Annotated in this window: 36 protein-coding genes and 12 pseudogenes; 14 read left to right on the forward strand and 34 right to left on the reverse strand. The window is 65.1% G+C overall.

Annotated features, from left to right (window positions below; all coding sequences use genetic code 11):
• The 16 genes and pseudogenes from AMK24_RS35005 to AMK24_RS30550 all read right to left on the reverse strand — a co-directional run.
• A partial coding sequence (locus tag AMK24_RS35005) for a transposase (RefSeq protein WP_143203751.1) occupies nt 1-187 on the reverse strand: 187 nt, incomplete at its 3' end.
• 181 nt (nt 188-368) lie between these two features.
• Nucleotides 369-1610, reverse strand: coding sequence for an arginine deiminase (locus tag AMK24_RS30490; protein WP_073772145.1), 1242 nt, complete (start codon nt 1608-1610; stop codon nt 369-371).
• Between the two features lie 59 nt (nt 1611-1669).
• Nucleotides 1670-2125, reverse strand: a complete 456-nt coding sequence (locus AMK24_RS30495) for a GNAT family N-acetyltransferase (RefSeq protein ID WP_073772146.1) — start codon at nt 2123-2125, stop codon at nt 1670-1672.
• A 424-nt stretch (nt 2126-2549) separates the two neighbouring features.
• Nucleotides 2550-3117: pseudogene (locus AMK24_RS30500) on the reverse strand (helix-turn-helix domain-containing protein).
• A 47-nt stretch (nt 3118-3164) separates the two neighbouring features.
• Complete coding sequence (gene oraE, locus AMK24_RS30505) at nt 3165-5696, reverse strand: D-ornithine 4,5-aminomutase subunit OraE (RefSeq protein WP_107427504.1); 2532 nt, start codon at nt 5694-5696, stop codon at nt 3165-3167.
• Nucleotides 5693-6586, reverse strand: a complete 894-nt coding sequence (locus tag AMK24_RS30510) for a hypothetical protein (protein ID WP_073772147.1) — start codon at nt 6584-6586, stop codon at nt 5693-5695. The genes oraE and AMK24_RS30510 overlap by 4 nt, the downstream gene beginning before the upstream one ends.
• Entirely contained in the window at nt 6559-7884 is a 1326-nt protein-coding gene (locus AMK24_RS30515; protein ID WP_073772148.1) for a glutamate mutase L, read from the reverse strand. Before AMK24_RS30515 ends, AMK24_RS30510 begins: the two co-directional genes overlap by 28 nt.
• Complete coding sequence (locus AMK24_RS30520) at nt 7881-9287, reverse strand: lysine N(6)-hydroxylase/L-ornithine N(5)-oxygenase family protein (protein WP_073772149.1); 1407 nt, start codon at nt 9285-9287, stop codon at nt 7881-7883. Before AMK24_RS30520 ends, AMK24_RS30515 begins: the two co-directional genes overlap by 4 nt.
• Nucleotides 9268-10812, reverse strand: a complete 1545-nt coding sequence (locus tag AMK24_RS30525; RefSeq protein ID WP_079190716.1) for a pyridoxal-dependent decarboxylase — start codon at nt 10810-10812, stop codon at nt 9268-9270. Before AMK24_RS30525 ends, AMK24_RS30520 begins: the two co-directional genes overlap by 20 nt.
• Nucleotides 10802-11416 carry a pyridoxamine 5'-phosphate oxidase family protein gene (locus AMK24_RS30530; RefSeq protein ID WP_158072187.1) on the reverse strand — a complete coding sequence of 205 codons (615 nt, stop codon included), beginning with the start codon at nt 11414-11416 and terminating at the stop codon, nt 10802-10804. The genes AMK24_RS30525 and AMK24_RS30530 overlap by 11 nt, the downstream gene beginning before the upstream one ends.
• Before the next feature lie 233 nt (nt 11417-11649).
• Nucleotides 11650-11867: pseudogene (locus tag AMK24_RS35490) on the reverse strand (transposase family protein); the annotation flags it as partial.
• A 10-nt stretch (nt 11868-11877) separates the two neighbouring features.
• Nucleotides 11878-12144, reverse strand: a pseudogene (locus AMK24_RS30535) (IS630 family transposase); the annotation flags it as partial.
• A 41-nt stretch (nt 12145-12185) separates the two neighbouring features.
• A pseudogene (locus tag AMK24_RS30540) lies at nt 12186-12634 on the reverse strand (transposase); the annotation flags it as partial.
• A gap of 36 nt (nt 12635-12670) precedes the next feature.
• The gene (locus tag AMK24_RS30545) at nt 12671-13444 is read right to left on the reverse strand and encodes an IS5/IS1182 family transposase (RefSeq protein ID WP_073772151.1); all 774 of its coding nucleotides are present in this window, start codon (nt 13442-13444) and stop codon (nt 12671-12673) included.
• A 43-nt stretch (nt 13445-13487) separates the two neighbouring features.
• Nucleotides 13488-13649, reverse strand: a complete 162-nt coding sequence (locus AMK24_RS34060; protein WP_158072188.1) for a hypothetical protein — start codon at nt 13647-13649, stop codon at nt 13488-13490.
• Between the two features lie 405 nt (nt 13650-14054).
• Nucleotides 14055-15337 (reverse strand): annotated as a pseudogene (locus tag AMK24_RS30550) (helix-turn-helix domain-containing protein).
• A gap of 198 nt (nt 15338-15535) precedes the next feature.
• Here AMK24_RS30550 and AMK24_RS30555 point away from each other — a divergent pair.
• Both AMK24_RS30555 and AMK24_RS30560 read left to right on the forward strand, forming a co-directional pair.
• Nucleotides 15536-16012, forward strand: coding sequence for a hypothetical protein (locus AMK24_RS30555; protein WP_338012715.1), 477 nt, complete (start codon nt 15536-15538; stop codon nt 16010-16012).
• Between the two features lie 122 nt (nt 16013-16134).
• Nucleotides 16135-16809: a class I SAM-dependent methyltransferase gene (locus tag AMK24_RS30560; protein ID WP_073772152.1), complete on the forward strand. Its 675-nt coding sequence runs from the start codon at nt 16135-16137 to the stop codon at nt 16807-16809.
• Nucleotides 16810-17159: 350 nt separating this feature from the next.
• On the opposite strand, the gene AMK24_RS30570 is transcribed toward AMK24_RS30560, so the two are convergent.
• The 4 genes from AMK24_RS30570 to AMK24_RS34405 form a co-directional block, all read right to left on the reverse strand.
• The gene (locus AMK24_RS30570; protein WP_242435325.1) at nt 17160-17495 is read right to left on the reverse strand and encodes a hypothetical protein; all 336 of its coding nucleotides are present in this window, start codon (nt 17493-17495) and stop codon (nt 17160-17162) included.
• A gap of 201 nt (nt 17496-17696) precedes the next feature.
• On the reverse strand, nt 17697-18596 hold the full coding sequence (locus AMK24_RS30575; RefSeq protein ID WP_073772154.1) for a hypothetical protein: 900 nt from the start codon (nt 18594-18596) through the stop codon (nt 17697-17699).
• 129 nt (nt 18597-18725) lie between these two features.
• A complete protein-coding gene (locus AMK24_RS30580; protein ID WP_073772155.1) occupies nt 18726-19943 on the reverse strand; it encodes an IS110 family transposase in 1218 nt (405 codons plus the stop codon).
• A gap of 1143 nt (nt 19944-21086) precedes the next feature.
• Nucleotides 21087-21512, reverse strand: coding sequence for a hypothetical protein (locus AMK24_RS34405; protein ID WP_199876543.1), 426 nt, complete (start codon nt 21510-21512; stop codon nt 21087-21089).
• Nucleotides 21513-21962: 450 nt separating this feature from the next.
• Between AMK24_RS34405 and AMK24_RS35265 the strand changes: the two genes are divergently transcribed.
• The gene (locus AMK24_RS35265; protein WP_274535089.1) at nt 21963-22085 is read left to right on the forward strand and encodes a hypothetical protein; all 123 of its coding nucleotides are present in this window, start codon (nt 21963-21965) and stop codon (nt 22083-22085) included.
• A 36-nt stretch (nt 22086-22121) separates the two neighbouring features.
• Here AMK24_RS35265 and AMK24_RS30595 read toward each other — a convergent pair whose 3' ends face one another.
• From AMK24_RS30595 to AMK24_RS30605, 4 genes are all read right to left on the reverse strand, one after another.
• Complete coding sequence (locus tag AMK24_RS30595; RefSeq protein ID WP_079190717.1) at nt 22122-22451, reverse strand: hypothetical protein; 330 nt, start codon at nt 22449-22451, stop codon at nt 22122-22124.
• A 40-nt stretch (nt 22452-22491) separates the two neighbouring features.
• The gene (locus AMK24_RS35010) at nt 22492-23112 is read right to left on the reverse strand and encodes a hypothetical protein (protein ID WP_242435326.1); all 621 of its coding nucleotides are present in this window, start codon (nt 23110-23112) and stop codon (nt 22492-22494) included.
• Between the two features lie 54 nt (nt 23113-23166).
• Complete coding sequence (locus AMK24_RS35015) at nt 23167-23766, reverse strand: competence protein CoiA (protein ID WP_079190719.1); 600 nt, start codon at nt 23764-23766, stop codon at nt 23167-23169.
• Nucleotides 23767-23969: 203 nt separating this feature from the next.
• A complete protein-coding gene (locus AMK24_RS30605; RefSeq protein WP_107427505.1) occupies nt 23970-25235 on the reverse strand; it encodes an IS701 family transposase in 1266 nt (421 codons plus the stop codon).
• 182 nt (nt 25236-25417) lie between these two features.
• Here AMK24_RS30605 and AMK24_RS30610 point away from each other — a divergent pair, with 182 nt between their 5' ends.
• Together AMK24_RS30610 and AMK24_RS35365 are read left to right on the forward strand one after the other, a co-directional pair.
• A complete protein-coding gene (locus tag AMK24_RS30610; protein WP_073772174.1) occupies nt 25418-25858 on the forward strand; it encodes an aminoglycoside adenylyltransferase in 441 nt (146 codons plus the stop codon).
• Nucleotides 25859-25894: 36 nt separating this feature from the next.
• Nucleotides 25895-26044 (forward strand): annotated as a pseudogene (locus AMK24_RS35365) (IS630 family transposase); the annotation flags it as partial.
• Nucleotides 26045-26083: 39 nt separating this feature from the next.
• On the opposite strand, the gene AMK24_RS30620 reads toward AMK24_RS35365, so the two are convergent.
• From AMK24_RS30620 to AMK24_RS30635, 3 genes and pseudogenes are all read right to left on the reverse strand, one after another.
• A protein-coding gene (locus AMK24_RS30620) for an IS3 family transposase (RefSeq protein WP_107427506.1) occupies nt 26084-27276 on the reverse strand; the annotation gives its coding sequence in 2 pieces (ribosomal slippage) (nt 26084-27012 and nt 27012-27276; 1194 coding nt in all).
• 337 nt (nt 27277-27613) lie between these two features.
• A complete protein-coding gene (locus AMK24_RS30630) occupies nt 27614-27976 on the reverse strand; it encodes a hypothetical protein (protein WP_143203752.1) in 363 nt (120 codons plus the stop codon).
• Between the two features lie 442 nt (nt 27977-28418).
• Nucleotides 28419-28850, reverse strand: a pseudogene (locus tag AMK24_RS30635) (transposase family protein); the annotation flags it as partial.
• Between the two features lie 359 nt (nt 28851-29209).
• Here AMK24_RS30635 and AMK24_RS30640 point away from each other — a divergent pair.
• Both AMK24_RS30640 and AMK24_RS30645 read left to right on the forward strand, forming a co-directional pair.
• A pseudogene (locus AMK24_RS30640) lies at nt 29210-29314 on the forward strand (transposase); the annotation flags it as partial.
• Between the two features lie 265 nt (nt 29315-29579).
• Nucleotides 29580-30344: pseudogene (locus AMK24_RS30645) on the forward strand (transposase family protein).
• Between the two features lie 454 nt (nt 30345-30798).
• Here the strand turns inward: AMK24_RS30645 and AMK24_RS33800 are convergent.
• The 5 genes and pseudogenes from AMK24_RS33800 to AMK24_RS35495 form a co-directional block, all read right to left on the reverse strand.
• Nucleotides 30799-31671, reverse strand: coding sequence for a hypothetical protein (locus AMK24_RS33800; RefSeq protein ID WP_143203753.1), 873 nt, complete (start codon nt 31669-31671; stop codon nt 30799-30801).
• An 822-nt stretch (nt 31672-32493) separates the two neighbouring features.
• Nucleotides 32494-33318, reverse strand: coding sequence for a class I SAM-dependent methyltransferase (locus tag AMK24_RS30650; protein ID WP_073772162.1), 825 nt, complete (start codon nt 33316-33318; stop codon nt 32494-32496).
• Nucleotides 33315-34568 carry an aminotransferase class V-fold PLP-dependent enzyme gene (locus AMK24_RS30655; protein WP_073772163.1) on the reverse strand — a complete coding sequence of 418 codons (1254 nt, stop codon included), beginning with the start codon at nt 34566-34568 and terminating at the stop codon, nt 33315-33317. Before AMK24_RS30655 ends, AMK24_RS30650 begins: the two co-directional genes overlap by 4 nt.
• Nucleotides 34569-34935: 367 nt before the next feature.
• Nucleotides 34936-35688 (reverse strand): IS630 family transposase, encoded by a 753-nt coding sequence (locus AMK24_RS35020; protein WP_443333915.1) that lies wholly within the window; start codon nt 35686-35688, stop codon nt 34936-34938.
• Nucleotides 35637-35807, reverse strand: a pseudogene (locus AMK24_RS35495) (IS630 family transposase); the annotation flags it as partial. The gene AMK24_RS35020 and the pseudogene AMK24_RS35495, both read right to left, overlap by 52 nt.
• Before the next feature lie 279 nt (nt 35808-36086).
• Between AMK24_RS35495 and AMK24_RS30670 the strand changes: the two are divergent.
• The 3 genes and pseudogenes from AMK24_RS30670 to AMK24_RS30680 all read left to right on the forward strand — a co-directional run.
• A pseudogene (locus tag AMK24_RS30670) lies at nt 36087-36368 on the forward strand (helix-turn-helix domain-containing protein); the annotation flags it as partial.
• A gap of 73 nt (nt 36369-36441) precedes the next feature.
• On the forward strand, nt 36442-37707 hold the full coding sequence (locus AMK24_RS30675; protein ID WP_073772164.1) for an IS701 family transposase: 1266 nt from the start codon (nt 36442-36444) through the stop codon (nt 37705-37707).
• 115 nt (nt 37708-37822) lie between these two features.
• A pseudogene (locus AMK24_RS30680) lies at nt 37823-38341 on the forward strand (transposase family protein); the annotation flags it as partial.
• Between the two features lie 165 nt (nt 38342-38506).
• Here the strand turns inward: AMK24_RS30680 and AMK24_RS32895 are convergent.
• Together AMK24_RS32895 and AMK24_RS35500 are read right to left on the reverse strand one after the other, a co-directional pair.
• A protein-coding gene (locus tag AMK24_RS32895; protein ID WP_107427507.1) for an IS5 family transposase occupies nt 38507-39297 on the reverse strand; the annotation gives its coding sequence in 2 pieces (ribosomal slippage) (nt 38507-38982 and nt 38982-39297; 792 coding nt in all).
• A gap of 92 nt (nt 39298-39389) precedes the next feature.
• On the reverse strand, nt 39390-39965 hold the full coding sequence (locus AMK24_RS35500; RefSeq protein WP_079190721.1) for a pentapeptide repeat-containing protein: 576 nt from the start codon (nt 39963-39965) through the stop codon (nt 39390-39392).
• Nucleotides 39966-40320: 355 nt separating this feature from the next.
• On the opposite strand from AMK24_RS35500, the gene AMK24_RS30700 reads away from it, so the two are divergent.
• The 4 genes from AMK24_RS30700 (at nt 40321) to AMK24_RS30715 (ending at nt 44220) form a co-directional block, all read left to right on the forward strand.
• Entirely contained in the window at nt 40321-41319 is a 999-nt protein-coding gene (locus AMK24_RS30700) for a DUF4238 domain-containing protein (protein WP_073772167.1), read from the forward strand.
• A 273-nt stretch (nt 41320-41592) separates the two neighbouring features.
• On the forward strand, nt 41593-42723 hold the full coding sequence (locus AMK24_RS30705) for a replicative DNA helicase (protein WP_073772168.1): 1131 nt from the start codon (nt 41593-41595) through the stop codon (nt 42721-42723).
• Nucleotides 42724-43264: 541 nt separating this feature from the next.
• A complete protein-coding gene (locus AMK24_RS33805) occupies nt 43265-43786 on the forward strand; it encodes a hypothetical protein (RefSeq protein ID WP_073772175.1) in 522 nt (173 codons plus the stop codon).
• Between the two features lie 191 nt (nt 43787-43977).
• On the forward strand, nt 43978-44220 hold the full coding sequence (locus AMK24_RS30715; RefSeq protein ID WP_073772169.1) for a helix-turn-helix domain-containing protein: 243 nt from the start codon (nt 43978-43980) through the stop codon (nt 44218-44220).
• Nucleotides 44221-44404 lie beyond the last annotated feature (184 nt).

Raw genomic sequence — 44404 nt, forward strand, 5'->3', positions numbered from 1 at the left:
CCGCGTCCCAGCGGCTGCTGTTCAGCAGCCGCTGGAAGCCGTCCGGCGTGCGGTGACCTGCCCATTCCGCGAGCTGCCAGCCGTTCTTCCGTGCCGCTTGACCCAGCAGACCGCGGACATAGTCCCGCATCCGCCACCGCAGATCCGCCCGAGCGAACCGGGCTGGGAACGCCGCACCGAACTCCACGACGCCTTCGTCTCCCCCGCCTGCAGCCTCATCTGCTACCGACGCCTCAAGAGGACCCGACCATGATCGTGTTACGAGCTCTTAGCGCCGGTTTCCGTTCCGATGTTCCTCGACCCCCGAACCGCCGGGGTGATGGAGGAAGGCGTGGGAGGCGGCGAGGCCGCGGATGGTGGGAAGAGGCTCAGTAGTCAACACCTTCACGGATCAGCGGACAGGTCATGCAATGGCCGCCCCCTCGCCCTCTGCCGAGTTCACCACCGGCAATGGTGATGACCTCGATGCCCGCCTTACCAAGCAGGGCGTTCGTGTGGATATTTCGATCATAGGAAATGACAACGCCTGGCTCAAGGGCAACTATATTATTTCCGCTGTCCCATTGTTGTCGCTGGACCGCATACTCGTCTCCTCCTGTCTCGACGACCCTAAGACTAGAAATCCCAAGCGCCTGGGCGACGACATCAGTAAAATCGCGGTCACCCTCATCCACTATTTTCAGCCCGATGCGATCATCGCTGGGGTAAAGCGAATAGGTGTGCAGGAGTTTTAAAATATTCGGATAAACCGTGACCACGTCACGATCCACGAAGGTAAAGATCGTATCCAGATGCATTGCGGTGCGAAGAATAGGAATTTTCGCTACAATGATGCGCTCGGCGGCTCCCGCCTTAAAAAGCTCTGCCGCTAATTGCGTCACGCCCTGCCGAGAGGTTCGCTCCCCCATCCCCATGAGGACGATGCCTCCTCCAATGGGCATTACATCACCTCCCTCGACAGTGGCCATCTGCCAGTCGCGTTCCGGGTCGCCCCACCAGACCGTGGCTTCGGTGAATTCTGTGTTGAAATTATAGATGGCTTTCATAAGAAGCGTCTCACTTCGGCGTGCAGGCATACGCAGAGGGTTAAGGGTGAGCCCGCCATATATCCAACTTGTTGTATCGCGAGTATAAAGGGTGTTAGGCAGCGGCGGCAGGAGGTCCTCCGATCCTCGACACAGAACATCCAGGGTTATCCGGTCGCTCGCAGGAAGTTCATCTACGGTCAGCCCGCCAATCAAATAGTCCGCTAACTGGTGTGGGGTTTGCGTCTCCAAGAAGTGACGGGTTGGGTCTACGAGTCCGACGCCTATCTGTTCAACAGTCACTCTTCTGTCCAACAACCATTGTTTCGCTTCAGGTATCTCCATGGTCTGCGCGAGGAGTTCGTGAAGCTCGAGGACCTCAATACCTCGTCGGCGCAGCTTGGCGACGAAGTCCGCGTGGTCCCGCTGTCCTCTCTCGACCCACATCGTGTCGTCGAATAATAGTGCGCCGGAATTGGAGGGAGTAAGCCGGTGATGCGCAAGACCTGGCGAGCAGACCAGCACCTTGCGCAGTACCCCCACTTCCGAGTGGACACCGTAGCTTGCGGCGAAATTCTCAGGCATGTAATTCTCCTTCGCTACATTTAGAAGTCGCCATGAACAAGACGGCTACAGGGACTATTTCAAAGAAATCTCGTCATGAATATATTGTTTGGATCCGTTTCATATTCGGCAAACGGCCCACAGGGGATGAATCCGAACTTTTTGTACAAATTCCTTGCCGGATTAAAGTAGCCAGATGCGCCAGTCTCCAAACTTATCTTTTCGATGCCATCTCGCTCAGCCTCTGCGAGTATATGGCTGAGTAACAGTGAGGCTACTCCTGACCTTTTCCGGTCCGACCGGGTGTGAAATGCTTTCAACTCGGCATGGCGGGAGTTTAATTTCTTAAGCGCTCCACACCCTACAATTTCCTCCCCCTCACGCACCACCCACAACTTGATTTCAGGTCGGCGTAGATCTTCCAGGCTGAGGGCATGCTTGCTCTCGAGAGGTGTATGGAGCCGCACCTCTCGCACATGCGTATCCATAAACTTTGCGATTTCCTCTCCGGAGAGATCATGTAATTCGATACGCATTGCGCAGCCTCTCTTAGCCCCTAAAAATAAAAGAGTTTTTGTAACTCGACACTTGTGATCCACGGGGGTTCGCGCGAATTCCTGAGATCGCTGCACAAGCTGCGTGTGGAGCATTCAAGAATCGCTTAATTTTCGTCGGCGATAGGTTGGTAGTGGCCGAGGGAAGTCAGTCGGATTCGGCTCACGCTTGCAGAATGCAGACCACACAGCGGTCGGGGGACGTAGAGCTGAGATTCGCCGGCCTTTCGTAGACACCATCTTGGTCGCACCTGGATCTTTGAACTCAGCTTTCCTTTCACCCTTAGACCAGTCCGCACCTCACTTTGACGGTTCAGGTCGCCTGAACGCGAACTGTCCGATCTCAGGCACTAGAGTTTGTCCCATAAATGGTCTGAGGCGTGCAGGGTGACCTGCTTGTTGCCTGTCATCCGGTGAGGGTGGGGTTGGGCGGGGGGGGGATGCCGAGCATGGCGTGGTGGACGCCGTCGCCCTTGAGGCGGAAGCCGCGGAGGCTCTTCCAGCTCTTCTTGCGGGTGAAGGTGTGCTCGACGCGGATTCGCATTTTGCGGTGGGAGGCGTTGTGCTCCTCCTCCTCGTGGTGGGTGGAGTAGCGGTAGTTCTTGCTGTAGGCGGCCACGGTCCGGTCGCGGGTGGGGGACCTGTGTGCCGTCCACGATGAGCACGGCCTCCTTACGCAACCGCCGCCGGGGCTGGAGGGCGAGAGCCGGCCCGAGGTGGGCGACGATCCGGTCGGCCGCCGACTTCGGGACGCCGAAGAGCGGGGCGAGTTGACGCGGGGTGAGGTTGGTACGCCAGTACGCGGCCACCACCAGCACCCGGCCCTCCAACGGCAGCGACCACGCTCGGCCCTTGCGGACCGGATCGGCCCCCTCACGCCGCAGCGCGGTGATCAGCTTGTTGAACTGCCGAGGGCTCAGCCCGGTGAACGGGCCTGTCCACGAGGGCTCCGACGCCGTAATCACACCAGCCACCGCAAGATCATCTCACCTCTGACCAGCACTTACGGGACAACCTTTAGTCATTGACAGTGCGTATTTTCGGGAGCTGTACCAATTAGTCTGCCAGCCAGGAAGTATGCGACGTCAATTCCCTCAGTGCCGCGCCCAAACCCGGCATCTAGTCCGCAGTCCTGAGCTAGTTGGTTGGTCACTTGAGGGCCGCCGCCGATCAAGATGAGGCTCTTCCGCAGCCCACGCTCCACCGCGACATCGTTGAGTTTCCGCATCATTAGTTCGTGGACTTTTCCGTGGGAGACAATGACGCTGGCCAGTACAGCCTGTGCTCCTCGCTCGACAGCTTCGTCGAGAAGCCTCTCGACTGAAATCGAAGATCCGATGTTGATACATCGAACACCGAACCATTCCAGGCCGCAGTGCTTGATGTTCATCACTTCCTGCATGCCTACAGAGTGCTCGTCGTTGCCGAGCGTGCCGCCGACCACGCGTACGTCGATACGGCTGAGTGCCGCACGGATGCTTTCAGCGGGCGGCACGGCGGCGGATACTGAGGCTGTCGACAGCTCAGACCGTATGACTGCGCCGGTAGTGCGGCCAACTATCTCGTACTGAGTGCCTTCGCCGGGGTGCAGAACAACCCGGTCGACGATCTGCGGCTCCTCCAGGTGCATCTGCTCAGCAAACCGTAGGGCCGCGCTGTCACCAGTGGGGCCGTTCGCCGGCAGGAACATGCTGACAGTAACGCGGCCATCGCCGCGGTGTTCGGCCTCTGGACGTATCTCAGAATCTCCTGCCCTTTCCCTTTGTGGACGGCGGAGGGAGACGTTGTCTGTTTCGTCGAGTTCATCGACGTAGTGAGGTAGACGCCGTTCGTCACAGAGCGTACAACCGGGACACGGCGGATTCTCCACGCTCTGTCCGTAGTGCGCGCAGACTGGAGCGATGTACCGCTCTGAGCGGGGGACGACGGTGTTCGCTCCGACTCCGCCGTCGCGGCTCCTGCAGATGGCATCGCCCTCGCGATTGGGGTATAGGCCGGAGTCCACGAAGAAGCCCTGCTCGAGAGCGGAAAAGTATCCGCCAGCAGAAAGAGCGTCCTCAAGCATGAGTACTGCCCGTGCGATTAGATCGGTGACTTCCGGGCGCATCGCCTCTTGATTGAGACTGACCAGCTTCCTGAGCCCGTCTAGCCCTATGAGGTTCTGTTTGGTCGCGGCAACGGCTTGTACCGATGTGTAATGCCAGGGGATACAGCGGGCCTCGTCGGGAGAGATGGTGCTCTGGATGTCGGCACTGGTGAGCCGGGAGATGAGAGTGTCTAGCGAGTGCAGCACCGTTGCCTCGTGGAGGTTGGTGGTGCTGTAGCGGGTGTTCTGTTGCGCGCGGAACATGTAGCCCTCGAAGAGGTAGCGCAACGCGACAGCGTAGGGCAGATCCAGGGCAAGCTTGGGTGCAGGCGGCGCTGTGGGAGGGACTGTGGACAGGGCTATCCGCTCCCTGGCCATTCCCGCTATTTCCGACATCGCGCAGTTCAGCGCGTGCTGTAGTAGCAGCTCAGGACGAACGTTCCAAGCTTGCAACGCGGTGGAGTTGGCATTATGCGCGCCATCAAGCTGCAGTATATCTGCCAGAGCCAGCACCTTTTTTGCCTCGAAAGCGTCGACTACTGATCGTACTGGGTTTATGTTGCGGTAGAGAATGTTGTACTGACAGTCTTGATGTGCTCCGCTGACGCCTTCTTCCGCAAACATAACCGCCATTTCACTGCTCGCCAGGCCGCTGACGTAGGAGTGAAGATTGATCGGGCGACCAACCTCATCTTCGACGAGGTCCAGGGTGCGCCGTGTAGCGCGCAGTTGTTTTCGGGTGATCGGTACGCCCCCGATTCCCTCGGGCGTGCCTTCGAGGAGACCGTCGATATGACTCTGCCCTAGAGTACGGATGACCATGATGTGATCGGCACCATGCCAAGCCGCCATCCGCATCCGCCGAAGGTCGTCTTCGAATCGTCCTGAGGCAATTTCTGAAGTGATCACGCAGTCAGGCTGGGGATCGAGGCCACCGAAGTATTCTGCTGCCTGGAGAGCGATGCTGGCGTTAAGGTCTTTGCTCGTTTCCTCATAGCGGAAGGGCGCGCGGCGGTCGAGGCTTTCCCGACGCGTCCAGCCCCTGCGTCGAGGGCGATAGCCCGCGAGGTCTTGCAGCAGGGCATCTATGGGGAGCGGCTCTTCGGGGCTGATCTCCAGGGAGGGGCAAGGCACAGCGGGCGGTCGAGACGGTTCCAGGGGTGTCTCGAGCAGGGCCGAGAGTGCCTCGCGAGGGTTGCAACCTAATGAGTCTGCGCGGTCCTGCAGCAGTCGGGCCACGCCGTCCTGGAGCAGTCCTCTTTCAACTGTCCAGGAGACAAGTGCTTGGGCGTCCAGGGAGCTAAAACCCATGCGCAGCAGCACCGAGCGTTCGATAGAGGGGGTGGTATGCGTGGCAGCGAGTTCCGAGAGGGGCTCGACAATCTTCCGGGTGTGAGCCCAAAAGCGCTCTTTGAGGTGCTGAAGCGGCTGGTTCTTTAGTTCTCGAAGCCGTTCCTCGGGGGTCACGACGTCGCTCCTTCAATGCCTGGTTCGGAGAGGAGGGGGCCCAGCGGGCGCACTAGGTAGTCGACAGTGCCGGCGATAGTTAGAGCGCCGTTACGCGTGTCAACCCGCATCGGGCCGCCTCGCGTCGTGACGTTGACGGGGAGTGAGTTACGGTGGGTTTTCCACCCGATGTAGGCGACCGCACCCACGCCGGTACCGCAGCAAGCTGTCTCGTCTTCCACTCCTACTTCGTATGTCCGCACGCTCAACTCTTGCCCCCACGAGGCAAAGTTGACATGGATGCCTTCTGGGTGTCCTACTCGATTGCACAGAGCGGTGTCGTTGCGCAACCGGGCGCCCGCAGTAGCAACGTCGATGTCGTCGGCCGCGTCTACGATCTCCACGAGGTGTGGAACCCCGGTATAGAGGAACCATCGCTTCTCACCGAGCCGGACAAGCTCTCGAGGGATGCCAAGGGTTCCTTCGACGATTTTCGGGTTGATCCGAACGGCTTTGCCGCCGTCGCCGGTGATGATGTCCCCAGCGGCGCTAATCACGCCTGCGTCATGAGCATATCGGGCCAGGCAACGCAGACCGTTTCCGCACATCTTCTCCCTGGTGCCGTCCCTGTCGAAGAAAATCATGTGGGGCTCAGCGTCCTTTCGGGCGATAAGGTAGGCCAACCCGTCGATGCGCATCCCGGCCACCTGTTCACACAGAGCTCTTGTGGCGGTTGACAGTTGCTGCGCAGAAAACTCTGGGTGGTCCGATAGTTCTGCCACAGCGATGACGTTGCCATTGCCGTGCAGGAGCGCGGCATTAGAGGTAGGAACTGTCTGGCGCAGCAGATCAATTCCATGTAAAAACTCTGCACGTAGGTCGCCTAAGTCAAACGCGGTTCTGTGTGCCATAGCCCCTCCTCTGATACTTTTTCGATAAATCTTGATACTGCACCCTCGTGCTTGGCTCGCAGGGCGCCGAGACTGGAGACAAGATATCTGTGGTCGATCAGCCAGTGCTGCACGTTGCTGGGCACCAGGCAGCGATCGGCCAGCGAATCGAAGACCAATTGCAGATCGACGGGATTTCGCATCCCATGCCTTAGAGCTCCGCCAGTGGCTAATACAGCAGTAACCGAGGAAAGATCTGCGCCGTTAACCACCGCATGTGCATTTCGGGCGCCAAACACTGGGATGCTGGTACCACAGTGCCGCTCCAGGCCCTTTCGTGCGGCACGCAGGGCATAGGTGCCGATCACGTCAGCCTCAAGTAGCGGTTCGCTGGGCTGGGGGGGGTCCTCACCTGGCCATACTAAGTTAGCCAGGTTATGGAAAACACCCAGGTCTCCCTCGACACTTCGCTTGAGTTGCGGTTCGAAGGCGGTGTGCACGGTGCGCCGGCTCCATAGGGGTGGCGTGTACGAGTGGATATCGGTAGTGGCTCCACCAACATCGATGGCTAAAAGCCCATCAAAGTACTGTCCGAACAGCTCAACTGCACGGGAGACGGCTAGGGGTGTAGGTAGACAAGACGTGTGCAGGCGTGCCGCCAGGGCGTCTACCCCAGGTGCCTTGACCACATCGCGGTCGAAGCTCATTCTGATGAGCTCCCGAACCTCCTCGAAATGGTATCTGTCGTCACCCGGGTAAACATTTGATGTCGCGACACACCGTTTTCCGAAACTGCGGAATATGTCCAAAATTTCATCCTGGACATGCTCGTTACCGGCGTAGACGAAGAGTCCATCTGTTGGTGAGTCAGCGAGCATCCTGGCGTTGGACAGGACGATGGATTCTTCACCGCCATCGGTCCCGCCGCAGACGAGGATAAGCCCCGCCTTAAGCTCCGCTATTTTTTTTGTATCCTGAGGTTTCACTTTGCCTGAAACTGAATGCACCACGATACCGCCGGCGCCCAAAGAAACTTCTTTGGCAACTTTTGTACTGAGTGTTGGTGTAAGACCGCTCACCGCGATGCGGAGTCCACCCGCGGCGCTACTGGAGAGAACGGCCGCGTCCCAACCGCGCCCCTTGAGGAAGGGAGCTCTGTCGATAAGCTCATCGACCGCCCTGCCCACGTCTTGTCCCGGGGGGGCAGTTCGGGACTCGGTTCTACCCAGGTATGTCAGGTCACCGCGGTGTTCGGTGAAGCCGGCGAGCTTGGTGAAGGTACTTCCCACCTCGACTGAGATCAGAACTTCGCCCTTCACGTCGTGCCCCCAGGGCCGCCTTCACGGTGCTGCCCGGAAGCTCTCAAAGTTTGTTCGCTGTAATTAAGTCCGTCCTCGACGGGCAATCCAAAGTGAGTGAAGGCGCTTCGCTTAGGAAGCCTAAAGACTTCGCGGTGGCATAGAGCGTTCAGAATCGAGGCCCCGCGCCAAGCAGCCAAACCAAGATCAGGGGCTCCAACGCCATGGGTGTGGCGTTCGGCGTTCTGCAAGAAGAGCCCTCCGGTGACTGATTTATCAAGCTCTGCTCGGTAGTCGATGTCGACCCTGAGCCGTCCCTTTTCATCACGCTGAAGAAAACGCTCCAAGGGGGCGAGTAGCGTATTACTTGGGCGCTCTTTATATCCGGTAGCCAGGATGGCGGCGCTCGTCTCGAACGAGGTCGTCCGAGACTGTTCAGCGTGTCGGACTTGGAGCACAACTCGGTCTTTCAGAATTTTCCCGCCGGTCACCTCGACGCCAGGAGTGAGGGTGACATCAGGCCAACCGCCGTGAAGGCTGCGTCCGTACAGTTCTTCCTGGATGTCGCATAAAGTCGCAGCGCTGACAGCTTTGTATAGCTGCCATTGAGAAGGCACCAAGCGGTCTCGAGCTCGTTCCGAGAGGTTGAAGAAGTATCGGGTATAGTCCGGAGTGAAGTGCTCGAGGCCGAGCTTGGAGTATTCCATTGGTGCGAACGCCTGTGTCCGGGCCAGCCAGCGCAGTCGCTCCGCTCCCAGCGGCTTACGTCTCAGCAAGTCGAGAAATACCTCTGCTCCGGACTGTCCCGAGCCCACCACGGTCACGTCATCGCTCTCCACGAACATGTCACGGTTGGGCAAGTAATCGGCCGAGTGCACCACCGGGCCCGCCGTGTTCGTGATCATGCCTTGCAGCGGTGCGGGAATTGCTGGTTCGGTCCCGATCCCGAGAACAACATTATCTGCCCAACAATACTTTGTGTCGCCGGCCAAGGACGAGTAAGTCACCTCGAAAGCACTCCTGGAGGCATCCCAAGCCACTGCGGTGACGCGATATCCAAAATGACAGGATTCGAGCCCACGGGAGACCCAGCGACAGTACGCATCGTACTCAGCACGCCGTATGTGCTGCTGCTCCGCGAAATAGAATGGAAAGAGACGTTCGATGTGCTTTAGATACGCTAGGAAAGACCACTTATTGGTGGGTTCGACCAGCGTCACCAGATCAGCGAGAAATGGCATCTGAACCGTAGTTCCCTTGATCATCATGCCGTGATGCCAGCGAAAGTCATCCTGGTCGTGAAGGAAGAGCGACCTAAACCCAGAAATAGAGTCGGCCAGCGCAGCCAACGCCAAGTTGAACGGCCCTAGTCCGACTCCCACGAGGTCATAGGGTGCGTTTTCGTCACGGACTACCGATGCCACTTTTAGCGCCTCCTTCAGTCGATAGGGAAAGCTGGCTGGCCAGATGCTCCACTGCGTCGAGAAGTCCTTCGTAATCCGCTGCCGTGGCCTGCGGGTTAAGCAGTGTGAACTTCAGCCAAAGGGCGAAATTTCCGTCATTCTCCGGAGCGCGGGCCCTGGCTAGCACTGCTACACCACGCTCAAGCAGTTCGCGGCGTATCAGCCCCACAAAAAGATCGGCGTCCTTTTTGGGCATTGCGTCGGCTTGAACTGGCCTGAAGAGCACAGTACTCAGACGGGGAGGACGCCACAGGTTCAGCGTGGGCCGTGCAGAGATAATCTGAGCTAATTCCTCAGCGATGCTGCAGCATTTTTCCACCAACTGGCCTAGGCCAGTACGACCCAAGGCGCGGAAGGTCACCGCCATCTTAAACACGTCAGGTCTACGGGTAGTCCGTATCGCCCTGGAAAGTAAGTCCGGCTGGCCGGCTTCGGTGTCGTCAGTGGAGTTGAGATAATCGGCCCGGACGTTCAATGCGCTGATACGCCTTCTGTCGGAGACGGTCAGCAGGCCAGCTGCGACTGGTTGCCATCCCAGTTTGTGTAAGTCTAGTGCGACGGTATCGGCTTGTTCAATTCCTGCAAGCAATGGGCGTAGCGCGTCGCTTAACAGAGCAATGCCGCCGTAGGCGCCGTCGACGTGGAAATGCCCTCCTCGGGAGTGCGTCACTTCAGCCAGAGCAGTCAGTGGATCCACTTCACCAGTGTCCGTGGTTCCTGCCGTTGCGATCACGGCGATGGGCCCTTCGATAGCATCCAGAACTATTGCCATGTCGTCGGGTTCGACTCGTCCATCTGGGCATGCAACCACCTGTGCGGGAGGCAGCCCTAGCAGCCAAACAGCTCGATCCACGCTGTGGTGAGCGTTGGCACCCCGCACAACCTGCAGAGGGCGGGGATCCTCCCGGCGCGCCCACTCTCGGGCAAGGAGCAAACCAACGAGGTTGGACTCGCTACCTCCTGTGGTCACCAGCGTGTCAGCCTCAACCGCCTGAGGGTGCACCAGGCGAGCAAGTTCCCTAGCCATGAGTCGTTCGAGCTCAGTACTGGATGGAGCCTGGTCCCAGGAATCCATCGACGGGTTCAACACGCTGCCCACGATGTCGGCTGCCGCAGCCATAGCAAGTGGGGGACAGTGGAGATGACCAGCACATCGAGGATCGGCAGGGTCAATCGCCCCCATAGCCAGCACCTTGGTGAGGTGAGCGATAGCTTCGCGGGGTCCGGTGCCTTCGTCGGGAAGGATTGGCTGGAGTTCGGATTCCATGATCGAGCTGAGATGGTGCGGCCCACCGGGCAGTAGTAGTGTGCGCCGCTCCTTCGAAACCTGGCCAACCTGTTCCATGGCCAATGCAACCCACTCCGACACCAGCGCGGGACCGAGGCTGCCCCCAGCGAGTTCGGCCCCCTCTGGCAGGCTGAAAACGTTAAAGTCCGCGTGCCGATGTCGGGGACGCTTTTCCTGGGTTTCGGGATCAGGATCCATGATTGGTCCCCCTAACCATGTCTCGCAGATAGCCCGGCAAAGGGATAAGGTTCTCGTCCACGTCTGCGATCGGAGTGCCAGCTGTCACACGCAGCGGCACAATGCCGGCCCAACAGGAAAATGACAGATCCTCCGGCTCGTCGACCACTCCCCCGGACTGAACTCTGACGGAGGCATCGGTCAGGGGCAGCGATAGTACGGCTGTCTGCGCGAGCTCCCGTTTCGTAGGGCCGCGGCAGTCCCCGGATCGACCATCTACGATCTTGTCCAGAAGAGCGCGGAAGACCTTCAGCTTGCTGTCCTGATCCGTGACCGGGACGCCTCGCCCGTGAACGATGGCACAACGGTAGTTCACCGTGTGGTTGAAGGACGAACGAGCCAGAACATATCCGTCGATCAGCGTCGCTTCAACACAGATCGCCAGGCCCGCTCTGCCTGCAGTGAGCATCATTCTGCAGCCTGTCGAACCGTGGAGGTAAAGGCAGTCATCAATCCGCACATGGGTCATAGGCTGAACTTGTGGTTGCCCCTCTCGCACGTATCCCACGTGGCAGGTGACTGCTTCGTCCAAAATTTTCGCGACTTGCATTCCGTCGTAACTCATCAGGCCTCTGTCTCGCAAAGGCCGAATACGAGGCGACGATATATTTTCTGCTGCCATCAGCAGTCACCCGCACTTTCCGCTCTTTCGCCGACCGAGGGCGTCATCATTTGGCTGATCATGCCCGGCCGGACCGCATGAACCGTGGTCCCCAGTCAGCCACCGGTCCCGCCACAGAGGAACCCCTCGACGCTCCACAAAGCGTGAACACGTTGAATGCACCTTTTACATTTTGATCAGCTGGCGAGTTCGAGGGCGGCGATGGCTGTGATGCGGGTGGTGCTGCAGCGGAGCTTCCGCAGGAGCCGCCAGGACTTGAGGATCGTCATGGCGCGTTCGCCGAGGCTGCGGATCTTCGTGTGGTCCCGGTTGTGACGTCGGCACCGGCCGCGCAGGTTCCTGCCCTGGATCGGGACACGGATCCTGGGCCGGCACCCTGGTACGCCTTGTCGGCTCAGCACTTGATTGAGGTTGTCCCAGATGAGGACGATCGGGCCGCCGAGTTGCTGGTGGGCTGCGATCAGCAGGTCGCGATAGTCGCGCCAGGAGAAGCTTTTGCGCCCGTCCCGGTGGCCTCCGTCCCGTCGCGGCCGGTAGATCAGCCGGGAGCGGTGGCCGGGCTTGTAGCAGGTCAGGGCGGCAGTCGATATCCGTCTGCGCGACCGGCCACGGACCCGCACCACCGGGGTCCGCCCGCGCTGCGACCAGGTCCTTGGGTGCGACGGCGTCATGGGGGTCTGTCAATCGAGCGGTGTAACGAAGGTGGTTGGGGTTACTGGCGTGCTGCGGAGAGTCGGCCGTCGAAGGTGATGTCGAAGGCGTTCAAGGTCGTCTTCCAGCGCATGGTCCAGCGGGCCGGGCCTTGCCGGTGGGGTCCAGGGGCATGATCGCCATGTAGACGCACTTCAGGGCGGCCTGCTCGTTCGGGAAGTGGCCGCGGGCCTTCACCGCCCGGCGGATCCTGGTGTTGACGGCCTCGATGGCGTTGGTGGTGCAGACGATGCGGCGGATCTCGGTGTCGAAGCGGAGGAACGGGGTGAACTCCTCCCAGGCGTTCTCCCAGAGCCGCACGATCGCCGGATACTTCTTGCCCCACGCGTCGGCGAACTCGGCAAACCGATCGAGTGCCGCGTCCTCGGTCGCCGCGGTGTAGACGGGCTTGAGGAGCTTGGCGATTTTGTCCCAGTCCTGGCGGCCGGCATAGAGGTTGTCCCGTAAATGATCTGAGGCATGCAGGCTGACCTGCTTGTTTGCCTGTCATCCGGTGAGGGTGAGGTTGTGCAGGCGGGCGATGCCGAGCATGGCGTGGTGGACGCCGTCGTCCTTGAGGCGGCAGTCGCGGAGGATCTTCCAGCTCTTCATGCGGGCGAATGTGTGCTCGACGCGGGCTCGTACCTTGCGGTGGGAGGCGTTGTGCTCCTCTTTCCAGGCCGGTAGTTCCTCGTCCTTGTGCCGGCGGTAGTGCGGGATGGTCAGCCCGGTGCCCCGGTAGCCGCCGTCGGCGATCACCGTGGGGGCGGTGCCGACGGCGGCTTTCGCGCCGGAGTCCTGCCAGGCCCGGCAGTCGTTGCGGTTGCCGGGCAGCGGCTTGCCGACGGCCACCACGAGGCGGGTGTCGGCGTCGATGACGACCTGGTGGTTGGTGGAGTAGCGGTAGTTCTTGCTGGAGGCGGCCACGGTCCGGTCGCGGGTGGGGACCAGTGTGCCGTCCACGATGAGCACTGCCTCCTTGCGGAACCGCCGCCGGGGCTGGAGGGCGAGAGCCGGCCCGAGGTGGGCGACGATCCGGTCGGCCGCCGACTTGGAGACGCCGAAGAGCGGGGCGAGTTGACGCGGGGTGAGGTTGGTGCGCCAGTAGGCGGCCACCAGCAGCACCCGGTCCTCCAACGGCAGCGACCACGGTCGGCCCTTGCGGGCCGGATCGGCCCCCTCACGCCGCAGCGCGGTGGTCAGCTTGTTGAACTGCCGAGGGCTCAGCCCGGTGAACGGGCCTATCCACGAGGGCTCCGACGCCGTGATCACACTAGCCACGGCAAGATCATCTCACCTCTGGTCAGCAGTTACGGGACAACCTCTAGGCCAGGATGTTCGCGTCGATCCTCGCGGTCACCGTCCAGCGTTCCAGCGTGTCATCGAACTCGTACGCCTGAAGCGGGTGTTCGTGCTGGTAGGCGAGGATGATCAGAGAGGGATCCGCGGGCAGAGGAAGCCGGTCAGCAGCAAGGGCCATCGTCACCAGCCCACCGTAGTCTCCTCCGCTGCCTTCGCTAGGCCCGATTCCCGGAGAGAGACGGACGGCGGGCGACGAGCGGTGACAGGTGGATGCTCGTACCCGGGCTGCTTCACTTCCGCTGTCTAGACCCGGTGTGAATGTCAGAGGCGGTTCCTACCATTCTGGTGATGGGGCCGGATCGGGGCCACCAGCACCGAAGAGCAGCACCTCCCTAGTCTGCGCGGGGGTGGTTACGGCCCAACCGGCGTCCAGGCAATGTCGAGGGCCAAGAGCGCAGCCCGTCAGCCGGCCCCATCACCGGCCCGCACAGCCTTCGCGCCAGGTCAGCGTCTCCCCATCCCGAATCATCGCCGTCCTCGTGCGGCGCAGCTCCGCCTTTCGTGTGCCGAAGGGCTCCTTGCCGCGTCCTCAGGCGGCTCTGATGCTGAGGGACGCGGCCAGTTCCCGAACCCCGGCTGTCTGGGCGTGCCGTGTGCGCAGGTCGGTGACGATGGTGCGGATGGCGGGGCGGTCGCGGACTTCGCCCGGTGATGCCCGCAGAGCGCTGAGCAGTTCGGCGGCCGTCTGCTCGGGTTTGCCCCACTGCCACCACGCGCGGGCGAGGTCGGTGTGCATGCGGGCCTTGCGCTCCGGGGTGGTGAACTGGCTCTCGTGCAAGCCGCATCCGGCTGCGAGAGCGGCACCGGCGTCGCCGAGCGCCCAGTGCACGCCGACGGCGGACAGGTCGACGGCGGCGGGGGTGAGGGGGAAGAGTCTGCCCTGGGGCGGGTGGTGCGGGCGGCGCGGGCGGCGTCGCGGATCATGGTGAGTGCCTGGTCCCGGTCGCCGGCGCGGGCTGCGGTGTAGGAGGTGGTGCACAGCATCTGGGCGTAGGCCGAGGCCTGGGCCGGTGTTCTAAGTCCGGTCTTCTCCACGCGGGTGACGGCGTCGAGGATGTGGCGCTGGGCGGCGGCCGGCTGGTTCTAGTGGCGCAGCACGATGCTCAGTTCCCTGGCCGCCGCGGCGGCGGCGAGGGGTGAGCCGGAGAGTTCGGCGTAGATGGTGGCGCGGTCGGCGCTGAGCCTGGACTGGTCGTACCTGCCGATTTTCGTCAGGACCTGGGCGGTGAGGCTGTAGCACGCGGAGAGGCGGGCGAAGTCGAGGTCCTGGCGGCTTCGGGCGGCTTCGCGGGTGTCGGCCAGGAGGCCGGGCAGGGCCTTGAGGAGGTGGCTGTGCTGTCCGGCGTCGAAGTAGCCGCGGGCGGTGGTGATGCGTCTGTCCAGCGGGATGGTCGAGCCGGTGGGGGCCGGGGTGCTGGCGAGTGCGTCCTGGACGCCGGTCAGCAGGGCGGCGGGGGCCGTGAGGCCGGCGGCAGCGAGCAGGGTACGGCGACGCATGGGGTCCTCCTCGTCACGGCGTGGCCCGTCCGCGACGACTGTAGCGGCTGGTGGCCCGGCTAACCCGAGTGACGCCGCGAGGACACCCGTCGGGACGCCCGCCTCGCGGGCGGCGTGCCGAAGGAGCGTCAGGTCGGCGTAGCCGTGGTGTGTTTCCAGGCGGGAGACGGTGGAGGTGGAGCAGCCGATGCGTGTGGCGAGGTCGGTCTGCCGCCAGCCCCGGTGCTGGCGGGCGATCCGGATGAGGGCGCCCGGGTTCTGGCGGGCGACGGCGGTGGTGACCCTGCTGGAGGTCCAGAGGGAATCGGTGCGCACAGGGGCCTCCCACTCGCCAGGAGCCGACAGGTCTGCTTGTCCACGGTAGAGGCCGCAGAGGCGGGGTGCCTATGGCGTGTGCAGGGTCTGCAAACGGTGTGCACCGGGCGCATGTTGATCACCGTGCGGGGTGGGCGGTCGCTTTGCTGGGGTGTGGCCCCGGGTTGAGGCGGGGCCTCTCACACACGGGAGGACAGTATGGCGACAGCAGCCGAACCCCGGGTCCGAGACCCGCGGGACTATGTGGACCCCGAGGTCTGGGCCCGGGAGGTCCAGCTCCTCATGCGCGACCACCCCTTCGACGAGGTGATGGCGACGCGTCTCTTCCACGCCGCCGTCTCCTACCTGATCACGGCCATCGACAAGTGGGGCCAGGGCCTGGAGATGTGCTGCGGCCGCACCGTCGACATCGTGGTGCACACCTTCATCCTGGACACCCGCAACTACCGCCAGTTCTGCCACCGGCACTTCGACGGCAGTTCCTGGAGCACATCCCGGAGATCGACTTCAAGTACGACGGCAGCGTCGAGCGGACGGCGCAGATCATCGCCGACAACGGCTTCGAGGTCGACTGGAAGCTGTGGGAGGCCGACTACGGCAAGTGCGGGCCCTGCCGGCCCGGAGGAAACTGTCACTGAACCCGCAACGGCCGGCCGGGGCCCGGCGACGCTGTGAGCGTCGCCGGGCCCGGGCATGTGCACCCCTGGGGGTGAGTCAGAAGCGTTCGCCGGCGGGCAGTGGAGCGGCGCGGGTACGGTGGCCAGCTCGAAGGCCGCCCCCGCCCCCAGAGGAACGTCATGCCACCCGAACCCCGCACCCCGGCCCAGTACTGGGACACCTACAAGCCCTACCGGGGAACGGGCGAGCAGCCCGCCCCGGTGGCTGACCGGTTCGAGGGGACCCAGTACCCCGGCCACGGGCCCGGAGCCGAGGTGCTGGGGCACCCGCACCGGGCCCTTGACCTGGGGCCTGCGGAGGGCAGGGAAGCGGTGTTCCTGGCCCGCCAGGGTGTCGCGACGACCGGTGTGGACCTCTCCGCCGCCCAGGTCGACCGCGCTAACCGGTGGTGGAAGGACACTCCCGGCCTCAACTTCGTCCACGCCGGGGCCGGCGACTATCTCACCTCCAACACGACGCCCTTCGACGCGGTGTACTCCGTGTGGGGCGCGGTGTGGTTCACCGACCCCGAGCTCCTCTTCCCGCTCGTCGCCCGGAACCTCGCTCCCGGCGGGATCTTCGCCTTCAGCCAGGCCGAGCCCTCCCCCGGCGCCTACGGGCCGCAGCCGATGCACGGCAAGTGGCTTGAGGGCAGGGAGAGTGAACTGACCGTGCTGCGCTGGCAGTACACCCCCCAGGCGTGGGCGGACCTCCTCAAGCGCCACGGCTTCACCGACGTCGACGCGTGTGTCCTGCCCGCACCGGGCGGGGAATGCCTGGGCACGCTCCTCGTACGCGCCCACGGCCCGGCCTGAACCGGAGCGGGCTCGCGGCGGCGAGGACAGAGGCAGTACACGGCCCCCGGGGCGTCATGCCTCGTCGGGGGCGAGGCTGACCTCGATCCGGGTGTCGTGGAAGTGGTTCCAGTCCATGATCAGTCGGAAGCGGTTCGGGGAGCGGCAGGACGGCCAGCATCGACCAGCGGGTTCCCTGGGGTGTTTCGTGGCGGCGGGCCAGGCCCCAGGCCAGGTATAGGTCGACGAACCAGTCGTTGTGCAGCGACAGGTCCCGGCCCTGGTCGGCAGAAGGGTTCTCCATCATCCGTATCTCTCTGCGAAAACGGGTGGACGCCCGCAGCGTACGCACGGATACCGGCCCCGTCTGGTCATGGGCGGCCGACCCAGGCCCGGTGTTCGGGGGCGACGTGCAGGTGCTCGCGCAGGCGCCCGCGTAGGACCCCGACGCGTGTCCGGCCCTCCAGGACCTGCAGCCCGGCAGTGTCCGGGTCCAGGAGACGCCGCTCGATCAGGAGCGGCGCTCGCAGCCACGTCCCGTGCTTCTTCCAGTGAAGGGCTACCTGCGGGGGCCGGACGGTGACCCAGTGCACCGGGTTCTTGGCGTAGTCCTCGATGCAGCCCTCGTCAAAGGCTCCGGCGGGCATGACGGTGAAGTGGGCGGCGGGGATGGTCTCCAGCTGCCAGTTGATGGTGTGGCAGGTCAATGGTGTTGTAGTCGTCGACGAAGGCGGGGTTGTCGCCGTGGTCGAAGAGGAACTGCTCCAGGACGTCGTCCGGCCACCGCAGGGCCGCCACCGCCGGATCGGCACGGAAGCGGTCGAAGCTGAGCGCGCCGTCCCGGCGGTGGGCCATTCGGCCGGAGGTCGGTGAGCCTCATGCCACCAGGCCGGAGGCCGGGTTTGCCGTCAAGGCTGGTCACCCAGTGCCTCTGCGAAAAGGGCTTCCGAGCCCAGGGAGCGCAGCAGCGGGCCCAGGAGCCGGCGGGTGACGGCGCCCGGTTGGTCGCGGAGTTCGGCCAGGGCGGTGCCGGTGGTCTCCTCGTAGGTGTCGTCGCTGTAGCGGTCGTTGGTGGGAAAGCCCGACTCTCCGCCGTACCGTCGGCGGCCGTGCAGCCGGTTCGCGCCGGCCCCGATCGCCCAGTTGCCGTGATAGCCGACCTCCTCGGAGACCAGCCGCATCAGCTCCAGCACGCGCCAGGTGAGAAGCACGGCGGCACCGTCGAACAGCATCTGCTCCTCGCCCTTCTCCGGCTGGTAACGGCTGGAGACGCCGGTGGAAAGGCGGGACGTGTACAGGCGCAGACCGCCGTCCTCGAAGAGCTGGACCTCGATCACGCTGTTGTCACCCCACTCCGGGTGCTCGTTGGCGTACGTGCGGTCGGAGTTGAGTCCCCTGGAGGCCAGCGCCACTCCCCTGGCCCGGCGCTGCGGCTGGTGTGCGTAGTCGAGGTCGGGGTGGAACCTTGTCAGCGAGGTGGGCAGGGACTCGCTGGTGCGGGCGTTGGTGACCAAACCGGTGAGGCGCAGCTGCCAGTCGGGGGCGCCGGTGATGGGCAGGCACATGTCCAGGGGCGCGGCTGTGGGGCGGGCCACGAGGAAGAGGTGGGACTGGTCGTCGATGTTGCGCAGCGGGTCGTTGTCCATCTCCGTGCGCAGCACGGTCAGGAGGTCGGCTTCGGCGCTGCGCCGCCGGGCGTGGAGGGAGACGACCTCGGCGTCGCCCAGTTGGTACTTCGTCTTGTCGCCGCGGCCGTAGTACTTGTTGTCGACCATGTGGAGGGCGACGGGGCTGGCCGGAATGTGCACGATGAGGTACCCGGTGCCGTCCGCGGCCTTGGCGGTGATCTCCTCGGTGATGACGGTGAGCGGGGGGTGCCTCTATGTCTTTCGTCAAGGCACCTCTGTCGGGTTTGGGGTGGTTCGGGGTTGCTGGTGTTATGCGGCGAGTGCGACGTCCGCGGGCGTTCGGGATTCGTAGAAGGTGCCGTCGCGGAGCATGGCGAACAGGACGCTGATGCGTTGGCGGGCGAGGCGGAGGAGGGCTTGGGTGTGGGTTTTGCCGCGTGCGCGTTGCTTGTCGTAGTAGGCGCGGGAGGCCGGGTCGGCGTTCATGCAGGCGAAGGCGGACAGGAACATCGCCCGTTTGAGCTGGCGGTTTCCGCCTCGGGGTGCGTGTTCGCCGTGGATCGAGGTTCCCGAGGACTTCGTGGTCGGGGCCAGGCCGGCGTAGGAGGCGAGGTGGGCGGCGGTGGGGAAGCTGGTGCCGTCGCCGACGGTGACCAGCAGGACGGCGGCGGTCCTGACGCCGACGCCGGGCATCGACGTCAGGACCTCCGAAAGAGGGTGGGCCTCCAGCAGGCTGTTGATCTGGGCTTCCATCGCCCGGCGCTGGGTGTGGACGGCGGCCAGGGACGCGGCCAGGGAGGGGATGACCACGTCGAGGGTGCCGGTGCCGGGGACGACGACGGTCTGTTCGTCGAGTGCGTCGAAGACGTCGTCGATCAGCCGGTGAGCCATGCGGGGGGCTTTCGGGCGGATCAGTTCCACGAGTCTGCGGCGACCGGCTTTGCGCAGGGCGGCCGGGGAGCCGTGGCGTTCCAGGAGCCAGGTGACGGCCTGGTGGTCCAGGCGGGGGCCCAGGGCGCGTTCCAGGCTGGGGGGGAACTGGGTGAGCAGGCCTCGTATCCGGTTGGACGTGCGGGTGGCCTCGGCGGCGAGGTCCTGGTCGAAGCCGACGAGAACGGTGAGTTCGGCGGTGATCTCGTCGGTCAGCTCCAGGGACCGCAGGATGTGCGGCATGGTGCGGGCCGCGTCCGCGATCACGGCGGCGTCCCTCGCGTCGGTCTTGGCCTCGCCGGGGTAGAGGTCGGCGATCCGGCGCATGGCCAGTCCGGGCAGGTAGGCCACTTGGCAGCCGGCGTCGCGGGCGACGGTCAGCGGCAGGGCGCCGATCGAGGCGGGCTGGTCGACGATCACCAGGACGGTGCCGAACTTGGCCGTGAGCTTGTCGAAGACGGCCCGCAGCTTGGGTTCGCTGTTGGGCAGCGGCTTGTCGAAGACCTTCTTCCCGGCCGGGGTGAGTCCGTGGCCGTGGTGGGCACTCTTGCCGACGTCCAGGCCCAGGAACACGCCCACGTCTTCGATCTCGAACATCGCACCCCTTCCCAAAGGGCGTTGACGGTGCCGGCCTCGGCTCGGGTGTCGTACTCGCGCATCCACGTTATGCAGACCTGCCGCCCGCAGACTGCCCGGCGTTGCGCCGGACCGGACGGTGGCCGGACCTCTCATCAGCGTCTCCGACGGACACCTCCCGGGCCCGGTGACACCACCCCCCAGGTCATGCCTTCGACAGGGGGACACAGTCATGCCGGGCCCGGAGGCCAGCGGTCCCGTTGCAGGACCGCGAAAAACATAACGGGGGCCGGGGATCGTGCGGGCGACCGACTCGATCTTCTCCGGGAGCCCGTTGAGCGGCTGGGGTGCGAGCTCGAAGGTCCGGCTGTCCTTGTTCTCCTGGACGCCGATGACCAGGGTGCCGCCGTCGATGGCGAACGAGGCCAGGTCCCGGGCCAGTTTCCTGTTGTCGCTCTTGGTGCCCGGGGCCTTCTTGCGGTCGAGGTGGTGGTTCTCCTCGAACAGGCGCCGCCGATCGCGGCTTGGAGGTCGTCCTCGGACTGGGGTACCCAGCGGGGGTTGTCGGAGGAGAGGTAGATCGAGGTCACGTGCGTCCCGCTCTCGTGCAGAGGCCCGGGCCCGGGCCGCGACTTGCCTTGGGCTCAAGGGTAGGGAGGGGCACTGACACCAGGGCGCTGTCCGCGTTGCGTCGGCGGCTTCCGGTCCCGGGCGGGTGCGCGATGCGGGCGATGGACGTCCTTGCCGGTTCGGCTCCCTCCTACGCCAGCCGCGGCTGCGGTGCGGGAACCGTAGGTCTTCGCCGCTGCTGGGCCCATTCAGGTCGCTCCGGGAAGCCCGCCTTGACCTCGTGGCCGAACGGGGCCGACGGAGTGAGTGGCCGGGCTCAACGCCGTGCAGGACCAGGCGCGCTCGGCTTCCGGTGCGGGTGCTCTCCCTGCGGAGATCGCCCACCTCGTCACCACCGTCGAGTCGGCCCCCGCCGAGCGCTCCCGGCGGCCATCGGCGGGGGCGCGGGGCACTGCCAGCAAGCAGCAATTCGCTCAACCGATCGAGCAAGAAGGGGCAAATCCCCATGGCGTTCTACCGGCCGTGATCCGCTCCCGCTGAAGCCGGTTCCGCGTGCTCACCCGCCTGGGGGACACGGTTTACCGCAGGAACGCTTCAGCACTCCCCCGCCCGCAACCGCTCGGGGACGCCTGATCCCGACGGCTGGAGACGTTGCTCCCGGCTCAGCAGGTCTGCGGGCGCAGCAGATTCACCGGGAGCGGTGGTGGGCTCTTGGGCGCCCGGGAGGGTGGCCGCCCGCTGAGGCGCCTGGCCCAGGTGCCACAGCGTCACGGCCGGAAGGAGCCCGCCGAGGCGGTCCGCAGCCCTCAGGTGGCCCACCGCACCGGCCAGTTCACTCCGGGTGGAGGAGGAGGTGACGTGGTGGAGGTTCGCTGCAGCGTCCTCCAGCAGGACGGCCAGCTCGGCCACCCCGGGGTCCTCGGGCACCTGCCCGCCCCAGTCGGTCATTGCGCGGCTGAGCTCGATGATGAGGCGGCCGCGCGCGTCGGCCAGCCGTGCTGAGAGATCTCCGTTGATCACAGGAGCATCCTCTCTCATGTCCGGGGCGCGGCGGGCCCGTTCGGCGAAGCCCCTGCTCAACATGGGTGTCGGCAGCGCGCGGTGGTGGGCAGTCCGGGCTCACCTCGGTCCGCCGCTGCTTGGCTGCCCGAAAAGGGCGTGTCCTGCCCAGGGCGGAACGGGGACGTGCAAGGCCCCCGGCCATGGGCGGGTTGCCGGGTGGGTCGAGCGTGCCATTGCGAGGGGTGGCGGCGGGTGGATGCGACCGAGTCTGTCAACTGCGTTACCAGATAGGCGGGTTCGCGCTGCACGATCTCGGGGTGACGTATATGAGCTGGTCGGACCTGCTGCGGCGGGGAACGGCGGCCCCCACCTTGACCTTCGCCCGTCGCAAGTGGGAGCAGCCGGGGAAGTTCGTGTGGGTGGCCCCCCCGGGAGACGGTCACGGCACCTACCGGGAAGGAGTACCCGTTGTACGTCACAGTGTACTTCAAGGACGCCGATGACGTCGTCAAGCCCTACCAGCCGAGCATGGACGGGATGACGGAGGCCGACGACTGGTACGTCGGCGTCTCTGGCCAGCCACCCGAGTAACCGCCCCTGGGCGTACGTTCGCCCGGTGACCGGCTGTCAGAGGGGTTCTCCGGGGTCCCGGAAGACCGGCGTGCCGTGCCGGCTCTCACCGCGGTTGGGTGTCAGCCGTTCCCAGTCGCGGCCCATCGCCGCTGCCATGGACAGATACCCGCGCTGCTGGAGTCCGCGGTCGGCCTCCTCCAGATCGGTAGCCGTGAAGGACTCGCGGACCTCGCCCTCGCCGTCGAGGAGGCTGATGTTCCAGCCTTGACCGACGGTGTCCGGGAGCGCCACCGCGTACAGCGGGGCGGGGGTGGCCCGGGCGGCGTCCAGTACCTCGGGCTCCCAGGTCACGGCGGGCGCGGGCGGTTCGGGTAAGCGGCTCATGAACAGGAAATCTAACAGCGCGCGGGCTCCTGTGGTGGGCTCATCCGGCGCGGTCTGGCCCCGGGCGGTGAACCGACGGTGGGGGGATGCGTTCGAAGGTGCGGCGTCCGGTGCGGTGGTCCAGTACGGCGACCCGCAGCGGGACCCTGGCGGCGGTGCGGATGCGGGCGAGCCAGACGCGGTCGGTGACGAGGATGTCGAGCTTCTCCGGCCAGTGGGTGAGGTCGTGCGGGTCGGGGCAGACGACGGCGGCCAGGGTGTATCCGGCTTCGGTGCCCGGGTGCCGGGCGTGGACCAGCAGGCCGTTGCCGTAGCGGGGGCTCTGCTCCCCGTAGACGATGCTCTTGCCGGAGGCGGAGCGGACCAGCCTGGTGAAGGCGTCCCAGGCCGTGAGGTCGAACCCGGTGCGCCGGAAGAACCCCGCCAGCCGTTGCATCTCGTTGTGCCGTTCCTCAAGTTCGGCCTGGCGGTCCAGGGCCCGCTGCTCGGCGGCCCGGCGGCGCCGGTCGGCGGCCGCGGCCTGTTCACGGCGGCGCTCCGCGGCGGCCTCCTGCTCGACGGCCTCGGCCTCGGCCTCCAGCCGGGCGCGCTCCAGGGCCCGTTCCTCGTAGGCGGGTGCGGTCCACCACACCCTCCCGTTCACCGCCGTGTGAACGCGCACCGTGCCCTGGAGGATCCACGCGAGGGCTTCGCCGAGCGGGCAGGTGAAGTGCTCTCACGTGGCCTTCGCCTTCAGGGTGCGGGGGGGGGGGCCAGGTATAGCGGGCCAGCCCGTGCCGACCGTCCAGGACTTCTCTGCCTCGGCGGGGACGCCGGCTCTGAGCGTGGGTACGGCGCGCGTCCAGGGGCGGTCCTGCAGGGCGACCCAGCACACCGCCACCCCGTCGCGCACGTAGCGGTCGGTGCGCATCCTGGCCTCGGTGGGCGCCATCGGCGACAACTGCGCCTCCAGTGCAATGAAGGGCCGGTCCCGGTCGTCGAAGACCAGGACGTCGGCCCGCCAGTCCCGTGCGTCGCTGCTGACCTCCAGCTCCGCGCGCCACCCGGCCGCCCGGGCCGACATGGCCAGCTCCAGCTTCAGGAAGTGATGCTCCGGCGACTCATTCGCCAGCTCGCAGTCCGGCGCCCGTACCTGGTGGTAGAAGTGGCGCAGGCCGTACCGGGAGGATCGGGCGAAGACTCTGCCACCGCACTCCAGACACGCCAGCCGCAGTCCCTTGACCCGGTGGATCTCGCCCCAGGTGTGCCCGCACCCCAAGTCGTCAAGCGACACGTCCAGCCGGCCCCAGTCCGGATGCACAGCGGTGTACCCCATCAGCCCCCCTGCCCTGACACCCCTCCGTATGCCCAGTGTCGCCGCGACCGGAGCGGGCACGGGGGCCATCCCCGGAATCGGCCGGGCACTAGTAGGGCTTGGTCAGGTTCGTATGGGGGTGGGTATGTCGCGGTGGCAGGTGGGGCAGGCGCCGTTCCAGGTGGCGAGGAGTGTCTGGAGTTCGCGGACGACCTGGTAGAGGCTCAGACCTGCACCGCGGCTTTTGGGCGGTGGGCCAGGCGTTGCAGGGTGCAGAAGGCGTGGGCGGCGGAGACGAGGGTGACGTGGTGGTGCCAGCCGCTCCAGGTGCGGCCTTCGAAGTGGGCAAGTCCCAGGGCCTGTTTCATCTCGCGGTAGTCGTGCTCGATGCGCCAGCGCAGCTTGGCCAGCCGCACCAAAGTGGCCAGCGGTATCCCGGAGGGCAGGTCCGACAGCCAGAACTGCACCGGCTCGGGTTCGGTGGCGGGCCACTCGGCAAGCAGCCAGCGTTCGGGCAGTTCAGGGCCGTCGCTGGTCCTGCGGACGCCTCGTCCAGCGGGTCGCACGCGCAGGGCAACGAACCGCGAGTACATGCGTTCGAAGGCGCTGATCCCCTTGCCGGGCCGGGAGCCTTCCCTCCAGGACACTGGCCTGGCAGCTGCCCGCCCGGCTGCGATGACCAGCTCTTTCATGGTCTGCGCGGGCTCGGGGTACCGCATTGCCGGTGGCCGGCCGGTGCCTGCATAGACGGGCCGGGCGGGCCGGGCGTCGGCCGGATGAGCAGTGTGGCGAGAGGAAATGCCCACCGCATAGGGCAGGTTGCGTTCTTCCAGGCCGTGGCGGAAAGCGGCGGCATCCCCGTAACCGGCGTCCGCGACGACCAGGGGAATATCGATGCCCCACGACCGGGTCTCGTCGATCATGTCCAGGGCCAGCTGCCACTTCTCCACATGCCCCACTCCTGCGGGAATGCCGCAGCGGCTGCGGCGGGCAACCTTGCCCGGGTCCGCTTCCGGAGAGGCCGGATCCCAGGACGCGGGCAGGAACAGCCGCCAGTTCACCGCAGCCGAGGCATGATCCCGGGCCAGGTGCAGCGACACTCCGACCTGGCATTTGGTGACCTTGCCCGCGGTGCCGGTGTACTGCCGCGACACACACGCCGACGCGTCCCCGTCCTTCAAGAACCCGGTGTCGTCGACGATCAACGCCTCCGGGCCGATCGCCTCCTGCATTCTCCAGGCCGTCCGGGCCCGCACATGCGCCGGATTCCACGGGCTCGTCGTCACAAAGTGGGCCAGGGCCTGCCGGTTGCCGTCCTCACCGAGGCGGGCCGCCATCGGTTCAACCGACTTGCGCCGCCCGTCCAGCAGCAGCCCCCGCACATACGCCTGCCCCCACCGCCGCTGATCCGCACGGAAGAACCCGTCGAACAACTCCGCAGCAAATGCCTCCAGGTCCTCCCGGACCCCGGCCATCTCATCAGGTGTCACACCACCCCAACGACACCCAAGCATCAACAGACACGCCACTCACGAATGAAGATGACCAAGCCCTACTAGTGCCGCATCAGGCAACGTTCGCCCTGTGGGAGACAAATAAGGTGCTGGCCTGAGCGGTTGCCGCGTAGCCTGCCTGGCTGTGGACATGGGACGTGCTGATCAACAGATGGGCCATGGATTTCTTCCTCGGCGAGGTCACGCGAGACCATGGGGATATAGACTGGTTCGTCTGGGCAGACGATGCCGGGGTCCTGGCGGAAGGCTTGCTGTCGCGCGGCTATCAACCGGTCCCAGGACCGCCACCTGTCCTGCAGCTCGATTTCGCCAAGGACGGGCTGGACAGCAGCTTCACGCTCCTGGACCGGGATATGGCCGGCCGTGTGGTGGTTGCCGGGGGCCCATGGGCCGGTGCGCCCTGGCCCGAGGGAATGCTCGATGCCGGGCCGGGCCGCATGGGTGGGCTGCCATGTGCGATCGTCAGTCCGCAGGCTCAGATCGAGATCAAGCGGATGATGCCCATCTGGGATCCGTCCCGGCCTCGACGGACCAAGGACGCCGAGGATATCGCCCGGCTGGAGGCGGCCCTCCGCGCACGCGGCAAGCGGCCTGAGTGAGGTTGTTGGGCGTCGACCGTCCGTTATCGTCGGGCAGTGGCAGAACGAGTACGTGTCCGTGAGATCGATGACGACGAGGGACGGCGGCTACTGCGGATCATCCGCAGGGGCACCGGGTCGGTGGTGACCTGGCGGCGGGCCCAGATGGTGCTGCTGTCTGCGCAGGGTATGCCGGTGGCAAGGATTGAGCTGCCCCGAGTTTCGTAGAGTCCGATCTTGATTGGTTCAGGCGGACTGCGGGGTTTGCTCCTGGCTGCGCCAGAAGGCTTCCTCGTGCTCGGCCGGCGGCACGTAGTCGAGCGCGGAGTGCAGACGTTCCTCGTTGTACCAGGTGACCCACTGGAAGATCGCCCGCTCGACCTGCTCGACGTCCTTCCAAGGACCCTGCATCTCGATCAGCTCGGCCTTGAAGGTCCCGTTCAGCGCCTCGGCCATCGCGTTGTCATACGAGTCCGCGACCGACCCGACGGAGGCGGAGGCGCCGATGTCCGCGAGCCGGTCGGTATACCGAATTGACACGTATTGCGACCCGCGATCGCTGTGGTGGATCAGTCCGGAGTCCTTCTTGATCCGACGCCGCCAGAGCGCCATCTCCAGGGCGTCCAGAGGGAGTTCGGTCCGCATGTGGTTCGCGACCTGCCAGCCGACGATCATCCGCGAGTACACGTCCAGGACGAATGCCACATACATCCATCCCGACCAGGTGCGGACATAGGTCATGTCCGCGACCCACAGCTGATCGGGCCGCGAGGCGGTGAAGTCGCGGTCGACCAGGTCCGGCGGACGCGGCGCCGACGGCTCCCAGACCGTGGTGCGGCGGCGCCGGCCACGGATGACGCCCTCCAGGCCCAGCTCGGCCATCAGCCGCTCGACCGTGCAGCGGGCCACCTCGACGCCCCGGCGGCCCAGGGCCCGCGTGATCCGGCGGGCGCCATAGGTGCCGCCCGAGTCCGCGTGGACCTCCTCGATCAGAGGCATGAGCTGCTCGTCGCGGAGCCGACGGGCCGACTTCGGCCGCTTCTTGCGGGCGAAGTACGTCGACGGAGACAGGTCCAGCACCCGGCAGACGGGATCGACCCCGAGGCCGTGTCCACGCAGGTGGTCGATCACCTGCTCGGCCTCGTCCGGGGACGGTCGATCTCCTGGGCAAAAAACACCGAGGCGGCTTTCAGGATCTCGTTCGCCCGCCGCAGCTCCGCTACTTCTTTACGGAGTTGCTTGAGCTCGTCGAGCTCTGCGGTGGTGAGCCGGTCGTCCCGCTCGCCGCGGTCGGCCTCGGCCTGGCGGACCCAGCCGCGCAGGGCCTCCTTGTGGATGCCCAGGTCCTTCGCGACGTGCGCGATCGGGCGGCCGGTGGTGCGGACCTCGCGAATCGCGCGCTCGCGCAGTTCGTCCGGATATTTACGGGGTGCTGCCATGGTGCTGGTGGATCTCCTTCGCCAGGACCGTAACCCTGGCATCAGGGACTCCACAAATCTCAGTACAGCTCACCCGCATGGCGACGATCCGTCAGTCGTGTCAACGGCACCGAGCCCGTGCCTGCATCAGCCATCACCGGCGACAAGCCGCGCAACAACCGTGATCAAGATCTACGGCTCGAGTACTAGCGCCCTGCTCCCATCGGGACCGGGGTGCCCCTGGCGGGTTGTCCCGCATGAGTCCCTGCCGTTCAGCGAGTGGATGTCACCCGCAGCGGTTCGTACATCGGCCGGCCGAATCTCGGGCGAGCACCGGCTGCTCTGCCCGGCCCCGTCGTCAGAGGAGGAGGGTGAGGATCTCGCTGCCGTTCTGTTCGTCCACGTTGGAGGCGAGGCAACTCAGGACGTCGAGATCGAGGGTCGTCACCTGGCGTTCGACCACTGAGCCCTGGGCATAGCCGGAGGTGACGGTGCCAGTTGCGGTCACGACGTTCTGATTGCCCGCCTGGACGACGGCGGTGACGGTGTAGGTTATGGTGCTGTGCTGGCCGTTGCTCCACTGGTAGGTGATGGAGTAGAGCGGCAGGACCGTTGACTCGGGCGGAGGGAGCAGGCAGCTGGACTGCTGGATGAAGGTGCCGGTCCCATGGCCTGTCAGGAAGGGACCGCCCACACAGGTCAGGTCTTCATCCAGGCTCACGACGGTGGGCTTCGGCAGCGGGCCCAGCGGGGGCGCGTAGGTCTGGGTCTGCTGACCGGTGCAGACCACCGAGGCGGCCGCTTTCGGCGGAGCAGCCTGCGCGGAACCGACAGACAGGACAACCGCCGCGGCAGTGGCTGCGGACAGACGCAGGGCGACGGATCTGCGAGTACGGGACATGACGGCCCTTTCCCTTACAGCTTCGGTATCGCTGAGTTTGCCGGGGAGTGAAGCGTGCTCAGGAGCATTCGCATCCTCGGCACATTCACTGTGCTGCGGGACTGAAGATGTGTATATAGCCCTTATGGGGGGGGCGCACACTCGCTCGGGATGTTCACACCCCGTACGTACTGCCCGGTACGGTCTGGTGAGCGTCGCTTCTCTAACGAGCTCGTGCATGGTTGGCGGTAGTGCGTCGAAGGCCGCGGACTGTCCGCCGTGTTCACATTCGTGTACCGTTGGCCGTGGCGGCCTGCTGGTGTGAGAGCAGTCCGGCGACGGCTTGGATGGTGTCACTGATGTGCTCGCGACGACCGTGGTGGCGGGCAAGGGATCGCCAGTTCTTCAGATGGCCGATGCCGTGCTCGACCCGGATGCGGCGCGAGGAGTGGGCCTCGCACTGACGCTCGTGCATCTCCTCGTACCACTCGGGCGGATTCTTCTTGAACTTGCGGTGCGGTGGCGTCACCGCGCGGCCGTCGGTCTGGGCGCCCAGGCGCTGGCTGCCGCCATCGGCGAGGATCTCCACGGCCGGACCGTCGGCCAGGAACTTGACCAGGCCCAGCTTCCGGGCATGCGTGATGTCCGCGCGGCTCGCAGGCTCGGCCGGACTGCAGAACAGCAGCCGCCGCTCGGCGTCCGTGACGACCATGGACTTGACGGCGTTCTAGTTGTTCTTCCCGGAGATGAATTTCTCCCGGTCCTTGCGTCCGGCGGCCGGCGACGCACCCGTACCTCGGTGCCGTCGATGATGCCGGTGCGGCCTTCCGCGCCGAGGTAGTCGATGACCTCGGCGAGGGTACGCAGTCGCAGGCCGGCGGTGACGGTGCAGCCACGTTCGCCGAGCAGGGTCCGCACCTCACTGATTGCACGCGTAATCGTGGAGCGGTCAACGCTGAACCAGCAGGTCCGGTACATCGTGCGTCGCCCCTTGGCGGAGGCGCACCAGCATGGCCGCTAGGTCCTGTCCGGCGGATTATGTGACTTTCTGACCAGTCGCTCGTTGGTCCAGTCATGGGTCGGGGGGATCTGACGAATCGAGAGTGGTCGCTACTGGAGCCGCATCTGCCTCCGCCGGGCGGTCAGGGCGGCCGGTGGAACGATCACCGCATCGTCATCTTCACCCCCGGATCTTCTCGGCCTCGTGCGACCCTCCTGTGTAGCCGCAACCCCGCAGCTACACCTTCAAGCCACCGGATGATTACGCAAAGTGACTGGTTGGCCGGATCGCGCACAACTCGCCGCAGGCGGCAGGGGCGGGGTCTTTATTGAGCCGTTTCCAACCTGACGGGTGGTTGGACCGGCAGCCCCGACGGCGGGCATGAAGAAAGCTCCTGATAGACGGGTTCACGACCAAGATCACCAGTCCGCCAGGAGCTTTCGCGTGCTTGTCTACCCGTCCGGCATCGATCTGTCCAGCCGCACCCTGCGCCATCTCTCCGGTGTTCTCGCAGGTCACCGTCGTCGGATCGGCTCGCGCTGGCGGCGCCTGACCTGCGGCCGACAGGCCATGCTAATCCTGGCCCACCTGCGCTGCGGTGACACCCACGCCCGTCTCGCCGCAGGCTTCCGTTATCGGAATCGCCACGGCCTACCGCTGCATACGCGTGGCCCTCGACCTCCTGGCCGCCCTCGCGCCCACGCTGGAACAGGCCACGACGACCGTCTGGAAGACGGCGTACGTGATCCTCGACGGCACCGTGCTGCCGATCGACCGCTTCGCCGCCGACCGGCCTTACCACTACGGGAAGAAGAAGCACCACGGGATGAACGTGCAGGTTCTCGCCGATCCTGCCGGACGCCCGCCGGACGTCTGATCTAGGCCTCGGACGCACTGCCGGGAGCCACCCACGACCTGACCGCGGCGCGGGCCCACGGCATTCCCGCCGCCCTCGCCGCAGACGACATCAAGTGCTGGGCCGACAAGGCGTACCAGGGTGCTGGCCCAGCGATCCGTGTCCCGATCCAGGGCAGGAACCTGCGCGGCTGGCGCCGACGTCAAAATCGGGACCACATGAAGATCCGCAACCTCGGTGAACGCGCCATGGCGATCCTCAAGTCCTGGCGGCTCCTGCGGAAACTCCCCTGCACCACCACCCGCATCACAGCCGTCGCCGGAGCCGTCATCGCCCTCGAACCCACCAGCTGATCAAGACGGAAAAGGTGCACTCTGCATCTGACTTTCTCAAGCTGAGCTTGGAAACCGCTCAGTGCCGTCTGTCACATCGGCTATTGGAGTGAGAGGGAACGATTCTGCGTCCGCACAACTGCGTGCCATCGTGGAACATAGCAAGCAGCATCCGAATTGTCCGGTAGTTGTGACCTGTGAACGATCCCTTTGCCTTGTGTCCCATCAGGAAAGACAAAGCAGCAGCTTCCGAGGTGCCGCCATCTAGTGAGCCTTTTCAACACGGCCACGATCGGGTGATGGGGACGAGGACCGGTCGCTGGCGTGAGGGCGGCTCCCCGCTGGTAGCGGCAGCGGTCAACGACAGCCCGCCCATCACTCGCTCGAGTGGTTGTTGAAGAGGTTCAGTGTTGTGCAGTCAGGCCCCAAGGAAACCGTTGCCGGAGCCCAGACCGCCTCGACAACTGTCGGCCATTCAGTAGCGTGGCAGCTTGACTGAAAGGGGCCGCCCCCTGTCAATCAACTCGAGAGCCTGACGCTCTCGTGTAAAGCTCCGAGCCTGCTGGAGCATGCGGGCCAGGGCTCTGCCTGCCTCGTTAGAGCCCACGACATACGGGTAGTGATCTAGAAAAAGATGCCAGTGCAAGCAAGCCGCGTCGAGTTGACGGCAAGACAAGAAAGTCTCCGCGAGGCGTGCCTGGGTAAGCGCGTAAGGGCGGTGCTGATTTGGGTCTCGGTGCTTGATAGAGGACTGAAAGGCTAGAATGGCCTGCTCCGGACGATGCAGTAATTGCAGCGTCCGGGCGCGTTTGTACTCCAGTCCCGCTCGTGGGTAATCAGTGAACGCACTGCCGTGACTCTCTGCCTGCTCATGAGCAGCGGCGCTGCCCATGATGTCTGACATCGCCCTATTGCTAAGGGCTTGTGCGGCGTGGGTGTGCGCACGCTGAGCGAGAGTGAAGGCCAGTACTGCCGGATCATCTCGACCTGAAAATTCCACAGCGGAGTCAGCAAGGCTTTGTGCTTGGTGAATATAGCCAAGGCCGAGGGCTTGGACACTCATGGCGCGAAGCGTGATCGCGTAGAGAGCCCGATCGCCCGCCTCGTGAGCCAGGGCAAGGGCCAGATCGTAGTATTGTTGTGCCAGGCCGTGGTGCCCCGTATCGCTTGTCATGAAGGCAAGCAGGTATGCCATTCGCGCACAGCTTCCTAAAACTTGAGGATCTGCACTCTCCCCGGGTAAGATCGAAGAGAGCCTGGCTGCATTGTCTGCCAGGTTGGCTGCCAGGGCTGAGCGGATATGGGCACCGCCATACTCCTGAACCAGACTGGCGAAAAGTTCCACCATACTTCTGAGGAACTCTTCGTCGGCTGAGACGCGCGTTCTTGCGGCCACCTTCCGAACCGGTGTAACTCTTCTCCGCGACGGGTCAGCGTGCGAGACCACCACATAGGCGACACTAACCAGCGCCGCTCGCTGATTTGGGTCCGCGTCCTGACTGCACAGCGCGACGAGTCTGCGCAGATATTCATTCCCCGTGTGCCTGGTGCCGCAGGGTTGCAGGTAGGAGGCTAGAACCCCGTCTGAGCGTGCGAGGCCCGTGTCTCTCGCAGAAATCAGACGGCCGGCCCGGATGCTTAGCGCCTGGGCGACTAGTTCGGGTACTGGCTCTCGGGGCCGGGATCCCGTGAGCCAGTGCGCCACAGACGTACGGTCATAGCGTAAGTGCAGACCCTGAGCCTGCCCTAGACCGTTTACAGCGCGAGCCAAATCTGCGGCGCTCCAGGAGGTGGCCTCCAGAAGTGCAGCAAGCTTCCTGTTGGGAGCGCGGTTCGGCATCCGCAAACTCCTATCCCTAAGATCCATGCAGCGTGGGTTGGTTCAGGGCGGCGACACTTCACCACACGACATACGCATTGAGGAGTATTGCCTGGCAGCAGTGGGGACTAAGAACGGCGAAAAGATGAGGGAAGCGGTCGTTCCCCGCCTGGCAACTCGCCTGGAAGAGGTGGAGTCATCGCGTCCGCAGCAACTGGCCCTGATCTCCTGCCGTGCCGACGCGCCATCCGTAGACAGAAAAGCTGCGGCTATGCCGACATCTCCGTCATATGCTGCCCTCTCTGGGTCGAACAGGGCAAGCACCTGCCTTTGTGGGGGTAATTCGAACATTCAAGGGCGACGAGCGGTGACGAGGTCCGCACGGGTAGGCATACTGAGCACACCGTTGTGCACGAAGGGTTCGAGCCGACTGGTAAGTTCTCGGGTGAGCGCCTTCTCTGCATTTGATGTAAGGCTCTGGATGTCGCCGGCGATTGGTGAGAAGCGGTAGACGGTGCGCAGCCCCCCAATGCCTCCAGGGAAAACGGTAGGCAGTGTGCGGCGGCGGTGTCGAATCTCGGTGAACCCGCCCTCCTCCAGTAGTGCGGCAACCTCATCTCCGCACATGGACCAGGGCAGGGTGAAGGCGGCGGCTATATCGTCACCGAATACGGCGGCCGCGGCGTCATGGAGGGCTGCGAAGGCCGGATTGTGGGAGAGGGGCGACCACACGGCGACAGCGATGTTTCCGCCGGACGCCGTGACGCGGTACCACTCGGCAATAGCGGCCGGGCGGTCCGGGAAGAACTGTAGGCCGTGCTGACAGCACGTGAGGTCGTACGCACCGTCTAGGACACCCTCGAGCGGGGCCGCACTGGTGAGCAAGTAGTGCTGAGGAGCGCCGGCAGCGACCGGTTTTGCTCGGGCGGCGGAGAGCATAGCGGGTGAGATATCGGTGCCGGTGACAGTCCCGCTCACCCCAGCCTCCCCGGCCAAGACCCGGGCCAGAGTACCGGGCCCGCAAGCCACGTCCAGAACCCGGCTGCCCTCCCGGACGTCGAGTTGGCCAACCAATAAGCAGGCCCATGGGTGGAATAGTGAGGGGACAAGGACCTGCTCATACGCGCCAGTGCGGTCGGCGCTCGCCGCGGCGAAGCGGCTCTGCCAACTGGTCATGTCGTCTCCTTCAGGGTAGTGGCGATCGTGTTGACCAGATGATCGATCTCGTCGACGGTGTTGTAGAGGTAGGTGGACAAGCGCACACTGCTGCTGACGTTCAACCTCCTACAGGCAAGCTGGGCGCAGTGCTGCCCCGCCCGTACGGCAATGCCGCGGTCGTCGAGCAGACGAGCAAGTGCTCCTGGATCGACTCCATCAACAGTGAAGGCGACGACGGAACCGCGTTGGGCGGGGTCGGTGGGGCCAAGGATTCGAATACGTGGATCCGCGTGCAGCCGCTCCATGGCATGCGCACACAGCAGCTGATCGTGGGCGTGAAGATTCGCGAGCCCCACGCGGGTGAGGAAGTCGGCAGCTGCCGCCAGACCCAGTGCCTCAGCGAGGGGTGGGGTACCTGCCTCGAAGCGGCGGGGCGGGGCTGCGGCGAGCATCCCCTCGGAGGTGAGGTCATCGAACATGTCGCCGCCGCCCAGGAAAGGCGGCAGAGCAGCGAGCAGATCTCCGCGCCCCCACAAGACGCCGATGCCGGTGGGACCGCACATCTTGTGTCCGGTGAAGACCATGAAGTCTGCGCCCAGCGATCCGACATCGACGGTCCGGTGTGGAACGGACTGCGAGGCGTCGACCACGACCACTGCTCCGACTTCACGGGCCCGCTCAATGATGGGGGAGAGGTCGTTGAAGGTGCCGACCATGTTGGATGCGTGGGTGATTGCGACGACCTGGGTAGTGTGGTCGAGTAGTTCGGGCAGCCTTGCCAGGTCGAGCAGGCCATCGGCGGTCAGTGGCAGAAACCGGACCTGCGCGCCTACGGAACTGGCAGCCATTTGCCAAGGGATGACGTTGGAGGCGTGCTCCATCTCGGTAAGCAGCACACTCTTTCCGGCCCCCAACCGCCAAGAGGCGTCGGCGCCGGGGAGACATCGGGCGAGGAGGTTGAGCGCTTCGGTCGCGTTCTTAGTGAACACGACTTCTTGAGCTGGGGCCCCGATGAAGCGGCCTATGGTGGCCCGGGCGCCCTCGAAGGCTTCAGTGGCGGCCTGCGCGAGGCGGTAGGAGGCGCGGTGGATGTTGGCGTTGCGAGTGGTCATGCCGCAGAGCACGGCGTCGGTGACCACTCGTGGACGGTGGGAGGTCGCGGCGCTGTCAAGGTACACGGGCGACAGAGCGTCCTCGGATGCTTGGTCATAGAAGGCGAAGTGCGCGCGCGCGTGCCCTGCATCGAGTGGTGACTGGATGGTTGACATGGGCGTCCTCCAGCAAGCGGAAGATACAAAGACTCGTTCACCACGGTGCTCAAATACGGAACTCCTGCCCGCGAAGGTGGGAATGCAGAGTCCCATCAGCAGATTCTTCAAGGAATGCGTAAATTGCCTGTGCCGGTACGCCTGTTATCTGTGATGCGAGTGCGGCAAAAAATGATCATCGCCTGCATTTCGGTTCAATCTGCTGCTCATTCATGATTAGCCTAGACCCGACGTCTCGTCAACTCCTCGATAGGGATCTGGATGTCGTCGGCCGTCGAACGCCTGGAGCGAGGTGATCGTGATTGCGGCCGAAATGCTTCGATGGGCGTCGACGCTGTGGCTTTCGCTGGGAGACTGCAAGTATTGATCAGAAACTCATGGGGTTCTCGTTCACGATGTAGTGGACGTGGGGGCCGCCGAAGTAGCGGCGGACGATGTGCGGCTGACGCTGGCGTCTGCGGAAGAAGCGGCGGGTCTCCGCGGCGAGTTCGGCTTGGTCCCGGGCCCGGTGCTGCTTGGGCAGGCTGTGCTTGAGGTCCGCGTTGACCAGTTCGTCGGGGTTCAGCTCGGGCGAGTACGGGGGCAGGAAGTGCAGCTCGATGTCGTCGGGGTGGGCGGCGAGCCAGTCGCGGACCTTCCTGGAACGGTGGGCGGAGTGCCCGTCGACCACGAGATGGACCTTGCGGTCGAAGTGGCCGGCGAGCCGGTCGAGGAAGCGGCACATCACCTCGGCGGTGAAGCTCTCGGCGAAGACTATAAAATGCATCCGGCCCTTCGTGCTGATCGCGGACATCGCGTTCACCGAGAACCGGTTGCCAGTCCGCCGCACGACGGGAGTCTTCCCCTTCTCTCCCCAGGTGCGGCCGGTGACCTGGTCGGAGCGGATGCCGACCTGGTCGGCGAACAGGACCTCGCCGCCATCCTTCTTCGCCTTCGCCCCGATCGCCGGCCAGGTTTCCTCGTGCCAACGGCGCACGGCCTCCGGGTCCTGCTCCACGGCCCGCTTGTCCGGACGCGGAAGGACAACCCCCACCGCTTCAGGTACTTGCCCACCCCCGGTTCGGTCAGCCGCAGCCGGTACAGTTTCGCGATCAGCTCGCCCACCAGACGCCGCGTCCACAACTGCCCGCTCAAGCCCACGTCGCAAGGCCGGTGATCGAGGACCGCCTGCCGCACAGCGGCCTGCTCGGCCTCCCCGAGCACCTGGTGCACCCCGACCGGCTTGCCCGGCGGCTGCATGACCAGCGCCTCCCGGCCGCCGGCCTGCCACACTTCGCCCACCACCCGTCGACGGCCTTCAGCGACACCCCGAAGACTGCCGCTACGTCCTCACGGCCCCACCCCGCCACCAACGCGGCCACCGCCCGCAACCGCAGGGGGCCTCCTGCGCCGATGGCCACAGATGCCGCGCATCCCCCACCAGATCGCTCACACCCCACCGAACCTCTTTCATCCTGTGCTGGAGGGCGCAGAGTGGTCAGCGGGGGTGGTGACGAGACAGGGCCCCTTGTCGTTGGCGTGGTGATTCCACTCATCACACCGGCGACCGAAGGGGCCCTGTTGGTTCCGTATGCTGCCACGCTCGACGTCCCTCATGAGCTGGTCAAGCATGTCGCATGGCTGCTGCACGAGCACCAACAGGCCCGCAACACCCGCTGGCGCAAGCTCGGCTGTTTCAAGCAGGCGTTGCTCACGCTGGTGCACCTGCGGAAGAACGAGACGTTCTCGCAGCTCGGGGCCGGTTTCGGGAGATCCCAGGCCACCGCCTGGCATGACGTCGACGAGACCTTGGACGTGCTGGCCTCCTAGTAGGGCTTGGTCAGGTCGGGTGTGGGTGAGCGTGTCCTTTGGTCGGGTTTTGCGTTGAAGGGGTGTGACTCCGGACGAGATTGCTGTTGTGCGTGGTGAGTTGGAGGGCTTCGCGGCGGAGGTTTTCGAGCCGTTCGCGAGGAACGACCAGCGTCGGTGGGGGCAGGTCTACTTGCGGGGCCTGCTCATGGACGGGCAGCGCAAGTCGGTCGAGCCGATGGCCGCCCGGCTGGGTGAGGACGGGAACCGTCAGGCGCTGGCCCACTTCGTCACCACCAGCCCGTGGGATCCGGCGCATGTGCGTGCCCGGCTGGCCTGGAGAATGGAGAAGGCGATCCGGCCCACCGCGCTGGTCTTCGACGACACCGGGTTCCTCAAGGACGGCAATGCCTCGGCGTGCGTGTCACGGCAGTACACCGGGACCGCCGGCAAGGTCACCAACTGCCGGGTGGGCGTCTCCCTGCACATGGCTTCCGGTCATGCCTCGGCGGCAGTGGACTGGCGGCTGTTCCTGCCCGAGACCTGGGCGCCCGGATCCGTGAGGGCGGATCCGGACAAGGTCGCCCGCCGCACCGCCTGCGGCATCCCCGACGACATCGGGCATGTGGAGAAATGGCAGCTTGCGCTCGACATGCTCGACGAGACCCGCTCGTGGGGCATCGAGGTGCCGCTGGCCATCGCGGATGCCGGATACGGCGATGCCGCGGCCTTCCGCCTCGGTCTGCAGGCCCGCGGCCTCAACTACGTGGTGGGCATCTCGACCACCATGTCGGCCCAGCCCGGCGAAGCCGTGCCGGTGACCGAGGTGTACTCCGGCACAGGGCGCCCACCGGCGGCGAAGTACCCGGACAAGCCGCAGTCGGTGAAACAGCTGGTCCTGGCCGCCGGCCACAGGGCGGCGAAGCCGGTGCAATGGCGTGAGGGCTCCCGGCCCGGCACGGGCCGCAGCGGCTTCAAGCGGATGTACTCGCGGTTCGTGGCCTTGCGGATCCGGCCTGCCGGACGCGAGGTCCGCCAGGCCGCCGAGGGCCCGGAACTGCCCGAGTGCTGGCTCCTGGCCGAATGGCCGGCCGGCCAGGGCGAACCTGTCCAGTTCTGGCTCTCCGACCTGCCCGCCGACACCCCACTGACCACTCTCGTCCGCCTCGCCAAGCTCCGCTGGCGCATCGAACACGACTACCGCGAAATGAAACAGGCCCTCGGCCTGGCCCACTTCGAGGGCCGGACCTGGGGCGGCTGGCACCACCACGTCACCCTCGTCTCCGTCGCGCACGCCTTCTGCACCTTGCAACGACTGACCAAAGCCCCAAAAGCCATGGCGCCGGCCTGAGCCTCTACCGCATCGTCCACGAGCTACAGACCCTCCTCGCAACATGGGCCGGCGCCTGCCCCACCTGCCACCGCGACATACCCACCCCCGCACCAACATGACCAAGCCCTACTAGGCGCCGGGCCTCCACGAAGCGCTCACCGGTCTCGGTGAGGGCGATCACGTCATCGTTGACGGCACGCTGATCCCGATCGACCCGATCGACCCGATCGACCCGATCGACCCGATCGGCCGGGTCGGCGCGGACGAGCCGTACTACTCGATGAAACACCGCAAGCATGGGATGAACGTGCAGGTCATCGCCCGTCCCCACGGCACACCTCTGTGGTTCTCCCACGCGACACCCGGCCGGACCCACGACCTGACCGCAGCCCGAACCCACGGCATCGTCCAGGCCTGCCTCACCCGGCAGATCCTCGTCCTCGCCGACCGTGCCTACCAGGGCGTCGGCGCCACCCTCCGCACCCTGTAACACCACCACCGCGACCACGCACGGCTGAGAGCACCCGGCGAACGCGCCTTCGCGCAGCTGAAGCCCTGGCACATCCTCCGCCGAGCCCGATGCTCCACCCGACGCATCGGCACCATCGTCCAAGCCGCCCGCACGTCGCTGACCTGCAACTATCCAGGATGAAAGAGGCTCACTGAGCCTCTTCAACACGGCCACGATCGGGTGATGGGGACGAGGACCGGTCGCTGGCGTGAGGGCGGCTCCCCGCTGGTAGCGGCGGCGGTCAACGACAGCCCGCCCATCACTCGCTCGAGTGGTTGTTGAAGAGGTTCAGAGCTCGTAACACGATCATGGTCGGGTCCTCTTGAGGCGTCGGTAGCAGATGAGGCTGCAGGCGGGGGAGACGAAGGCGTCGTGGAGTTCGGTGCGGCGTTCCCAGCGCACAGCGAGTCGTTTGAAGTGGTGGAGCAGGGCGAAGGTCTGCTCGACGACGTAGCGGAGCTTGCCGATGCCCTTGATGTTGGGTGATCCCTTGCGGGAGATGACGGGCAGGATTCGTCGGCGACGCAGCTCGTCGCGGTTGAGGCTGGAGTCGTAGCCTTTGTCGCCGAGAAGGGCTTCTGGTCGTCGGCGGGGCCGGCCGGGGCGGCCTGCGACGGGTGGGATGCCGTCGACCAGGGCGAGGGTCTGGGTGACGTCGTTGACGTTGGCCGCGGTCGTGATGACCTTGAGCGGGGTACCGCGTCCGTCGCAGATCAGGTGGTGCTTGCTGCCCGTCTTCCGCCGGTCGACCGGCGACGGACCGGTGTCGGCGCCCCCTTTTTCGCGCGGATGTGTGAACCGTCCACACACGCACGTGACCAGTCGAGTTCGCCAGCCGCGTTCAGCTCGGCGAGCAGGACCCGGTGCAACTGGTCGAAGACTCCTGCCTCCTGCCACCGCTCCAGTCGGCGCCAGCACGTCTGCCCCGAGCCGAACCCCAGCTCCAGCGGCAGGAGTTGCCAGGCTATGTCGTTGTACAGGACGAACAGGATGCCCTGGAGGCAGAGCCGGTCCGGCACCGGCCTCGGCCCCGGAGACCGCTCCGGCCACGGCGGCAGCAACGGCTCGACCAGAGCCCACAACTCATCGTCCACGATCCACGGTCGGGTACCCACACCTTCACGAACGGCCGAATCATCACACCGGTAACGGCCAACCAGGACGATTCAGCAAGATCGTGTTACGAGCTCTAAGCGTCACCGCTGAAAGTTGCTCGTTCGAACGAAACGCCCTCTTCGAAGGTGGCCGAACTGAAAACTGCGTCGCCCTGAAAGGTGGCCTCAGAGAATGATGTTCTTCCCCTCATGGTCGCGGAATCAAATCGAGCGTCCCTGAGAGTGGCGAGTGCAAACCATGCGGAACTGTTGAATGTTACTGAGTTGAAGCTGGCGTATTCATGAAAAACTGTAGAGTTGAAATCCGCGGCATCGTCGAACGTGGCAGATTCGAAGTCTATTATGCCCTCGAATGTTGCCGAATCGAACCGGCCCTTTCCGATCCTGGGCTGCGAGGTCTCAGGATCGCGAAGTGCGTCGAGAAGAGATTTAAAGAGCGGTTCTGAGAAGGCGGTTCCCCGATGATCAACATCGCTGCCCGGGGCTAGCCCGGCTAGATAAGAATTACGGTCCGCATTGGAAAGATGAGCCAAACACTCCGTGTGGTTATAGACAGAAGCGCCTGTGCAACCGAACTGATTCTGAGGGCTGGCTCCCTCGCCGCAGTGTGTCCACGGAGGCGGAAGCAGGATGGGACCTTGGGACGACATACCTGAAAGACCATCTAGCGCCCTTAACGGTTGCGCTGGCTGACGGGCGAGTAAGACGCTGGCTGCGGTCTGCGCGACCCGGTGCGTCGAGCATCATCAGTGGTCGCTCTGGCGGACCTTGACGGGCACACCTGCACTGCCCGTACCCGCGTCGGCGATCAGTGCGCCACCTGCCAGGACGAGGCCCGTCACGCCCGGCTCGTCGCCGAGCTGCCCGTGACCACGACCGACGACGGCACCTGCCCCGGCGACACCAACCTCTTCGGCCGCGCCCCCATGCTCGGTGCCCCGTCCTGCGCTTGCTGCCCGCGGAAAATCCGTCTCGTTTGTCGGACCCGGTTGTCAGACTGGGCGGATGAACGAGGGATCACGCGCCCAGTGGCTGGCAGTGGCGCAGCAGATCGACGCCCGCATCGAGGAACTCCGACCCGAGGCCGAGCGTCACGTGGTCGGGCAGCACGTCATCTCCCGAGTACTGCTGAAGCGCTTCGCCGCGCCGTTCGGCAGTAACGGGCTCAAGCTCGTCCCTTTCAACCTTGACCACCCCGACCGTCTGCACAAGATGGCGAGTCCGCGCCAGTGCGGCAAGGTCCCGTACTTCGCCCGCTTCGCCTCTGCCTCCCTGGAACAGCTATGGGGCAAGCTCGAGACACGGATACCCGACGCCGCGCGCGCGGTGGATCGAGGTGACGTCTTCCAGCATGAACAACATGTGCAGACCCTGAAGGACCTGATCGCCTTGCATCTGGTCCGGTCGCTGAACTACCGCAAGGTCCATGAGCGCATCTTCACCAAGGTCTACACCGAGACCCGCACCGCCCTGCTCACCGACAAGTCCGAACTGCTGCGCCGCGCAGTACTGCAACGCAGCGGACTTCACCTCGCTGGACCACAAGGCCTAGCCGCCGCAGCGGACGAGATTCTGAGCCCGCACCTGGCAAACTTCGAGAACGGAGCGGACTTCCGGGCTCGGATCGAGGACACCTTCGCCAAGGCTAAAGAGATGATCAGCGGTGCCGGGTTGGAGATTCTGGTGCCGGCCGCCGGGGAGTTCCTCCTGGGCGACAACCCGGCCCTGGCCATCCAACAGAGTGAAACCAGAACCGCCTTCAACGTAGCGATTGGCGACTCCACCGCCATCGTGTTGCCTTTCGGCCCCAGGCACCTCTTGGTCGGACGGACCCCCCGCAATGGGATGAGCGTCACCACCGAGTACACAGTTGGCTTCCTCAACCGGCTGCAGATCGAGGCAGCGGAGGAGCGGGTCTACCTCCGCCCTCGTAGCGGACAAGATGCCATCGTCCGCGGGTACCTCAAACAAGGCATCCGAAGTGCCAGGGGGCTCACACGCTGATCTCCGGCCGTCTCAAGCCCGCCGCCGCTGCGATGCCGGCCCTCGCTCCACCATGGCGCCTCATCAGCCTCCCGGGACGGACCGCGAGGCAGTGGTGGAGGAGCGCCGCTGGGGCGGTCGGCGCCACATCGGCCGCCCGCGGGGGCGAGCCGCAGAGCGTGGTGGCTCGCCCCCGGTTCAGATGCGGGTCTGGATCCAGAAGGCGCTGTAGGTCACGAGGATGCCGCCCATGGTCCGCTGGCTCAGGAACGAAGCCGGTGTCTACTTCGTACGATGAGCAGCCACCACACCCTCGGCCACCGGCTGATCATCGAAGGCACTATCGACCGGGTCGGCGGACACGCCTACCTCTCCCAGCTGGTCACCGCCTGCCCCAACGCCTCCCTGGCCGTGGCCGACGCCGCGATCGTCCTGGACCGCGCCAAGCTCCGCCGCCTGGCCACCGCCGGCAACCACATCACCCAGATGGCCCTCGCCGGGCAGGGCGAGGCCGACGACATCCTGGGCGCCTCCGCCGCCGCGATCGGACAGGTCACCCAGACCACCGGCCCCGCCGCCCGCCTCGACATGGACGCCGTCATGGAACTCGTGGTGGACGAGATCGAGACCATCGAACGCGACGGCAAGCAGACCGGCATCCCCCGCGGCTTCACCGACCTGGACAACCTCACCAACGGCTTCCTGCCGAGCCAGGTGATCGTCATCGCCGCCCGCCCCGCCATGGGTAAGTCCACCCTCGCCCTGGACATCGTCCGCTCCGCCAGCATCAAGCACGGCCTGCGCAGCGCCTTTTTCAGCCTGGAGATGGGCGTCAAGGAGATCGGCATGCGGATGCTGTCCGCCGAGGCCCGCGTCGCCCTCCACCACATGCGCATGGGCACCGTCACCGCAGAAGACTGGAAGCGCATCGCCCGCGTCATGGACCGGGTCAGGCAAGCACCCATCGACCTCGTGGACGACGCCGTCGCCACGCTCACCCAGATCAAGGCCCACTGCCGACGCCTCAAGCAGAACGGCGGCCTGGACCTCGTAGTCATCGACTACATCCAGCTCCTCCAAGCAGGCGGCCGCCGCCCCGAGGCCCGCCAGCAGGAAGTCAGCGACATCTCCCGCAACATCAAGCTCCTCGCCAAGGAACTGGAAGTGCCCGTCATCGCCCGGTCCCAGCTCAACCGCGGCCCCGAACAGCGCACCGACAAGAAGCCCATGGTCTCCGACCTGCGCGAGTCCGGCTCCATCGAGCAGGACGCCTACGAGAAGTCCTCGCCCCGCGCCAGCGAAGCCGACCTCGATGTCGCCAAGCACCGCAACGGCCCCGCCTCCACGATCGCCGTCGCCTTCCAAGGTCACTACAGCCGATTCATGGACATGGCCTCCCAGAGCGACTACGGCCACGCCGGGTGAACCCACACACCCCACGCGCCACCCCTGACCTCTTGTGAAGCGCCCTCGACGCCCTCTCCAAGGCTGAACTTTCACCCGGGGTCCACTGCGGTCGCCGGGGTGGAGATCGGTGCCCAGGGGCTCCGGGCCACGATCGCCGCCGCGGCGCAGCTCCACTACAGCCGTTTCAACGACATGGTCACCGCCGGAAACTGAGCCAGAGTCCCCAGGGTGCCCAAGAAGCGTCGTGTGCGTTTCTGTTGCCGCCGATCTTCCTCCCCGGGCCCTCTGGGGGGCTGCCCGGCCGGAAGATCGGCCCCTGGGGCCCGTACAGGCGATCAAGGCCCGTCCGGCGCACGCATACCTGATGCGGAGTACGCATATGCCCAGCACAGAGCAGACATTACGACTCACCGTCGTCGCCCTCATGTGACGGCGCAGCACAGTTGCCAAATCAGCACGCTTGCTGGCAAAGGCCATGGACGTGCTTCGAGGGAGAGGTCAACTCCAGTCGCGGTAAGAGGCGTTGATGTCTAGGACTGTCGAGGCCAGAATCAGGGTCATGGGGGACAACACGCGCTGGATAGCTGTGATCACAGGGGCAACCGCGATCCTCGCTAGTTGGGTCACCGGTCGTGGAAGCTCACGTGCCGCACTCCACCAGGCGCGGACAGCGGCGGCCGCCCAGCAGGCTGAGCGGCAACGTGATGCTCGCCGTTCCGCGTATCTGGCCTTGATCGAACACATGCACACCGCCGGCGGCCTCTACCGCCAGTGGCACACGGCTGCAGTCGGTCGGACTTCGGACGTTCAGACCACCGATTTTCAGGGGCTGCGGATCCAGATCCGCGACAACTATCACCGTCAGTTCCTGCCTGCCCTGCACACCGTCAGGCTCGAAGGACCCGACACCGTATGGGCCGCTGCCGCGCAGGTGCAAAGCACGTCAACTAGCACATTCAAGCTCCTGGACGACGCCCTTCAAACTTCTGCGGTCGCGGATGAACTCCATCACTCCATCATCGCGTTCTGGAATGCCGTCGACGGCTTTGCCGTAACTGCGCGTACAGCCCTGCATCCGTAGAGCCGCCGCCACCTTCGCGTATCTGCGCGGCACCGTGGGGAAGTACATGCGGGGCATCTCAGCAGCGACTCTTTTTGAAGGACGCTTGCCAGCTAACCCGCCTTGCACTCGTCAACTATGGAGCGTGACGACGCTTTGGCCAGGGGTTGCCGAGCAGTCCGTTTGCCAACTGAGCTGCGTCGTCACACCTCATGCACCTGACCGGCGAGCGCCAGGCCGACCTCGCGGCCGGCCTCGGCCTGAGCCAGACCCAGATCAGCCGCAAGCAGGCCGGCACCGCCCCCTGGGCCCTCGCCGACGTCGACAAGCTCTCCGCCCACTACGGCATTCCCGTCGGAGACCTCCTGGTCGGCGTCGACCGCGCCGTCCACTGCCTGCCCGCCCGACGCCGCGCCCCGATGCCCGGCGCCGCCCAGCTCACCATCCACCCCTGACCCCAAGGCCGCCGCAACACGCCGCAGCCGCGGCGGCCTTTCTCACCGACATCGACTGCGTGCGGCTGGAGCTGTGATCCCCTTCGGGGGCACACTGGATTCCTGTCTGCACGGGAGGTGAAAGGACATGAGCGTTGCCCACAGCCACATCGGACCCTGGACGCTAAGAGCTCGTAACACGATC

This window comes from Streptomyces sp. CB02366 (assembly GCF_001905905.1).
Taxonomy (GTDB): Bacteria; Actinomycetota; Actinomycetes; order Streptomycetales; family Streptomycetaceae; genus Streptomyces.

Bases quoted from the DNA above. Each gene is read 5' to 3' on its own strand.
- AMK24_RS30705 (WP_073772168.1), top strand. From the start codon at position 41,593: ATGAGCAGCCACCACACCCTCGGCCACCGGCTGATCATCGAAGGCACT.
- AMK24_RS30510 (WP_073772147.1), bottom strand. From the start codon at position 6,586: ATGGCACACAGAACCGCGTTTGACTTAGGCGACCTACGTGCAGAGTTT.
- AMK24_RS30715 (WP_073772169.1), top strand. From the start codon at position 43,978: ATGCACCTGACCGGCGAGCGCCAGGCCGACCTCGCGGCCGGCCTCGGC.
- AMK24_RS30525 (WP_079190716.1), bottom strand. From the start codon at position 10,812: ATGGATCCTGATCCCGAAACCCAGGAAAAGCGTCCCCGACATCGGCAC.
- AMK24_RS30650 (WP_073772162.1), bottom strand. From the start codon at position 33,318: ATGACCAGTTGGCAGAGCCGCTTCGCCGCGGCGAGCGCCGACCGCACT.
- AMK24_RS35500 (WP_079190721.1), bottom strand. From the start codon at position 39,965: ATGTCGTCCCAAGGTCCCATCCTGCTTCCGCCTCCGTGGACACACTGC.
- AMK24_RS30655 (WP_073772163.1), bottom strand. From the start codon at position 34,568: ATGTCAACCATCCAGTCACCACTCGATGCAGGGCACGCGCGCGCGCAC.
- AMK24_RS30530 (WP_158072187.1), bottom strand. From the start codon at position 11,416: ATGAGTTACGACGGAATGCAAGTCGCGAAAATTTTGGACGAAGCAGTC.
- AMK24_RS30595 (WP_079190717.1), bottom strand. From the start codon at position 22,451: ATGAGCCGCTTACCCGAACCGCCCGCGCCCGCCGTGACCTGGGAGCCC.
- AMK24_RS30560 (WP_073772152.1), top strand. From the start codon at position 16,135: ATGCCACCCGAACCCCGCACCCCGGCCCAGTACTGGGACACCTACAAG.
- AMK24_RS30610 (WP_073772174.1), top strand. From the start codon at position 25,418: ATGGATTTCTTCCTCGGCGAGGTCACGCGAGACCATGGGGATATAGAC.
- AMK24_RS30580 (WP_073772155.1), bottom strand. From the start codon at position 19,943: ATGTTCGAGATCGAAGACGTGGGCGTGTTCCTGGGCCTGGACGTCGGC.
- AMK24_RS30495 (WP_073772146.1), bottom strand. From the start codon at position 2,125: ATGCGTATCGAATTACATGATCTCTCCGGAGAGGAAATCGCAAAGTTT.
- AMK24_RS33800 (WP_143203753.1), bottom strand. From the start codon at position 31,671: ATGGTGGAACTTTTCGCCAGTCTGGTTCAGGAGTATGGCGGTGCCCAT.
- AMK24_RS35015 (WP_079190719.1), bottom strand. From the start codon at position 23,766: ATGGGGTACACCGCTGTGCATCCGGACTGGGGCCGGCTGGACGTGTCG.
- AMK24_RS30700 (WP_073772167.1), top strand. From the start codon at position 40,321: ATGAACGAGGGATCACGCGCCCAGTGGCTGGCAGTGGCGCAGCAGATC.
- AMK24_RS30490 (WP_073772145.1), bottom strand. From the start codon at position 1,610: ATGCCTGAGAATTTCGCCGCAAGCTACGGTGTCCACTCGGAAGTGGGG.
- AMK24_RS33805 (WP_073772175.1), top strand. From the start codon at position 43,265: ATGGGGGACAACACGCGCTGGATAGCTGTGATCACAGGGGCAACCGCG.
- AMK24_RS30555 (WP_338012715.1), top strand. From the start codon at position 15,536: ATGGCGACAGCAGCCGAACCCCGGGTCCGAGACCCGCGGGACTATGTG.